This window comes from Pseudomonas sp. FG6 (assembly GCF_057809015.1).
In genome coordinates, this window is record NZ_JBMDJD010000017.1 from 1 (window position 1) to 57,671 (window position 57,671).

Annotated in this window: 47 protein-coding genes and 1 pseudogene (1 of these 48 running past the window's edge); 27 read left to right on the plus strand and 21 right to left on the minus strand. The window is 61.9% G+C overall.

Annotated elements, in window-relative coordinates; all coding sequences use genetic code 11:
• Nucleotides 1–31 precede the first annotated feature (31 nt).
• From ACODSJ_RS13100 to ACODSJ_RS13115, 4 genes are all read right to left on the minus strand, one after another.
• The gene (locus tag ACODSJ_RS13100; protein WP_489102127.1) at nt 32–1,864 is read right to left on the minus strand and encodes an ABC transporter ATP-binding protein; all 1,833 of its coding nucleotides are present in this window, start codon (nt 1,862–1,864) and stop codon (nt 32–34) included.
• 84 nt (nt 1,865–1,948) lie between these two features.
• Nucleotides 1,949–2,503: a peptidylprolyl isomerase gene (locus ACODSJ_RS13105; protein ID WP_489102128.1), complete on the minus strand. Its 555-nt coding sequence runs from the start codon at nt 2,501–2,503 to the stop codon at nt 1,949–1,951.
• Between the two features lie 4 nt (nt 2,504–2,507).
• Complete coding sequence (locus ACODSJ_RS13110) at nt 2,508–3,311, minus strand: alpha/beta fold hydrolase (RefSeq protein WP_489102129.1); 804 nt, start codon at nt 3,309–3,311, stop codon at nt 2,508–2,510.
• A 14-nt stretch (nt 3,312–3,325) separates the two neighbouring features.
• Nucleotides 3,326–4,249 carry a PA3225 family LysR-type transcriptional regulator gene (locus ACODSJ_RS13115; protein ID WP_489102130.1) on the minus strand — a complete coding sequence of 308 codons (924 nt, stop codon included), beginning with the start codon at nt 4,247–4,249 and terminating at the stop codon, nt 3,326–3,328.
• Nucleotides 4,250–4,299: 50 nt separating this feature from the next.
• Here ACODSJ_RS13115 and ACODSJ_RS13120 point away from each other — a divergent pair, with 50 nt between their 5' ends.
• Nucleotides 4,300–4,614: a 3-phosphoglycerate kinase gene (locus ACODSJ_RS13120; RefSeq protein ID WP_489102131.1), complete on the plus strand. Its 315-nt coding sequence runs from the start codon at nt 4,300–4,302 to the stop codon at nt 4,612–4,614.
• A 150-nt stretch (nt 4,615–4,764) separates the two neighbouring features.
• Nucleotides 4,765–5,364 (plus strand): FMN-dependent NADH-azoreductase, encoded by a 600-nt coding sequence (locus ACODSJ_RS13125; protein ID WP_489102132.1) that lies wholly within the window; start codon nt 4,765–4,767, stop codon nt 5,362–5,364.
• A gap of 218 nt (nt 5,365–5,582) precedes the next feature.
• Here the strand turns inward: ACODSJ_RS13125 and ACODSJ_RS13130 are convergent, their stop codons facing one another.
• Nucleotides 5,583–6,881, minus strand: a complete 1,299-nt coding sequence (locus tag ACODSJ_RS13130; RefSeq protein WP_489102133.1) for a mechanosensitive ion channel family protein — start codon at nt 6,879–6,881, stop codon at nt 5,583–5,585.
• A gap of 192 nt (nt 6,882–7,073) precedes the next feature.
• Between ACODSJ_RS13130 and ACODSJ_RS13135 the strand changes: the two genes are divergently transcribed.
• A complete protein-coding gene (locus ACODSJ_RS13135) occupies nt 7,074–8,420 on the plus strand; it encodes a DEAD/DEAH box helicase (RefSeq protein WP_489102134.1) in 1,347 nt (448 codons plus the stop codon).
• Nucleotides 8,421–8,676: 256 nt separating this feature from the next.
• On the opposite strand, the pseudogene ACODSJ_RS13140 reads toward ACODSJ_RS13135, so the two are convergent.
• Nucleotides 8,677–9,033 (minus strand): annotated as a pseudogene (locus ACODSJ_RS13140) (DUF899 family protein); the annotation flags it as partial.
• 145 nt (nt 9,034–9,178) lie between these two features.
• Between ACODSJ_RS13140 and ACODSJ_RS13145 the strand changes: the two are divergent.
• On the plus strand, nt 9,179–9,571 hold the full coding sequence (locus ACODSJ_RS13145; RefSeq protein ID WP_489102135.1) for a transcriptional regulator: 393 nt from the start codon (nt 9,179–9,181) through the stop codon (nt 9,569–9,571).
• A 35-nt stretch (nt 9,572–9,606) separates the two neighbouring features.
• Here the strand turns inward: ACODSJ_RS13145 and ACODSJ_RS13150 are convergent, their stop codons facing one another.
• Together ACODSJ_RS13150 and ACODSJ_RS13155 are read right to left on the minus strand one after the other, a co-directional pair.
• Complete coding sequence (locus tag ACODSJ_RS13150; protein WP_489102136.1) at nt 9,607–10,473, minus strand: DUF6279 family lipoprotein; 867 nt, start codon at nt 10,471–10,473, stop codon at nt 9,607–9,609.
• Nucleotides 10,474–10,693: 220 nt separating this feature from the next.
• Nucleotides 10,694–10,882: a hypothetical protein gene (locus ACODSJ_RS13155; protein WP_265066595.1), complete on the minus strand. Its 189-nt coding sequence runs from the start codon at nt 10,880–10,882 to the stop codon at nt 10,694–10,696.
• Between the two features lie 318 nt (nt 10,883–11,200).
• Here ACODSJ_RS13155 and ACODSJ_RS13160 point away from each other — a divergent pair, with 318 nt between their 5' ends.
• Both ACODSJ_RS13160 and ACODSJ_RS13165 read left to right on the plus strand, forming a co-directional pair.
• Nucleotides 11,201–12,037 carry a CvfB family protein gene (locus ACODSJ_RS13160; protein ID WP_489102137.1) on the plus strand — a complete coding sequence of 279 codons (837 nt, stop codon included), beginning with the start codon at nt 11,201–11,203 and terminating at the stop codon, nt 12,035–12,037.
• A gap of 360 nt (nt 12,038–12,397) precedes the next feature.
• Complete coding sequence (locus ACODSJ_RS13165) at nt 12,398–13,852, plus strand: NCS1 family nucleobase:cation symporter-1 (protein WP_489102138.1); 1,455 nt, start codon at nt 12,398–12,400, stop codon at nt 13,850–13,852.
• Here the strand turns inward: ACODSJ_RS13165 and ACODSJ_RS13170 are convergent, their stop codons facing one another.
• Complete coding sequence (locus tag ACODSJ_RS13170; RefSeq protein ID WP_489102139.1) at nt 13,853–15,040, minus strand: MFS transporter; 1,188 nt, start codon at nt 15,038–15,040, stop codon at nt 13,853–13,855.
• Nucleotides 15,041–15,142: 102 nt separating this feature from the next.
• Between ACODSJ_RS13170 and ptrR the strand changes: the two genes are divergently transcribed.
• The 3 genes from ptrR (at nt 15,143) to ACODSJ_RS13185 (ending at nt 17,143) form a co-directional block, all read left to right on the plus strand.
• A complete protein-coding gene (gene ptrR / locus ACODSJ_RS13175; RefSeq protein ID WP_489102140.1) occupies nt 15,143–16,036 on the plus strand; it encodes a putrescine utilization regulator PtrR in 894 nt (297 codons plus the stop codon).
• Nucleotides 16,037–16,189: 153 nt separating this feature from the next.
• The gene (locus ACODSJ_RS13180; protein ID WP_003198971.1) at nt 16,190–16,318 is read left to right on the plus strand and encodes a PA1414 family protein; all 129 of its coding nucleotides are present in this window, start codon (nt 16,190–16,192) and stop codon (nt 16,316–16,318) included.
• 162 nt (nt 16,319–16,480) lie between these two features.
• Complete coding sequence (locus ACODSJ_RS13185) at nt 16,481–17,143, plus strand: tRNA-uridine aminocarboxypropyltransferase (protein ID WP_489102141.1); 663 nt, start codon at nt 16,481–16,483, stop codon at nt 17,141–17,143.
• A gap of 108 nt (nt 17,144–17,251) precedes the next feature.
• Here the strand turns inward: ACODSJ_RS13185 and ACODSJ_RS13190 are convergent, their stop codons facing one another.
• From ACODSJ_RS13190 to ACODSJ_RS13200, 3 genes are all read right to left on the minus strand, one after another.
• Nucleotides 17,252–18,616 (minus strand): HlyD family type I secretion periplasmic adaptor subunit, encoded by a 1,365-nt coding sequence (locus ACODSJ_RS13190; protein WP_489102142.1) that lies wholly within the window; start codon nt 18,614–18,616, stop codon nt 17,252–17,254.
• Between the two features lie 174 nt (nt 18,617–18,790).
• Nucleotides 18,791–20,950 (minus strand): type I secretion system permease/ATPase, encoded by a 2,160-nt coding sequence (locus ACODSJ_RS13195; RefSeq protein WP_489102143.1) that lies wholly within the window; start codon nt 20,948–20,950, stop codon nt 18,791–18,793.
• 26 nt (nt 20,951–20,976) lie between these two features.
• Nucleotides 20,977–22,332, minus strand: coding sequence for a TolC family outer membrane protein (locus ACODSJ_RS13200; RefSeq protein ID WP_489102144.1), 1,356 nt, complete (start codon nt 22,330–22,332; stop codon nt 20,977–20,979).
• A gap of 453 nt (nt 22,333–22,785) precedes the next feature.
• On the opposite strand from ACODSJ_RS13200, the gene ACODSJ_RS13205 reads away from it, so the two are divergent.
• Nucleotides 22,786–28,440 (plus strand): retention module-containing protein, encoded by a 5,655-nt coding sequence (locus tag ACODSJ_RS13205; RefSeq protein WP_489102145.1) that lies wholly within the window; start codon nt 22,786–22,788, stop codon nt 28,438–28,440.
• A gap of 195 nt (nt 28,441–28,635) precedes the next feature.
• Here the strand turns inward: ACODSJ_RS13205 and ACODSJ_RS13210 are convergent, their stop codons facing one another.
• Together ACODSJ_RS13210 and ACODSJ_RS13215 are read right to left on the minus strand one after the other, a co-directional pair.
• Complete coding sequence (locus ACODSJ_RS13210) at nt 28,636–29,031, minus strand: YbaN family protein (protein WP_489102146.1); 396 nt, start codon at nt 29,029–29,031, stop codon at nt 28,636–28,638.
• Between the two features lie 8 nt (nt 29,032–29,039).
• The gene (locus ACODSJ_RS13215) at nt 29,040–29,627 is read right to left on the minus strand and encodes a YecA/YgfB family protein (RefSeq protein ID WP_489102147.1); all 588 of its coding nucleotides are present in this window, start codon (nt 29,625–29,627) and stop codon (nt 29,040–29,042) included.
• 415 nt (nt 29,628–30,042) lie between these two features.
• On the opposite strand from ACODSJ_RS13215, the gene recQ reads away from it, so the two are divergent.
• The 4 genes from recQ (at nt 30,043) to ACODSJ_RS13235 (ending at nt 35,354) form a co-directional block, all read left to right on the plus strand.
• The gene (recQ, locus tag ACODSJ_RS13220) at nt 30,043–32,169 is read left to right on the plus strand and encodes a DNA helicase RecQ (RefSeq protein WP_489102148.1); all 2,127 of its coding nucleotides are present in this window, start codon (nt 30,043–30,045) and stop codon (nt 32,167–32,169) included.
• Between the two features lie 118 nt (nt 32,170–32,287).
• Nucleotides 32,288–32,722, plus strand: a complete 435-nt coding sequence (locus tag ACODSJ_RS13225; protein WP_489102149.1) for a MarR family transcriptional regulator — start codon at nt 32,288–32,290, stop codon at nt 32,720–32,722.
• 110 nt (nt 32,723–32,832) lie between these two features.
• A complete protein-coding gene (locus tag ACODSJ_RS13230; RefSeq protein WP_489102150.1) occupies nt 32,833–34,869 on the plus strand; it encodes a FimV/HubP family polar landmark protein in 2,037 nt (678 codons plus the stop codon).
• Nucleotides 34,870–35,066: 197 nt separating this feature from the next.
• A complete protein-coding gene (locus ACODSJ_RS13235; protein ID WP_489102151.1) occupies nt 35,067–35,354 on the plus strand; it encodes an Rdx family protein in 288 nt (95 codons plus the stop codon).
• Here the strand turns inward: ACODSJ_RS13235 and ACODSJ_RS13240 are convergent.
• Both ACODSJ_RS13240 and ACODSJ_RS13245 read right to left on the minus strand, forming a co-directional pair.
• Nucleotides 35,348–36,238 (minus strand): DMT family transporter, encoded by an 891-nt coding sequence (locus tag ACODSJ_RS13240; RefSeq protein ID WP_489102152.1) that lies wholly within the window; start codon nt 36,236–36,238, stop codon nt 35,348–35,350. The two genes, ACODSJ_RS13235 and ACODSJ_RS13240, sit on opposite strands and share 7 nt — an antisense overlap.
• A 103-nt stretch (nt 36,239–36,341) precedes the next feature.
• Nucleotides 36,342–37,091, minus strand: a complete 750-nt coding sequence (locus tag ACODSJ_RS13245; protein ID WP_489102153.1) for a helix-turn-helix transcriptional regulator — start codon at nt 37,089–37,091, stop codon at nt 36,342–36,344.
• A 135-nt stretch (nt 37,092–37,226) separates the two neighbouring features.
• Between ACODSJ_RS13245 and ACODSJ_RS13250 the strand changes: the two genes are divergently transcribed.
• Entirely contained in the window at nt 37,227–38,042 is an 816-nt protein-coding gene (locus ACODSJ_RS13250; RefSeq protein WP_489102154.1) for a UDP-2,3-diacylglucosamine diphosphatase, read from the plus strand.
• Nucleotides 38,043–38,072: 30 nt separating this feature from the next.
• Here the strand turns inward: ACODSJ_RS13250 and ACODSJ_RS13255 are convergent, their stop codons facing one another.
• Nucleotides 38,073–38,384 carry an Mpo1-like protein gene (locus ACODSJ_RS13255; RefSeq protein ID WP_489102155.1) on the minus strand — a complete coding sequence of 104 codons (312 nt, stop codon included), beginning with the start codon at nt 38,382–38,384 and terminating at the stop codon, nt 38,073–38,075.
• 186 nt (nt 38,385–38,570) lie between these two features.
• Between ACODSJ_RS13255 and ACODSJ_RS13260 the strand changes: the two genes are divergently transcribed.
• Nucleotides 38,571–39,626 (plus strand): AraC family transcriptional regulator, encoded by a 1,056-nt coding sequence (locus ACODSJ_RS13260; protein ID WP_489102156.1) that lies wholly within the window; start codon nt 38,571–38,573, stop codon nt 39,624–39,626.
• Here ACODSJ_RS13260 and ACODSJ_RS13265 read toward each other — a convergent pair.
• Nucleotides 39,583–41,037 carry a TrkH family potassium uptake protein gene (locus ACODSJ_RS13265; protein ID WP_489102157.1) on the minus strand — a complete coding sequence of 485 codons (1,455 nt, stop codon included), beginning with the start codon at nt 41,035–41,037 and terminating at the stop codon, nt 39,583–39,585. The two genes, ACODSJ_RS13260 and ACODSJ_RS13265, sit on opposite strands and share 44 nt — an antisense overlap.
• 119 nt (nt 41,038–41,156) lie before the next feature.
• Here ACODSJ_RS13265 and ACODSJ_RS13270 point away from each other — a divergent pair, with 119 nt between their 5' ends.
• Nucleotides 41,157–41,726 (plus strand): NAD(P)H nitroreductase, encoded by a 570-nt coding sequence (locus tag ACODSJ_RS13270; protein WP_489102158.1) that lies wholly within the window; start codon nt 41,157–41,159, stop codon nt 41,724–41,726.
• A gap of 208 nt (nt 41,727–41,934) precedes the next feature.
• Here ACODSJ_RS13270 and ACODSJ_RS13275 read toward each other — a convergent pair whose 3' ends face one another.
• The 3 genes from ACODSJ_RS13275 to phhA all read right to left on the minus strand — a co-directional run bounded on the left by ACODSJ_RS13275 (nt 41,935) and on the right by phhA (nt 44,370).
• Nucleotides 41,935–43,128 (minus strand): amino acid aminotransferase, encoded by a 1,194-nt coding sequence (locus ACODSJ_RS13275; protein WP_489102159.1) that lies wholly within the window; start codon nt 43,126–43,128, stop codon nt 41,935–41,937.
• Complete coding sequence (locus tag ACODSJ_RS13280; protein WP_489102160.1) at nt 43,128–43,484, minus strand: 4a-hydroxytetrahydrobiopterin dehydratase; 357 nt, start codon at nt 43,482–43,484, stop codon at nt 43,128–43,130. The genes ACODSJ_RS13275 and ACODSJ_RS13280 overlap by 1 nt, the downstream gene beginning before the upstream one ends.
• Nucleotides 43,485–43,584: 100 nt before the next feature.
• Nucleotides 43,585–44,370, minus strand: a complete 786-nt coding sequence (phhA, locus tag ACODSJ_RS13285) for a phenylalanine 4-monooxygenase (RefSeq protein ID WP_489102161.1) — start codon at nt 44,368–44,370, stop codon at nt 43,585–43,587.
• Between the two features lie 332 nt (nt 44,371–44,702).
• Between phhA and ACODSJ_RS13290 the strand changes: the two genes are divergently transcribed.
• From ACODSJ_RS13290 to ACODSJ_RS13335, 10 genes are all read left to right on the plus strand, one after another.
• A complete protein-coding gene (locus ACODSJ_RS13290; protein WP_489102162.1) occupies nt 44,703–46,265 on the plus strand; it encodes a sigma-54-dependent transcriptional regulator in 1,563 nt (520 codons plus the stop codon).
• 318 nt (nt 46,266–46,583) lie between these two features.
• Complete coding sequence (locus ACODSJ_RS13295; protein WP_489102163.1) at nt 46,584–47,321, plus strand: flagellar basal body rod protein FlgF; 738 nt, start codon at nt 46,584–46,586, stop codon at nt 47,319–47,321.
• 49 nt (nt 47,322–47,370) lie between these two features.
• Nucleotides 47,371–48,156 (plus strand): flagellar basal-body rod protein FlgG, encoded by a 786-nt coding sequence (gene flgG / locus ACODSJ_RS13300; protein ID WP_489102164.1) that lies wholly within the window; start codon nt 47,371–47,373, stop codon nt 48,154–48,156.
• Between the two features lie 52 nt (nt 48,157–48,208).
• Complete coding sequence (gene flgH, locus ACODSJ_RS13305; protein ID WP_260955472.1) at nt 48,209–48,904, plus strand: flagellar basal body L-ring protein FlgH; 696 nt, start codon at nt 48,209–48,211, stop codon at nt 48,902–48,904.
• Between the two features lie 60 nt (nt 48,905–48,964).
• A complete protein-coding gene (locus ACODSJ_RS13310; protein ID WP_489102230.1) occupies nt 48,965–50,035 on the plus strand; it encodes a flagellar basal body P-ring protein FlgI in 1,071 nt (356 codons plus the stop codon).
• Nucleotides 50,036–50,045: 10 nt separating this feature from the next.
• Entirely contained in the window at nt 50,046–51,350 is a 1,305-nt protein-coding gene (flgJ, locus tag ACODSJ_RS13315; protein WP_489102165.1) for a flagellar assembly peptidoglycan hydrolase FlgJ, read from the plus strand.
• Between the two features lie 10 nt (nt 51,351–51,360).
• Nucleotides 51,361–53,376 carry a flagellar hook-associated protein FlgK gene (flgK, locus tag ACODSJ_RS13320; protein WP_489102166.1) on the plus strand — a complete coding sequence of 672 codons (2,016 nt, stop codon included), beginning with the start codon at nt 51,361–51,363 and terminating at the stop codon, nt 53,374–53,376.
• Nucleotides 53,377–53,389: 13 nt separating this feature from the next.
• Nucleotides 53,390–54,976 carry a flagellar hook-associated protein 3 gene (locus tag ACODSJ_RS13325; protein ID WP_489102167.1) on the plus strand — a complete coding sequence of 529 codons (1,587 nt, stop codon included), beginning with the start codon at nt 53,390–53,392 and terminating at the stop codon, nt 54,974–54,976.
• Nucleotides 54,977–55,298: 322 nt separating this feature from the next.
• Nucleotides 55,299–56,228, plus strand: a complete 930-nt coding sequence (locus ACODSJ_RS13330; protein ID WP_489102168.1) for a ketoacyl-ACP synthase III — start codon at nt 55,299–55,301, stop codon at nt 56,226–56,228.
• A gap of 253 nt (nt 56,229–56,481) precedes the next feature.
• Nucleotides 56,482–57,671 carry the 5' portion of a flagellin N-terminal helical domain-containing protein gene (locus ACODSJ_RS13335; protein ID WP_489102169.1) on the plus strand. It continues 256 nt past the right edge of the window, so the window shows 1,190 of its 1,446 coding nt (coding positions 1–1,190); it begins with the start codon at nt 56,482–56,484; the stop codon falls past the right edge of the window.

The window sequence follows — 57,671 nt, forward strand, 5'->3', positions numbered from 1 at the left end:
CTTGCTCCCTCGCCACAGAGGCCGCGGGGGATCAGTCGATCCCCACGAACCCACCGGTCTGATGCCGCCACAACCGTGCGTACAACCCACCCTGGGCCAGCAGTTCGGCATGGCTGCCGGTTTCGGCGATGCGGCCGTGTTCCAGCACCACCAGGCGGTCCATGCGGGCGATGGTGGAGAGGCGGTGAGCGATGGCGATTACGGTCTTGCCTTGCATCAGCGTCTCGAGGCTTTCCTGGATCGCCGCCTCGACTTCCGAGTCCAGGGCCGAGGTCGCTTCGTCCATGATCAGGATCGGCGCGTCCTTGAGCAGTACCCGTGCGATAGCGATGCGCTGGCGCTGGCCGCCGGACAACTTCACGCCGCGTTCGCCCACGTGGGCATCGAAGCCGGTGCGACCTTCGGCATCGGACAGCAGCGGGATGAATTCATCGGCGCGGGCCTTGCGCACGGCGTCCCAGAGTTGCGCATCGGTGGCGTCGGGCTTGCCGTACAGCAGGTTGTCGCGGATCGAACGGTGCAGCAGCGAGGTGTCCTGGGTGATCATGCCGATCTGTTCGCGCAGGCTTTGCTGGCTGACGTCGGCGATGTCCTGGTCGTCGATGAGAATGCGCCCGCCCTGTACGTCATAGAGACGCAACAGTAGGTTGACCAGAGTGGATTTACCGGCGCCGGACGGACCGATCAAGCCGATTTTTTCACCGGGCCTGATGTTCAGGTTGAGGTCGCCGATCACGCCGCTTTGCTTGCCGTAGTGAAAGTCCACGTGCTCGAAACGCACCTCGCCGCGAGCCACCGCCAAGGGTTTGGCCTGCTCGCGGTCGGTGACGCTGACGGGTTGGGCGATGGTCTGCAAACCGTCCTGGACCATGCCGATGTTTTCGAAGATGCCGTTGACCACCCACATGATCCAGCCGGACATGTTGACGATGCGGATCACCAGCCCGGTCGCCAGGGCAATGGCCCCGACGCTGATCAGCGACTGGCTCCACAACCACAGCGCCAGGCCGGTGGTGCTGACGATCAGCAAGCCGTTCAGGCTGGTGATGACCACGTCCATGCTGGTCACCACCCGACCGGCCAGCTGGGCTTTTTCGGTCTGCTCGGCGATGGCTTCGCGGGCGTACTGTTGTTCGAAGTGGGTGTGGGCGAACAGTTTCAGGGTGGTGATGTTGGTGTAGCCGTCGACGATTCGCCCCATCAGTTTGGAACGGGCATCGGACGACACCACCGAGCGTTCCTTGACCCGTGGCACGAAGTAATACAGTGCGCCGATGAAGGCGGCGATCCAGAGCAACAGCGGGATCATCAGGCGCCAGTCGGCTTCGGCGAACAGCACCAGGGAGCTGATGGCGTAGATCAGCACGTGCCACAGCGCGTCCACGGCCTGCACCGCAGAATCGCGCAAGGAGTTGCCGGTTTGCATGATGCGCTGGGCGATGCGCCCGGCGAAGTCGTTCTGGAAGAAATTCAGGCTCTGCTTGAGCACGTAGCTGTGGTTTTGCCAGCGGATCAGGCTGGTCATGCCGGGGCTCAGGGTCTGGTGCACCAGCAGGTCATGCAGGGCAACGAAGATGGGCCGCAGGATCAGCGTCACCACCGCCATCCACGCCAACTCCAGGCCGTGGACCTTGAAAAAGTCGGCATTGGGCGTGGCCTGGGCCAGGTCGATGATACGGCTCAGGTAGCTGAACAGCGCCACTTCGATCAGCGCGCCGATCAGGCCGACCACCAGCAGCACCGCGAAGCTGGGCCAGACTTGTTTCAAGTAGTAGGTGTAGAAGGGCAGGACGCGGTTCGGTGGGGCCGAGGTCGGAGCGTCGCGGAAGATGTCGATCAGTTTTTCGAAACGGCGATAAACCATCAGTCAATGCCCTGGCGGGGGCTCTCCTTTTGCTATGGGCGGCGCGGGACTGCCGTCGCCGCCCAGGCTTGCCGCGTGCCGTGATCAGTCGATGCGCTTGGCCGACTTGATGAGCACCGGGTCGACGGGCACGTTCTGCATGCCTTGTTTGGTGGTGGCAGGCGAGTTGACGATGATGTCCACCACGTCCATGCCCTTGACCACTTTGCCGAACACCGCGTAGCCGGCATCACGGCCCGGGTCGAGGAAGGCGTTGTCGGCGACGTTGATGAAGAACTGCGCGGTGGCCGAGTTCGGGTCGGAGGTGCGTGCCATCGCCAGGGTGCCACGCACGTTGTGCAGGCCGTTGCTGGCTTCGTTCTTGATCGGTGCCTTGGTGTCTTTCTGTTGCATGGCTTGAGTGAAGCCGCCGCCCTGGGCCATGAAGCCCGGGATCACACGGTGGAAAATCGTGTTGTTGTAGAAGCCGCTGTCCACGTACTCGAGGAAGTTCTTGGTACTGATGGGAGCCTTGACCGGGTCCAGTTCGATTTCGATCTGGCCGTTGCTGGTGTCCAGCAACACATGGGGTGCTGGCGCGGCCATCAGGTTGGCGGCGAACAATGCGGTACCGGCGGCGAGGGCGAGTTTTTTCAGCATAGGGTCAGTGGTCCTGAGTGGTGGAGTCGGTTACGGTCAAAAAATCGAGCAGCGTTTGGTTGAAGCGTTCGGATTGATCCAGCGGGGTAGCGTGCCGTGAATCGGCAATGACCACCAGCCGTGCATCCGGTAGCAGCTTTACATAGGCTTGTTTCACCGCCACCGGGCTGTAGTCGTGGTCGGCACAGATGACCAGCGTTGGACAGGTGATGTCGGACAGTCGTTCCTGAACGCCCCAGCCCACGACGGCATCGAAGCTGGCGAGATAAGCATGTTTATCGTTTTTTGCCCAGCGTCGGGACATTTCCAAGCGTAAATCGGTTTGCTCCGGCTTGGGGAACAACTTGGCGCCCAAGGCCTTGCCGATGGCCCCCAGGCTGAGGATGCGCATCAGGCTCCAGCGCTTGAACCATTGCCAGCCATCGTCGAGCGTGCGGATTTTGACTTCAGGCACGCTGTTGACGATGCACAGGCTCTTGACCAGAGGCGGGGCATCCAGCGCCAGTTGAAAAGCGATCATGCCGCCCATGGACCAGCCCACCAGGTGCACCGGTTCCAGCTCCAGATGCTCGATCAGGGCGATCAGGTCGGCGCTGAAACCTTCGATGCTGTAGGGCCCGCGTGGTTTGTCCGAGCGTCCATGCCCGCGCACGTCCACCGCGATCACGTGGTAGTGGTTGGAAAACACCGGGATCTGCTTTTCCCAGTCCCGGGTACTGGAACCCAGCCCGTGGACCAGCAGCAAGGGCGCGCCGTGACCATATTCTTCGTAGTGCAGATTGCAATCTTCATGTTCGAAATAGGCCATCGGCGAAGTCCTTGTCAGGCTTGTTCAGGGGCGGCGAACGGCGTGTCCAGTGGTGCGGTGTCGAAGGTGCGCAGCAGTTCGACGAGAATCTGCGAGGCCGGGCCCAGGGGTTTTTCCTTGTTCGAATACAAATAGAAACTGGGGTTGCGACTGCCACCCTGGTCCAAGGGTAGACGTTTGAGCGTGCCTTCCTTCAATTCCCGCTCGATCATGTGGCGAGGCAGCCAGGCAAAGCCCAGGCCGCTGCCGACAAAGGTCGCGGCGGTGGCGAGGCTGCCGACGGTCCAGCGCTGTTCGGCGCCAAGCCAGCCGACGTCACGGGGTTGCTGGCGGCCAGAGTCGCGGATGACCACTTGCAACTGGCTTTCCAGGTCCTGGAACGTCAGCTCGCGGTTGAGTCGATGCAAGGCGTGTTCGGGATGGGCGACGGCGACGAACTCCACGTCGGAGAGTTCCGCGCCCAGGTAACCGGGGATGCTAAGGCTGCTGATGGCCAGGTCGGCGACGCCTTGCAGCAGGACCTCTTCGACCCCCGACAGCACTTCCTCGCGCAGCCGCACCCGGCAGCCGCGGCTCTGCGGCATGAACGCCGTCAGGGCTCGCACCAGGCGCGCAGTGGGGTACGCCGCGTCGACCACCAAGCGCACCTCGGCTTCCCAGCCTTGCTCCATGTGATGGGCCAGGTCTTCCAATTGGCTGGCCTGTTTCACCAGTTGCCGTGAGCGGCGCAACAACACGCCACCGGCTTCGGTCAGCACGGCCTTGCGTCCGTCAATGCGCAGCAGCGGTACGCCCAGTTGATCCTGCATGCGGGCCACGGTGTAGCTCACCGACGATTGGGAGCGATGCAGCACTTCGGCGGCCTGGGCGAAACCGCCGTGGTCCACCACGGCTTGCAACGTTCGCCATTGATCAAGGGTCACGCGGGGCGCTTTCATATCCAGCTCCTCTTGTCCTAAGCTGGCGGTCCCTTGGTGGAGACTGCCGAATGAAAAAAATCTGTTGTGTGGTGCTGGCCTTGCTGCCACTGACTGCGTTTGCCTACCCGATCGATGTGGAAAAACACCTCAACGGCTTGAGCATTGACTACAACGCCTATGACACCGACGCCGACATCGGCTCCATCCAGGTCAACAACTACGGCAGCACCGATGCGGCCTGTACCGTGGTCTTCAACAACGGCCCCGAGGCGCCGCGCACCCGCAAGATCGAAGTCGCTGCCGGCAAGTTCAAGAACGCCACGGCCAAGTTCAACCGCAACATCATCAAGCTGCGCATCAAGCTGACCTGCCAGCCCAAATAACCGGAGCGGGGCAGGCGACGCAGCGCTTGCTCCGCATCTAAACGAAAATATCGATGCTTTGCAGCAATTATTTGCGCTTTTTCATCGATTGGCTAGCGCTTAACCTTCACTCCATCGACTGACAACATTCTCAGATGGAGCCTACAAGCCATGTCCCGCGTTCTGATCATCGAAAGCAGTGCCCGCCAGCAAGACTCGGTCTCCCGCCAACTGACCCAGACCTTCATCAGCCAATGGAAAGCAGCGCACCCGGCCGACGAAATCAGCGTTCGCGACCTGGCCATCAACCCGGTACCGCACCTGGATGCCCATTTGTTGGGTGGCTGGATGAAGCCTGCCGAGCAGCGCAACGACATCGAGAACGCCTCCCTGGAGCGCTCCAACCAACTGACCGATGAATTGCTGGCCGCTGATGTATTGGTGATGGCCGCGCCGATGTACAACTTCGCCATCCCCAGCACCTTGAAAGCCTGGCTGGACCACGTGCTGCGTGCCGGTGTGACCTTCAAATACACCCCCACCGGCCCCCAAGGCCTGCTGACCGGCAAACGCGCCTTCGTGCTGACCGCTCGCGGCGGCATCCACGCCGGTGGCAGCACCGACCACCAGGAACCCTACCTGCGCCAGGTCATGGGCTTTATCGGCATCCATGACGTGACCTTCATTCACGCCGAAGGCATGAACCTGGGTGGCGATTTCCAGGAAAAAGGCTTGAATCAGGCTAATGCCAGACTGTCCCAGGTGGCCTGAGTCTTAATCTTCGGGTAATCGCCAGGTGGTCTAGTGGCCTGGCAATTCCCTTCAGACGTTTCGCGCATCGAACCTCCCTTTGCACTTGTTGCTCCTGAGTGCATCAGCCCGATTGAACGCTTTAGCGAGATCGGGCTTTTTTTTGCCCGCGATTTAAAGACCACCGCATACCCCTCATGTGGGAGCGGGCTTGCTGTTCACTTAAGCGCTTTTGAGGGTCAGACCACCTGCTTCTGCGGCTCCGAAACAGTGCTCGCCCCCAGCACCGCCGGCAGCAGCCCTGAGCGTAGGTCCATGCCGCTCGGCTGCTGGTACAGGTTCAACCCGAACTCCGGCATCACCGCCAGCAGGTAATCGAAAATATCCCCCTGGATGCGCTCGTAATCGGTCCACGCCGTGGTGCGGGTGAAGCAGTAGATTTCCAGCGGGATGCCATGGGCGGTGGTCTGTAGCTGACGGACCATGCAGGTCATGTTCGGTTGGATCTCGGGGTGGCTTTTCAAATAGGCCAGGGCGTAGGCGCGGAAGGTGCCCAGGTTGGTCATCCGGCGGCGGTTGGCCGACATGGCCGCGACGTTGCCCTGGGCTTCGTTCCAGGCCTTGAGCTCGGCCTGTTTGCGGCCGATGTAGTCGGTCAGCAGGCGCACCTGGGTCAGGCGCTGTTCTTCCTCGTCATGCAAAAACCGCACGCCGCTGGCGTCGATGAACAGGCTGCGCTTGATCCGTCGACCGCCGGCTTGTTGCATGCCGCGCCAGTTCTTGAACGATTCGGACATCAGGCGCCAGGTGGGGATCGAGACGATGGTCTTGTCGAAGTTCTGCACCTTGACCGTGTGCAGCGTGATGTCCACCACGTCACCGTCGGCGCCGACCTGGGGCATCTCGATCCAGTCGCCGACCCGCAGCATGTCGTTGCTGGTCAACTGCACGCTGGCGACGAACGACAGCAAGGTGTCCTTGTAGACCAACAGGATCACCGCCGACATCGCACCCAGGCCCGACAGCAGCAACAGCGGCGAACGGTCGATCAGCGTGGCGACAATGATGATCGCGCCGAACACATACAGGACCATCTTCGTCAGTTGCACATAGCCTTTGATCGAACGGGTCCGGGCGTGCTCGGTGCGGGCATAGACATCCAGCAGGGCGCTGAGCAGGGCACTGAGGGCCAAGACCATGAACAGGACGGTGAAGGCCGTGGCGATGTTGCCGAGGAACACCAGGCTGGTCTTGCCGAGCCCAGGCACCAGGTGCAGGCCGAACTGGATCATCAGCGAGGGTGTCGTTTGCGCCAGGCGATGCAGGACCTTGTTCTGGCGCAAATCGTTGACCCAGTTCAAGGCGGGTTGGCGCCCGAGCAACTTGGCCGCATGCAAAATCAGGTAGCGCGCCACGCGTCCGAGCACCAGGGAAATGGCCAGCAGCACCACCAGGCCGAGGCCGGAATGCAGGAGCGGATGCTGGTCAAGGGCACCCCAGAGGTCTTGGAGGTCGAGCCAGAGCTGTTTGATGTCCATGGGGAAAGCGGTTCTTCTCTAAAGATGCGACGGACGATTAGAGCATTTAAGCCTGTCCAGGTGACCGTTGATGACGGCTGGCGGCCAAAAAAAGCCACTGATTGTCGCCGTTTGCATAAAGAAACTCGGCCTGCGCGTTCGAAACCGTTACCCTATGCAGCTGATTTTTTGCATTTCTTCGAGGTAGCACCCGTGTTTTCCGAATTCGCCCTGCACGAACGCCTGCTCAAAGCCGTGGCCGAGCTTAAATTTGTCGAGCCAACGCCGGTGCAGGCAGCGGCTATTCCGCTCGCGCTCCAGGGGCGTGACCTGCGGGTGACGGCGCAGACCGGCAGCGGCAAGACCGCCGCGTTCGTGCTGCCGATCCTCAACCGCCTGATCGGCCCGGCCAAGGTCCGCGTCAGCATCAAGACGCTGATCCTGCTGCCGACCCGTGAACTGGCCCAGCAGACCCTGAAGGAAGTGGAGCGTTTTTCGCAGTTCACCTTCATCAAGTCTGGCCTGATCACCGGTGGCGAAGACTTCAAGGTCCAGGCCGCCATGCTGCGCAAGGTGCCAGACATCCTGATCGGCACGCCGGGACGGATGATCGAGCAGCTGAACGCCGGCAACCTCGACCTCAAGGAAGTCGAAGTGCTGGTGCTGGACGAAGCCGACCGCATGCTGGACATGGGCTTTGCCGAAGACGTGCAACGCCTGGTGGACGAATGCGCCAACCGTCAGCAGACCATGCTGTTCTCCGCCACCACCGGTGGTTCGGGCCTGCGCGAAATGGTCGCCAAGGTGCTGGACAACCCGGAGCACCTGCAGCTCAACGCGGTCAGCCAACTGAACTCCACCACCCGCCAGCAGATCATCACCGCTGACCACAACCAGCACAAAGAGCAGATCGTGAACTGGTTGCTGGCCAACGAAACCTACGAAAAAGCCATCGTCTTCACCAACACCCGGGCCATGGCCGACCGCATCTACGGTCGCCTCGTTGCCCAGGAATACAAGGCGTTCGTGCTGCACGGCGAGAAAGACCAGAAGGACCGCAAGCTGGCCATCGACCGCCTCAAGCAGGGCGGGGTGAAAATCCTCGTCGCCACCGACGTCGCGGCTCGCGGCCTGGACGTGGAAGGCCTGGACCTGGTCATCAACTTCGACATGCCCCGCAGCGGCGACGAATACGTACACCGCATCGGCCGCACCGGTCGTGCGGGCAACGACGGCCTGGCGATCTCGCTGATCTGCCACGGCGACTGGAACCTGATGTCGAGCATCGAGCGCTACCTCAAGCAGAGCTTCGAGCGGCGCACCATCAAGGAAGTCAAAGGCACCTACGGCGGACCGAAAAAGGTCAAGGCCTCGGGCAAGGCCGTTGGCGTGAAGAAGAAAAAGGTCGACGCCAAGGGCGACAAGAAAAAAGCCGGCGCCAAGACCCCCACCAAGCGCAAGACCGCCAACCGCCCGAAAACCGACGCCCCGGCGCTGGTCAGCAAGGACGGCATGGCCCCGCTCAAGCGCCGCAAGCCGGCCGCGCCAGCGGCGGAGTAAGCCGACAGGAGTGCTTCATGAAAAAACCGGACCTGGGTCCGGTTTTTTTATGAACAACTGAATCTGACCTAAAACCCCGTGGCGAGGGAGCTTGCTCCCGCTGGGCTGCGCAGCAGCCCCAACAGGGTCACTTGTCTATCACCCTTGATGTTGACGCTCAGTCTTTGGGGCGCTTCGCACTGGAGCGCCAGCCTGGCCCAGCGGGAGCAAGCTCCCTCGCCACAGGTGGGGCGGTGCTCGACTGGGGTTTGGCGTATCAGCCATGGCAGCAGCTGTGGGGCTTGGTGTCTTCGTATTTGTCGTGGTGCCTTACCCAATCCATGATTTCGTCTTCGTTGCGGCCCTTGGGCGTGAGGTCGAGGTAGTTGTAGGTGCCGACCAGGAGGTCGAGGCCGCGGGCGTAGGTGGAGTAGGTGTGGAAGATGTCGCCGGCTTCGTTGCGGTAGAAGACGCTCAGGCCGGGGAGTTCGCCTTCGGCGCTGTCGGTTTTTTCGTAGTTGTAGGTGGCTTTGCCGGCGGCGGTGTCTTCGGCCTTGAAGCTGACGCCGAAGTCGACGTTGAAGTCGCAGCCGTTTGATGAGACCCAGTCGAAGGCCCAGCCCATGCGGCGCCTCAACAGTGGTCGTTTGGCCTTGAAGCATTTCGACAGGCCGTTGGTCGGCTGGTGAAACAACCCGCCGGTAAGCCTGGCTGAACGGCGGCGCAGCACCTCGGTCACAACTTGGGTAGGCATCTCACTCTTTGGAGGATGGACCAGGATGACGACTTATAACTGGGACTTGATCGAACGGTTGCTGCACGAAGTTCAGAACGGCGCCGGGCACAGCTTTGCTCCTCGGGCTTACGCTGAGGAGTACGCGGCGGCGAAAGCGGCTGAAGGCGAGACGATCGAGAACCTCGATCATCTGAAAGCGGTCGCCGGTGAGTACGAAAAGCTGTTGCTGGAGCGCGGCTATATCGAGCCTCGGCCAGAGGAGGAGGGCGGTAACGGCGAGAACTTCAGGCTGACGCCCCGTGGTTCGCGGTTGTTGAGCCTGATCGACAGCAGCATTCCGGGCAATGACCATCCGCGCCAGGTGTTGGATGAGCAGGAGGATGCGCTGGATGAGTTTACCTTTGATGATCTGGCTTCGAAGGCTCAGATTGCCTGACGGATATACGCCCCTCCCATTGGATTTCAGTGATTTCAGGAGCGCGCCGCTTTCAGGCATTTCAAATCACTGAAATCCTTCTTCACCCCATCGATTTTCTTCAGCAGCCGCTCACGCTGGGGCGCGGTGCTGTCGGCCATCAGGTCGATGAGCAGGCTGCGGGCCTGGGCTTCGGTGTTGTCGTAGGCTTCGCGGTAGGCGGGGGTCCATAGGCTTTCGCGGTTGACCAGCAACTGTTCGATGCGTTGGGGGAAATCGGGGCTGTGGCGCTGGGCCACGGCGGCGCTGAACTGGTTCTGCCAGTGGGCCCGGTTGGCGATCCATTGCTGGTTCTGGTCGCCCAGGGCGGTGGACCAGGCCACCACCCGTTGGCGCTGGGCCATGTTGAGTGGGCCGAGCCAGTCGTTGAGGCGTTTTTCCATGCGTTCGCCGCGTTCCTGGATCTGCTCCTGCAACGTCGGCTTGAGGTATTGCTGCTGGCGTTTGCGCTGGTCCTTGACGAAGGCGGCATCCATGTCATCGACCTGGTCATTGCTCAGGCCTTGCAGCAGCTCGATGGCCGAGGGGGTGATTCGCCTGGCGGTTTCGGCGATGGCGGCCTTGGCTTCCCGGGTGCGTTCTTGCAGGGCTTGGTCGGTCACCTGGTTGGTTTGCACCATGATTTTCAGGCGATCGAGCCAGTCCAGGTAGCCGGGCAATTGGGTGGTGCAATGCCAGCTCAGGTGTTCCTTGAGGCGTTCGTCGAACCAGTCCTTCTGCTCGCCGTTGATCTCCAGGTAGTCGTTGAGGGTCCAGGGAATGATCAGGTCGAGGTTGCGATAGGCCAGGCCGATGCGGCTACACGCGGTGAAGGTCAGCAGCAGGGCGAGGAGCAGGGCGGTGCGTGATAACCAGCGCGACATGAGCGAGTCCTTGCAAGTACCTGGGTGTCTTGTTTGAGCATGGCAGGCGCGCGGCAGTTCAGATGGCCAAATACGTAACGCTTAGTAAAAAGAGTCGGAGCAGGCTGTGCAGCTGCTGCCACTGAGGCCGTTCGTCGATTCAGGCGAAATGGGGCGGGGTAGGAAGAGGGGCAGTCCAAGCGCTTCGAAGCTCAAAGCGCTTTGGGACCGGTACCGCAGGTTACTTCTTGCCGAGGCTGATCTGCTTGGACGGGCCGAATGTCTGGCCGCTGACGCCTTTGGCAATTTGTTGGATTTCACCACCGGATTTGAGGAACGCAGCGATCTGGTCGTTGATCGACTCGCTGGTTTCAACGGCAGGGGCTGGCTTTGCTTTGCTGTGGGATGCTTTTACGCGCATGGCGGCCATTAACCTATGGATAATCAATCGGCCGGGCATCGTACAGTAAATACTTGACAAATGCTGGGCAAATATCCTTTTGAATCTTTGCCAATGGCTGGAATATTGAGTGCTTCAAACCTGTGTGGTGGCCCTAAACCACTGTTTTAAATAGCATCCCTGACCACCGCACAGTGCCTATGGCGAAGGGCGCTCGCCACAAGCTGCCTGACGAATGGCCAGCCTTGCGCTCAGAGGGGCGGGACAAATCAGGCGCGGCGCAACGTGGTGCCGAATCAGGGGACAAAACCGGGTAGAATGCCGCCCTCGCAATGAGGGTATTTGGAAATGGCTTTAATCGGGCGCTACAACAGTTTGCAAGTGGTCAAGCACACAGACTTCGGTTTATATCTGGATGGCGGTGCGGATGGCGAGATCTTGCTGCCCAATCGTTATATCCCCAAGGATATTCCCAGCGAAGATGAAGACTGGCTCAATGTTTTTATCTATCTGGACAGCGACGACAAACTGATCGCGACGACGGAAAAACCCAAGGTCCAGGTGGGTGAATTCGCCAGCCTGAAAGTGGTGGAGGTCAACAGCATCGGGGTTTTCCTGGACTGGGGCCTGCCCAAGGACCTGTTGCTGCCGTACTCCGAAGAGAAGCGCCAACTGAGCGCCGGCGAGTATTGTGTGGTGCATGTGTATCTCGACAAGCGTACCCGCCGCATCACCGCCACGGCGCGCCTGGATCGCTACCTGGACAAGACGCCAGCAAACTACGCGCCAGGGCAGGAAGTCGATCTGCTGGTCGCCGAAGCCACCGACATGGGATTCAAGGCGATCATCAATAACAAGCACTGGGGCCTGATCCACAAGAACGAAATCTTCAAGTTCATGCGCGCTGGCAAGCAGGAGAAGGGCTTCATCAAGGAAGTCCGTGCGGACGGCAAGATCAGCCTGAGCTTGCAGCCAGTGGGCCAGGAAGCCGCCGGCAGCCTGAACGCCAAGATCCTCGCCAAGTTGCGTGAGAGTAATGGCACGCTGGCGGTCAGCGACAAGAGCGACCCGGCCTTGATCAGCAGCCTGTTTGGCGTGAGCAAGGGCAACTTCAAGAAGGCCATTGGTGCGCTGTACAAGAATGGGCAGATTGTCATTCATGCGGATCGGATCGAATTGAGCTGACCTCAAGCGGGCCCCAGTAGATTTCATTTGCCCGCTGTGTGGGAGTAAAGCTTGCTCGCGAAGTAGGCACCTCGGTATTGAAGACCGCACCGCTTTCATCGCGGGCAAGCCTTGCTCCCACAGCTGACCGGCGCTGTATACAAAATATTGCACCTTTAGCATGCGTTCGCGCCCTGTTCGTGGGCGTATGCCTGTTCCTGCCCGGCTTCAATGCCCGCTGCACCCCCCGGTTTGTCTCACATTTCACCTCTATGGCACGCATTCTGCGTAACGGTTCGTATACAAACCATGCCGGCTCCCGTGCGCAGTATGGTGAGCAGGTTGACGCGGGGGCACGGCGGTACTCAAAGGAGCCCCGCAATGTCCGAGCAATTGCCCAACGGCTACAGCCCCCGCCTCTATAACGAGGACTTGGGTCCGCTGCCGCAGAAATGGAATTGGTACAACATCTTCGCGTTCTGGATGAGCGATGTGCACAGCGTGGGCGGCTACGTGTTTGCCGCCAGCCTGTTCGCGTTGGGCCTGGCGAGTTGGCAGGTGTTGATCGCGTTGTTGGGTGGGATCTGCATCGTGCAATTGATCGCTAACCTGGTCGCCAGGCCGAGCCAGCAAGCGGCGGTGCCGTATCCGGTGATCTGTCGGCTGGCGTTCGGGGTGTTCGGGGCGAATATTCCTGCGGTGATCCGCGGCCTGATCGCCGTGGCCTGGTACGGGATTCAGACGTACCTGGCGTCCAGTGCGCTGATCATCGTGGTGCTGCGGTTTTTTCCTTCAATGGACGTTTACGCAACGGCGCATTTTGCCGGTTTGTCCTACTTGGGCTGGTTCGGTTTCCTCAGCCTGTGGTTCGTCCAGGCGCTGGTGTTCTGGACGGGCATGGAGTCCATCCGCCGTTTCATCGATTGGGCCGGGCCGCTGGTGTATGCCGTGATGTTCCTGCTGGCCGGCTGGATCGTGTGGAAGGCCGGTTGGAGCAACATCAGCTTCACTCTGGCGGAAAAGTCCTTGTCCGGTTGGCAGGCGTTCGGCCAGGTGATCGTCGCGACGGCCCTGGTGGTGTCGTACTTTTCCGGCCCGACCCTGAACTTTGGTGATTTCAGCCGTTACTGCCGGAGCATGGCTGACGTGCGCCGGGGCAATTTCTGGGGGCTGCCGGTGAATTTCCTGGCGTTCTCGCTGGTCACCGTGGTGATTGTTTCCGGGACCTTGCCGGTGTTCGGCGAAATGCTCCATGACCCGATCGCCACTGTGGCGCGCATCGACAACGATATGGCGGTGCTGCTGGGGGCCTTTGCGTTCGTGACCGCCACCATCGGCATCAACATCGTCGCCAACTTCGTCTCCCCGGCTTTCGATTTTGCCAACGTGGCACCGAGCAAAATCAGTTGGCGCGCCGGTGGCATGATCGCGGCGGTGGCGTCGATTTTCATCACGCCCTGGAACCTGTTTAACAACCCTGAAGTGATTCACTACACCCTGGACGTTCTGGCGGCGTTCATCGGCCCGCTGTTCGGGATTTTGCTGGTGGATTACTACCTGATCAAAAAACAGCAGATCAATGTCGATGCGCTGTTCAATGACGGGCCGAGCGGGCGTTATTACTACAGTGGCGGTATCAACTGGACCGCGGTCAAGGCGCTGGTTCCGGCGACGCTGATGGGCGTGGCGATCACCTTCACGCCGTTGCTGCAACCGATGGCCAATTTCGCCTGGTTCACCGGTTGCTTCCTCGGCGGGGTGTTGTATTTCGCCTTGGCGCGACGCGAGCCCGCCGCGCAGTTGCACAAAGCGTTCAGCCCCGCCGGCCAGGCCTGATCAACGCAGGGCGGCCTGGGCACAGGGGTTTTGGCAGCGAGAGTTGGCCGCGCCTTGGCTGGCGGGGCGCAGCAACAGGCCGCCGGCCAGCAGCAGGCCGCTACCGGCGGCGATCAGCGCCGGTTGCAGGCCGCCGCTGAAATGACTGCTCAGCGCCGCCAGCAGCGGCCCACTGAGCTGGCCGACCGCGAAGCAGGCGGTCAGCAGACCGGCGTTGCGTTGGGTGGCGTGGGGTGCCAGTTCCCGGGAGCGCTGCATCACCAATTGCATGCAGGCCAGAAAAGGCGTGCCGCACAGGATGACCCCCAGCGCCAGCCCCGACCCACTGCCCAACAGGCAGGCGAACACCCCGGCCGCTTGCAGCCATAGTGTCGCGGTCAACCAACGACCGGTGGTGTGTGGATGCGCTCGGCGCAGGCTCACCAGCAGCACGCCGAGGGCGGCGGCGAGGCCGAAGCAGGGCCAGAACAGATCGGCCTGCCACTGCCCGTGAAACTGCGCCGCCGCCATTTGCGACAGGAACGTGGCCGGGATGATGTAGCCCACGCCATACAAGGCGTACACCACGCCGAGCCGGGCGATGCCGCGCGTCGGGGAGGGCGCGGTCGGCGCAGCGACGGCGGTGGTTGCGACGGGGGACGGGAGAATCGGCAGGATCACCAGCAACATCGCCAGCGCCACGCTGGCATACGCCAGCCATAGGGTGGCGGACGCCTGGCCTAGCAGATTCGAACCCAGGGCCAGCACACCCGTCAGGAAAATCCCCAACCCTGGCCCGGCGAATACCAGCGCGCCCAGCCGAGGCCGTCCGGCCTGCGCGGCCAGGGGTTGGCTCAGGGCGGTGATCATCACCAGCACCCAGGCGCTCGCCACACCGGTGCCGAAACGCAGCGCCAGATGCGGCCAGAAACCCCAGGCCCAGAACGACGCGAGGGTCAGCAATACGCACAGCCACAGGCCGCCGAGCAAACGCCGGCGCACCTGTTGCGGGCGGCGTGCAAACATGGCGTCCACCGCGCCGAGGAAGTAACCCAGGTAGTTGGCGGCGGCGACCAGACCGGCGGCAGTCAAGTCCAACTGACCTTCGCCGATCAAATGAGGTAACTGGGGCGTGAGGGAAAAGCGGCCGATGCCCATGGCCATCATCAGGGCGATGAAACTGGCGAGCAGGCGGATCAGGGGCGACATGGTCGTTCTCCAGCGTTGAGGCGATGACCGTCAGGCTAGAATCGATTGACTTTCATTAAAATTGAATAATAGTGAGTAACTTGTTCTTTTTTGGAGAATGTCGTGGAGTTCAGCCAGTTACGGATTTTCAAGGCGGTGGCCGAGGAAGGCTCCATCACCCGGGCTGCCGAGCGTTTGCATCGGGTGCCGTCGAATTTATCGACCCGCCTCAAGCAGCTCGAGGAGCAGTTGGGCGTGGACCTTTTCCTGCGTGAGCGTCAGCGCTTGCAGTTGTCGCCAGCGGGAAAAGTCCTGTTGGACTATGCGAGCAAGTTGTTTGCCCTGCACGATCAGGCCTATGCCGCCGTGCAGGGCGGCCAGCCAGCCGGGGAGTTCGTGCTGGGGACGATGTACAGCACGGCGGCCATTCACTTGCCGGACCTGCTGTCGGCGTATCACCAGGCTTACCCGGCGGTGAGTTTGCAGGTGCAATCCGGGCCCAGCGGCGAATTGCTGGAAGGCTTGCTCACCGGGCGTCTGGACGCTGCGTTGGTGGACGGACCGCTGGAACTGTCGGGGCTGGACGGTGTGCCCTTGTGTGACGAGCGGCTGGTGCTGATTGCCGAGGCCGGTCACCCGCCGGTGCGCAGCGCGCTGGATGTGCAGGGCCGCTCGGTGTTCACGTTTCGCCGCGGTTGTTCGTACCGCATGCGCCTGGAGGCGTGGTTTTCCCATGATCACGCGACCATGGGCCGGGTCATGGAGATCGAGTCGTACCAAGGGATGCTGGCGTGTGTGATCGCCGGCTCCGGGGTGGCGTTGATGTCGGAGTCGATGCTCGCCAGCCTGCCGGGCCGGGAGCGGGTGACCGCCCATCCGCTGGCCGAGCCGTTTGCCAGCGCGACCACCTGGCTGATGTGGCGCAAAGGCATGGTCGGGGCGAACTTGAACGCCTGGATCGAGTTGCAGCAGCAGGCGTGGCCGCGAGCCCCCGGGCTGACGGCGCAATCGGCTTGAGCGATCGAGTGGAACGGCGGGTTTTGGATTTGGATCAATTCAGTAACAGATCATTGCAAACTGGGACGAGCATTGCGCAAGACATCGGACTATTATCACAGCGAAGGGGCCAGAGCACTCTGCCGCTCGCATCACCCTTGAGGGGGCACCACGATGAAAGAGAAAATCCAGAACTGGCTTCATGACCTGGGTGTCGCGCTAGGCTTGATCGAGCCGCCGATGCAACCGGTCCCGATCCGCACCGATGACGAGCAACGTCGCCGTCAACCGCGCCGCCGGTAAACACCACAGGATATTGGAGAGATCGCAGTCTTCGACCGTTTCAAACGAGACGGCCGAAGACTGCGATCTTTTTTATGGGCGCAAGAACCTGTATCCCTCGCCACAAAAGCGCTGTCGATCCTTCCATGATTTGCTCAAAGCTCAACTGAATCAGGCCTGACCATGTCTAGAACCCAATGCCCGCGTTGTCTCAGGCCGCAAAGCCATTGCCTCTGCCAGCTGATCCCCAACCTCGACAGCCGCACACGGGTCTTGCTGCTGCAGCACCCCAGCGAAGTGAACCATGCTTTGAACACGGCCCGGCTGGCGGCGCTGGGGCTGGAAAATGCCGAGCTGATCGTGGGTGAGGTGTTCGAGGATCTGCCCCGGTTGCTCCAGCAGCCGGGCTATCAGGCGCGACTGTTGTTTCCCGCCGATGATGCGCAGCCGCTGCACGCCTATGGGCCCAGCGACGAACCGCTGCTGTTGGTCGTGCCTGACGGCACCTGGCGCAAGGCGCGCAAGTTGTTGCACCTCAATCCGCTGCTGGCGGCGCTGCCGCGGGTGACGCTGGCCGAAGGTGGCGTGTCGCGCTATCGCTTGCGCAAGGCGCCGGGGCCGGGGGCGTTGTCGACGGTGGAGGCGATTGTCCAGGCGCTGCAAACCCTGGAGACACCGACCAGCTTCGAGCCGTTGCTGCGGCCGTTCGAGGCGTTGATCGAGGGACAGATTGCGGCGATGGGGGAGGAGACTTATCAGAAGAATCATGGAGGGTCTAGCAGTACCTGTGGCGAGGGAGCTTGCTCCCGCTCGGCCGGTCCGACGCCTCGGGCGAAGCCGTCGTAAAACCTGTCCACGCGATCTACCCTGATGTACCGAGGTGAATGGTTTTGGGGCTGCTGCGCGGCCCAGCGGGAGCAAGCTCCCTCGCCACAGGGTTAACGTGAGTCCGGATCAACGCTCACGCATCGCCTCGGTCCGCGCTTTCAACACCGGCTTGAGCAAGTAATCCAGGACACTTTTCTCCCCGGTGATGATATCCACCGTGGCCACCATCCCCGGGATGATCAGCAAGGGTTTCACATCCCCGCCCAGGTGGTTTTTGTCGGTGCGCACCTGGATCAGGTAGAAGCTGTTGCCCTTGTCGTCGGTGATGGTGTCGGCGCCGATCAGTTCGAGTTTGGCGCTCAGCCCACCGTAGATCGTGTAGTCATAGGCGCTGAACTTGACCATGGCCTTCTGGCCCGGGTGCAGGAAAGCGACGTCCTGGGGGCGGACCTTGGCTTCGATCAGCAGGTTGTCTTCCAGGGGCACGATTTCCACCATGTCGCTGCCAGGCTGCACCACGCCGCCGATGGTGTTGACCTTCAATTGCTTGATCACCCCGTGCACCGGCGAGACCACGGTGGTGCGGGACACGCGGTCGTCGATGGCGATGCTTGAAGCGGTGATCTTCGACAGCTCCGTGCGTTTCTCGTTGAGGTCCTTGGCCGCGTCGGAGCGGAAGGTCTGTTCCGATTCGTCGATCTTGCTCTTGATCTCGTTGATCGCCGACTCGGCCCGTGGGATCGCCAGGGTGGTGGCATTGAGCGAGCCGCGGATCTCCACCGCGCTACGCTTGAGCCGCAGGATCTCCACCGGGGACACCGCACCGGTGCTGACCAATGGGGCAGACATGTTCATTTCTTCCTGCAACAGGGCCAGGCTGGAACTGAACTGGCCTTGTTTGGAGCGAAACTCCGCCAGCTCCTGGGTTTTCTGCCGCAGTTGCTCGGTCAGGGTCCGTTGCTCGCTTGCCAGGCGCCGTTGCCGCTGTTCATACAGCGAGCGCTCGCCCTCGGCCACTTGCGGGGCCTTGCTGGTGATTTCGGCGGAGATCTGGAGCGGCCGGCCTTCTGCTTCTGCCGACAGGCGCTCGACCTGCGCCATCAAGGCGTACCGATCGGCCTCGCTCTCGCCCTTGTTCGACAGAAACCGCGTGTCATCCAGGCGCAGCAGGGTGTCGCCCTTGTTCACCATCTGGCCTTCGCGCACGAAGATTTCGGTGACGATGCCGCCCTCCAGGTTCTGGATAACCTGGACCTTGCTGGATGGAATTGCCTTGCCTTCGCCGGTGGTGACTTCCTGCAAGACCGCCAGTCTGGCCCAGACCAACCCGCTGACGATCAATCCGGCGGCCAGCCAGACGGTGATGCGTGAACGGCGGGGCGAGTCTTGCAACGTGGCCCCGGCTGTTTCCGGCATGAACTCGCTCTCGGCGCTTTTGCTGAAGCTGCCGAAGTAGCTGCGGGTGACTGGGTCGGGTGTTTGAGCGGACATGGGGCGGTACCCGTTGGTTAGAAAAAATAAAGCCCAACACATTCCTGTGGCTCGGGAGGATTACCTGTGGGAGCAAGGCTTGCCCGCGATAAAGCTGATGCGGTCTTACTGGAACCGAGGTGCCTGCATCGCGGGCAAGCCTTGCTCCCACAGATGTGCTGAAGTTGGAGCGGGTTATACCGCCGCAGACCCCACCCGCCCTTTGCGCAACGCCTCGATCACCGCTTCCTTCGGCCCGTCCGCGACGATCCGGCCGTTGTCCAGCACCAGCAGCCGGTCCACCAGGCTCAGCATCGAGGTGCGGTGGGTGACCAGCAGTACGGTCTTGCCTTGGACGCGGGCGTGGAGTTTTTGCCGCAGGACGTCTTCGCTGCTGTTGTCCATGGCGCTGGTGGGCTCGTCGAGCAGCAGGATCGGCGGGTCGAGCAGCAACGCCCGGGCCAGCAGCACGGCCTGGCGCTGGCCGCCGGACAGCAGTTGCCCGCGCTCGCCCACCGGACGGTCGAAACCTTGGGGGTGTTGGCGCGCCAGTTCGGTGACACCGGTCAGTTCCGCCACTTCCAGCATGCGCGCGTCGCTGATGTAGCGTGCCCCCAGCGTCAGGTTGTCTCGCAGGCTGCCAGCCAGCAGTGGCAGGTCGTGGGCGACGTAGCCGATCTGTTGGCGCAGGTCGGCGACGTCCAGTTGCCGCAAGTCCAGGCCGTCCAGCAGCAATTGGCCTTCCTGCGGTTCATGGAAACCCATCACCAGGCGCGCCAGGGTGCTTTTGCCCGAACCGCTGCGACCGATGATGCCGACCCGTTCGCCGGGCTTGAGGCTGAAGCTGATATTGGCCAGTGCCGCGGCGTTCTGGCCGTTGTAGTGAAAGGTCATGCTGCTGACGTCCAGAGCGCCTTGCAGCTGGGTGTGATCCAGCGGCCTATGACTGGCATCGCGCTCCTGGGGCAAGGCCATCAGGGCGTCGGTGCTGCGCATGGTGAGTTGGGCCTGCTGGTAGCGGGTGATCAGCCCGGCGATCTGGCCCAGCGGTGCGAGCACCCGGCTGCCGAGCATGTAGCTGGCCACCAGCGCCCCGACGCTCAGGTTGCCGGCGATGATGCTGTAGACCCCGGCGACGATGGTGGCCATGCCCGCCAGTTGTTGCAGGAACAGCGTGCCGTTGGTCGCCAGCGCCGAGAGATTGCGCGCGTGGCTGTCCAGGCGGGTGAGGGCGCCGTGGGTGCTTTCCCATTGATGCTGGCGTTCGCTCTCGGCGCTGCACGCCTTGAGGGTTTCCAGGCCACTGAGGGTTTCGATCAGCAAGGCTTGGCGCTGGGCGCCCAGGGCCAGGCTTTTTTGTACGGTGTCGCGCAGGTGCACCTGGATGATCATCGCCAAGGCAATGGTGATGGGGAAGGTCACCACGGGAATCACCACCAGCCAGCCCCCGAGCAGGCCGATCACCACCAGCATCAGCAGGGCGAAAGGCAGGTCGATCAGGCTGGTGAGGGTCACGGCGGTGAGAAACTCGCGCAGGCCCTGGAAGTCATGGATGCTCTGGGCGAAGCCGCCGATGGTCGCCGGCTTGGCCTTCATCGCCATGCCGGTGATGCGCTCGAACAGGGTGGCGGAGAGAATCACGTCGGTTTTCTTGCCGGCGGTGTCCAGCAAATGGGCGCGCACCACCCGCAGGACCAATTCGAAACCGGTGCCGATCAGCAGCCCCACGACCAGTACCCACAAGGTGGACGTGGCCTGGTTCGGCACCACGCGGTCGTAGGTTTGCATGACGAACAGCGGCACCATCAGGCCTAGCACGTTGATCAGCAAACTCGCCAGGATGGCGTCACTGTACAGCCAGCGCGACAGCTTCAAGGTGTCGCGAAACCACGCCTCGACCCGCGGCACCAGCGGCGCGCGCAGATCTTCCAGCTCATGACGCGGCCGGGCGAACAGGGCCTGGCCGCTGTAGTCGGCGGCCAGTTCATCGCGGCTGACCCATTGCTCGCCGCCATCGGCCTCGCTGGGCAAGATCAGCGCCTGGCCGTCCTCGCCCCAGCGCCGCAACACCGCACAACGGCCCCCGGCCAGGATCAGCATGACCGGTAGGTTGAGCGATGAGATGGCCGCCAGTTCGCGACGCAACACCCGTGCCTGCAAGCTGGCCCGGGCCGCTGCGCGAGGCAGCAGGTCCAGGCTCAAGCGTTGGTGCGCCATAGGGAGCCCGGCGCTCAGGCTGGCGCGGCTGGCCGTCGCGCCATGGAGTTTGCAGAGGATCAGCAGGCCGTCCAGCAAAGGGTCATCGAAATTCAGCCGCGGGTCGGCGCCAGGGCTTGCGGTTTCCATGCTGGTCACAATGGCTCACTCCCATTTTTGGGGGGCTACTTCAGTTCGGGCAGCCGTGCCTGGTTCTTGACCTCGGTCTGGGCAATCGTTTCGGCCGGCAGGACGATCCGCTGCTTGCTCAACAACTGCCCCATGTTCGCCAGCAGCCGATACATCGAGAACTCCTCGGTGTAGCGCACTTCGGTGTAGCGACGGTTGGCGTTGTACAGCTCGTTCTCGCTGTCGAGCAGGTCGAGCAGGGTGCGCTGGCCGAGGCCGAACTGGTCCTGGTAGGCGGCGCGTACCCGGGCGGTGGTGTCGGCGTATTCGCGGGCGGTGGGGGTCTGCTTGCGGGCGTTGAGCATCGCGTTCCAGGCCAGGCGCGTGTCTTCGTTGAGCTGGCGCAGGGCGTTGTTGCGAATGTCCATGGCCTGGTTGATCTGGTGGGAATTGGAGGCCAGGCGCGCCTTGTCGCTGCCGCCGCGGAACAGGTTGTAGTTCATCACGATGCCCACGCGCCAGGTGTTGTCATGACCTTCTTCACCGCCGATGTTGTCGTTGGCACCCACCGCCGCCTCGGCATCGAAACGCGGGTAGAACGGTGACTTCGCCACTTCGTACTGGCTCTCGGCGGACTGGATGTCAGCCTGGGCCGATTTCAGGTACGGGTTGTTATCCACCATGCTTTGCTGGGCTTCGCGCAGGTCGGCGGGGATTTCCCCTTTGGTCGAGGGCGGCGCTTCCAGCTCATCGGGCATGCGCCCGACCACGCTATAGAAGTTGGCCTCGGCGTCGGCCAGGTCCACCTCGGCGGTGTCGTAGTTGTTTTCCGCCAGGGCCCGACGGGCGTTGGACTGGTCGGCGTCGGCGGTGCTGCCCACGCCCCGCTGGGTGCGCAGGCCGATCTGGTCGTTGACCCGCAGGTGCGCTTGCAGGTTGTTCTTGGCCAGGGTCACTAACTCGCGCCGCTTGAGCACTTCCAGGTAGACCTCGATGGTGCGCAGTGCCAGGTCCTGGGCGGTGCCTTGCGCGTAATAAGCGCGAGAGTTGACCACGCCTTTGGTGCGCTCCACTTCATTGGCGGTGTTGAACCCGTCGAAGATCATCTGCCGCAGGCGCAGCTCCGACTGGGTGTACGTCAGGACATTGGTGTGGTGATTACCCGATGAGCGGGTAGTGGGGCTGTCGGTATAGCCGCGCCCGTAGCCGGCGTTCAAATCCACCGATGGGAAAAAGCCCCCCCTGGCCACCTTGACGTCCTCATTGGCCGACAGGCGACTGTCCACCCGTTGCGCCAGCTCCGGGTGGGTGGCGATGGTGCTCTGGATCGCTTCGGTCAAGGACATGGCCTGCGCGCAAGAGCAGGCCGTGGCCAGTAGAACCGCGCTGCAGAGGGGGTGTAGAACGCGCATGGGGTGCATCTCCTTAGGTGTGTATTGCAGGCTTGTCGTCAAAATATTGGCGAAGTTAAGATCAAAACCGTTTCAACCTTGTAACAACACAGCTAAGAACATCCTGCGGGAAACCTAAGAAGAATTTTTCATAACACCTATGTCGAAAAAAACTTATGTGCTCGGAAAAAAGCGGCACATTGTTCAGAGCGAAAGCCTTTGAATCTGCGGGTTCTGACGGCTTTTAGGCGTCAATAAAAGTTCCTTTGAAATTTACGAGTGACGTGAAGAAGTGCCGAAAGGGCAACATGGGAACGGGGTTTTGGTGACGGTTTTTTGTCACTGTGGCGAATGGCTAGTGCATTCCAACCCCGCGAAAACTGGCAGATTTTCCAGCTTTCCTGGCGCCATCCTGAGCACGGTTTTCTTCACCCAGACAGGCGCCGACTGCGGTTGGCAGCGGAGGAAATGCACATGGCAGCGCTCATCGGTACCGTCAGCAAAGTGGTGGGGCAGGTTTTCGCAGAGGCGGCAGGCGGTCTGCGGCGGCCTCTGGTCGAAGGTGATCGACTGTACGCTGGCGAACACCTGATCACCGGTGCCGAAGGGGCCGTGGCCGTGCATCTGAACAACGGCCATGAATTGACGCTGGGGCGTGAAAGCGATTTGACGCTGACCCCACAGTTGCTCGCCAACCAGGCACCTCATGCCGACACGCCCGACGCGGCGACTCCCAGTGATGCCCAACTGACCGATGTGCAGAAACTGCAACAAGCCATCGCCGCCGGTGCCGACCCGACTCAGGCCGGCGAAGCCACGGCTGCAGGCCCCGGGGCGGGAAATACTCCCGGTGGCCTGGGCGGTGGTCACAGTTTTGTATTGCTGGAGGAGGTAGGAGGCCGGGTCGAACCGCAGATCGGTTTCCCCACCGCCGGGTTCAATGGGGTACCTGAGTTCCCCGAGTTGCGCCCGGCGGTTGCACCGGACAACAACGGCAACGACGGTACCGTGCCGCCGGTGACGCCTCCCGACAACCCCGTGACCCTCGGCGGAGTCGACGTGGAAGGCGGAGAACTGACCACCCATGAAGCCAACCTGCCTGATGGTTCGGCCAGTAATCCAGGCGCGCTCGTGCAAAGTGGTACCTTCACGGTGTCCGCTCCTGACGGGCTGAGCAGCCTGAGCATCGGCGGCGTCAGCGTGATTGCGGGCGGCGTACCCACAGGCTTTGCGCAAACCATCACCTCGGCGCTGGGCAACACGCTGACCATTACCGGTTACGACCCGGCCACCGGGGTGGTGAGCTACAGCTACACCCTGACGGGTGCCGAGACCCACCCCACCGGTGGCGGTGCCAACAACATCACCGAACAGTTCCCGATCGTGGCGGTCGACAGCGACGGTGACAGCGCCACCGGAACCCTGGACGTCAACATCACCGACGATGTGCCTCAGGCGATCGACGACAGCCACCCCAGCACCGCTTCGGAAGCCCTGGTCACCCTCACCGGCAATGTATTGCTCAACGACCACCAGGGCGCCGACCGTATCCCCACCGGCCCCGACAGCGGGCCGATCATCGGCGGTACGTTCACGGGCACCTACGGCACCTTGGTGCTCAATCCCAATGGCACGTACACCTACACGCTCGACACCAGCGATCCGCAATTCGTTGCGCTGCATGGCGGAGGCAGCGGCACCGAGACGTTCACCTACACTCTGACCGACGCCGACGGCGACACCAGCACTGCGAACCTGGTGCTGCAGGTGCATAACAATGACGATCCGGTGGTGTTGGTGGGGCTTGATGCGGAAGGCGGTGAACTGACCATCCAAGAGAAAAACCTCAGCGACGGCAGCAGCCCGAACGCCTCGGCGCTGACCCAGAGCGGCACCTTCACCGTCACCGCATTGGACGGCGTACAGACCCTGAGCGTGGGTGGCATCAACGTGGTCACGGGCGGCGTGGCCGCTGGCTTCCCGCAATCTATCACCACGGCGTTGGGCAACACCCTGACCATCACCGGTTACAACGCCAGCACTGGCGTGGTCAGCTACAGCTACACCTTGCTGGACAACGAAGCCCATCCCAATGGCAACGGCGCCAACAGCCTCAGTGAGCACTTCACGGTGGTCGCCACCGACGACAACGGCACCATCGCCACTGGCAATCTCGATGTGAACGTCGTCGATGATTTGCCGAAAGCCGTGGACGACAGCAACGCCAGCAGCGCGTCGGAAACCCACCTGACCCTGACCGGCAATGTCCTGAGCAACGACACCCAAGGGGCGGACCAGGTTGTTTCCGGTCCCGTCACGCCGGGCACCTTCACCGGCACCTACGGCACCCTGGTGCTGAACGCCGACGGTTCCTACACCTACACCCTCAACAGCGCCGACGCCGATTTCAAAGGTTTGCACGGCGGCGGCAACGGCAGCGAAACCTTTGCCTACACCCTGACCGATGCCGACGGCGACAGCAGCACCGCGAACCTGGTGCTGCAAGTCCACAACAACGACGATCCAGTGACGATCACCGGCCTCGACACCGAAGGCGGTGAACTGACCGTCCAAGAGAAAAACCTCAGCGACGGCAGCAGCCCGAACGCCTCGGCGCTGACCCAGAGCGGCACCTTCACCGTCACCGCGCTGGACGGTGTGCAGACCCTGAGTGTCGGTGGCATCAACGTGGTCACGGGCGGCGTGGCCGCTGGCTTCCCGCAATCTATCACCACGGCGTTGGGCAACACCCTGACCATCACCGGTTACAACGCCAGCACTGGCGTGGTCAGCTACAGCTACACCTTGCTGGACAACGAAGCCCATCCCAATGGCAACGGCGCCAACAGCCTCAGTGAGCACTTCACGGTGGTCGCCACCGACGACAACGGCACCATCGCCACTGGCAATCTCGATGTGAACATCGTCGATGACCTGCCCACAGCCCATGCCGATTACGCCTCGGTGAACGAAGGTGAAATGGTTAGCGGCAACGTGCTGGATAACGATGTGGGCGGCGCCGATGGACCGGCCGTGACGGGGGCGGTCATTGGTGTGCGTGCGGGCAGCGATACGTCAACCTCGGCGATTGGTGGCCTCGACAGCCAGATCAACGGTACTTATGGCTACCTGACCCTGGACGCCAATGGCAACGCGGTCTATCACAGCAATCCGAACAGTGTCAGCGCTGCGGATGCCACCGACGTGTTCACCTACACCGTGCGCGATGCCGATGGCGACGAAAGCACCACCACACTCACCATTGATGTCCATCAGAACTGCCTCGTCGCCGCGTCCGACCAGGAAATCAGCGTTTATGAAAAAGCCCTCGACCTTCACCAGGATGGCCAGGACCTGGCCCCCGGCACCGTCGCCGGCAGCGACCCGAGCGATAGCGGCGAAACGGCCAGCGGCAGCCTTGTCGGCTCGGTGAGCAATGCCGTCGGCGCCGTGACCTTTACCTTGGTGGGCAGTGCCACGGGAGCCTACGGCCAGTTGTTGCTCCACCCCGATGGCAGCTACACCTACACCCTGACCTCGCCAGCCACGACAACACCCAGCGCCAACGACGGTCCGAACGTGCTGAGTGAAAGCTTCACCTACAAGGCCACGGATTCGCTGGGCAACACCGCCACCAACACCATCGTCATCAACATTGTCGACGACATGCCCAGCGCCGTTGCGTCCGAGCGTTCGGTGACGGCGGTGGAGGTCGATTCGAACCTGCTGATCGTGCTCGACGTGTCCGGCAGCATGGCCGACCCTTCCGGCGTGGCGGGGCTGTCGCGGCTGGACCTGGCGAAACAGGCCATCAGTGCCTTGCTCGACAAATACGATGACTTGGGCGAGGTGAAAGTCCAGCTCGTGACGTTCAGCAGCAGCGCCACCGACCAGACCTCGGTGTGGGTGGATGTGGCGACCGCCAAGACACTCCTCACCAGCCTGTCGGCGGGTGGCGGCACCAACTACGATGCGGCGGTAGCGGCGGCCAAGACCGCGTTCGTCACCTCCGGGCAACTGACCGGGGCGCAGAACGTCGGTTACTTCTTCTCCGACGGCAAGCCGACGTCGGGCCAGGAAACCGGCGCAGCGGATGAAGCGGCCTGGAAAGCCTTCCTCGACGCCAACGGCATCAAGAACTACGCCATCGGCCTGGGCAGCGGCGTCAGCAATGCCAACCTCGACCCGTTGGCCTACGACGGCAGCACCCACACCGACACCAATGCCGTGGTGGTCACCGACTTGAATCAGCTCAACTCGGTGCTCTCCGGCACTGTGCAAGGGGTTCCTGTCACTGGCAGCCTATTGGGCGAGGGCGGCTCGTTCGGCGCCGACGGTGGATTCGTCAAGAGCCTGGTGGTCGATGGCACCACGTACAGCTACAACCCTGCAGCCAATGGCGGGCAGGGCGCGCTGACGGTCAGCGGAGGGGCCGACCATGGCAGCTTCAACACCGCCGACAACACCCTGAGCATCGCCACCGCGCATAACGGTACCCTGGTGGTGAATCTCGACACGGGCGAGTACAGCTACACCTCCCAGACCACCACCAGCACGCTGATCACCGAAAGCATCGGCTACACCGTCAGCGACAATGACGGCGACCTGGCCAATTCCAACCTGGTCATCAAGGTCGTGCCCAACAGCCCGCCTGTGGCCGTGGACGACAACGTCATCACCAACGTGCTGTCGGGCAATATCGTGGTGCCGGGGGAGCTGCTGCTGGGCAACGACAGCGACGCCAACGGCGATCCGCTCACTGCCACGCCAACCAGCTTCAACATCGGTTGGACGGCCAAGGGGGGCGACTTCACCGGCAGCACCGGCACGGTCAGCTTCACCGGCAACAATGTGCAGTCGATCAACCTCGACCGCAGCACCTTCGTCGCCAACGCCGTGAGCATGACGGCGGTGTTGGTGGTCAGTGGAGCGCTGGGGGCGGTGTCCAACAACAATGCCAACGATGAAGACCGGCTCAATATCAGCCTCAAGCAGGGCGAAACCCTGACCCTGGACCACAATCTGGCGGCCGGGCATATCACCCTGGAATACTCACTCAACGGCGGGCCTTTCATCGCGATTGCCGACGGCGCCTCGTTCACTGCGGCGGCCGATGGCGATTACCAGATCCACGTCACCAACATCCCCAACCCGGGCAATGGCAACGTCAATGGCGCGGAAAATTACCAACTGACCCTGACCGTCAACTACGCGGGCGCCCAGGACAGCACGCCGGACTATCACGGCACCTACACCGCCAGCGACAACCACGGCGGCAGCGACAGTGCGGCAGTGGGTATCACCTACCAGGCCGGCCATACCCTGACGGGCACCAGCGGGGACGATGTGCTGTTGGCCGGCAGCGGTGACAACACCCTCAATGCGGGCGACGGCAACGACATCCTCAGCGCGGGTTCAGGCAACAACACCTTGCACGGTGGGGCAGGCAATGACTTGCTCTACAGCGGCACGGGCAACGACCTGCTCGACGGCGGCACTGGCAACGACACGGCCAGCTATGTCCACGCGACGGCCGGCGTTACCGTCAACCTGGGGCTGTTGGCCGCGCAAAATACCTTGGGAGCGGGCACCGATACCCTGACCGGCATCGAAAACCTCGTCGGCTCGAACTTCAACGACACCCTCACCGGTGACGGCGCCAACAACCGTATCGACGGTGGCCTGGGTCATGACGTACTCAACGGGGGTGGCGGCGACGACCTGCTGATCGGCGGCCTGGGCAATAACACCCTCACCGGCGGCAGTGGCGCCGATACCTTTCAATGGCACGCCGGCAACAGTGGTCACGATGTGATCAGCGACTTCACCCCAGGCGTGGACAAGCTCGACCTGTCCCAATTGCTGCTCGGGGAAAACGGCAGCACGGCGTCGCTGGACGATTATCTGCACTTCACCGTTACCGGCAGCGGTGCATCGGTCGTGACCAGCATCGACGTCAGCGCTACCGCCGGTGCTACGCCGAGCCAGACCATCGACCTGGCCGGCGTCAACCTCGCCAGCCATTACGGCGTCACCCCCGGGGCCGGCGGTCTGGTCGCCGGGGCGGATACGGCGACGATCATCAACGGGATGCTGAACGATCACTCGTTGAAGGTGGACACGGTGTGAGCTGAACTGAAACGACAAAACCCGCCATTCCCAGGTTGGAAATGGCGGGTTTTTGTGACGAGGGAGGCTATTCCTCGGGTTGTGGGAGCAAAGCTTGCTCGCGATGGCGATACTCGAGATCGCTATCGCGGGCAAGCCTTGCTCCCACAGATCTTGCCAACAGGTGCAGCGCTGTCGCCGGCAAGGTCTGTGTTCTCAGGATTTGCGCAGTGTCTTTTGCCGGAGGATATAAACCGTCACCAACACCGCACTGGTCAGCATGAACCCCCGCGCCCACGGTAGGGGTACCAGGTAGCAGGAGAGGAGGATGCTCGCCCACATCAGGCCGATGGCGTAGACCTTGCCCTTGAGCGGGATGCCGTTGCCGTTGAGGTAGTCGCGGATCCACGGGCCGAGGCGGGGGTGCCCGACCAGCCATTGATAGAAACGCGGCGAGCTGCGGGCGAAGCAGCCTGCGGCCAGCAGCAGGAACGGCGTGGTGGGCAGAACGGGGAGAAAGATGCCGATGACCCCCAGCACCACGCTCAGCCAGCCGATGGCCAGCAGAGCGTAACGCAGGATCAGCGGGCGATTGCCAATGGGCGTCGACACCCGGGCACTCAGTGGTGACGAGGCTTGAGGATCGCCGGTTTCTCGTCCGGGGCGTTGCACAGCAAGTACAGGGCCGTGAGGGCTTCGGGGATCTGGACGATCATGTCGTCCATCAGGTTCGCGTCCGCGGCGATGTCGGAAAACTCCGGTTGCTCGTCGAACAGGCCGGAACCGACCATGATCGGCAGCAGCATTTCGCTGACTTCCTCTTCGGCGGTCTCGAACCAGGCGGCTTCGCGCAGGAATACCCCTTCCATGAAGCCGATGCACCAGCCGCGCAGTTCCGAATCGTCCGGTTCGTCACCCAGGTCCAGTTCGCACGGCAGCTCGAACTCCTCGTCGGAGGCCAGTTGACGGGCGATGTGGGCCTTGAGGCCGACCAGCGTGGCTTCGATCTCGGTGCGTTGGGCTTCGTCGGTGTAATGCGGCTCTTCGGCGAACAGCGCGTCGATCCATTCACGATCGGGCACCTGCTCGGAGCAGATCGACAGGGCGGTCAGATAGCCATGAGCGGCCACGTAATCCAGCGCCTCTTCGTGCAGCTCATCGGCGTCGAGGAAGACTTGCAGGCGGGTCAGTTGCTCAGCGAAGGACATTACGGGCTACCTTGGGGGAATAAACAATGCAGGAATTCTAGGCCTTCTTGAGCGCCCAGGCCAGCCGCGTGGAGTATTTGCCTGCTGCATAGGTGCCGGGGCCGGACACATCTCACCTGTGGCGAGGGAGCTTGCTCCCGCTGGGCCGCGCAGCGGCCCTGTCTTTTGGGGTCGCTTCGCCCGAAGCGTCGGACCGTCCCAGCGGGAGCAAGCTCCCTCGCCACAGGACCCTTGCTCAAATCGGCACCTCTGGTCAGCAACCCCCTTCGCAACGAAGCCCTCGGGTATACTGCCGCGTTTTGTGATGCCCTGCGGCGTCCCGGCGGTTCGAAATGCGCACTTACGATTTGCCGGCACAGCGTTTGTGATTCTGAGCCAGCCTTGCAGGGATGTTTCGGTGATTTTTGGAGTTTCTATGCTCGAACAGGCTCAACGCGTCCTCAAGGACATCTTCGGCTACGACAGTTTCCGTGGCCGTCAGGGTGCCATTATTGAGCGCGTGGCCAGCGGTGGCGATGCCCTGGTGCTCATGCCCACCGGCGGCGGCAAGTCCTTGTGCTACCAAGTGCCGGCGTTGTTGCGCAATGGCCTGGCAGTGGTGGTTTCGCCGCTGATCGCCTTGATGGACGACCAGGTCGCGACGCTGGAGGAACTGGGCGTGGCCGCGGCTTCGCTGAACTCCACCCTGAGCGCCGAGCAGCAGCGCGACCTGGCAGCACGGATCAAGCGGGGCGAAGTGAAGATGTTGTACCTGGCGCCCGAACGCCTGGTGCAGCCGCGCATGCTGGCGTTTCTGCAAAGCCTGGAAGTGGCCCTGTTCGCCATCGACGAGGCCCATTGCGTGTCCCAATGGGGCCATGATTTCCGCCGCGAATACCTGCAACTGGGGCAACTGGCCGAACTGTTCCCCGACGTGCCGCGCATCGCCCTGACCGCCACCGCCGACAAGCGTACCCGTGAGGAAATCGTCGAGCGCCTGCATTTGCAGGAAGCCGAGCGGTTCCTGTCCAGCTTCGACCGGCCCAATATCTTCTATCGCATCGTGCCCAAGGAGCAGCCGCGCAAGCAGTTGCTGGCGTTCCTCGGCGAGCGGCGCAGCGATGCCGGCATCGTCTATTGCCTGTCGCGTAAAAAGGTCGATGAGGTCTCGGCGTTCCTCTGTGAACAGGGGTTCCCGGCGCTGCCCTATCATGCCGGCTTGCCCAACGACCTGCGGGCCTACCACCAGAAGCGTTTCCTCAACGAGGAAGGCCTGATCATGGTGGCCACCGTGGCGTTCGGCATGGGCATCGACAAGCCCAACGTGCGCTTCGTCGCGCACCTGGACCTGCCCAAGTCCCTCGAGGCGTATTACCAGGAGACCGGACGTGCCGGCCGTGATGGCTTGCCGGCCGATGCCTGGATGGCCTACGGCCTGCAAGACGTGGTGATGCTCAAGCAGATGCTGCAGAACTCCGAAGGCGATGAGCGCCACAAGCGCCTGGAGCAGCACAAGCTCGACGCCATGCTCTCGCTGTGCGAAGAGACCCGCTGCCGCCGCCAGACCCTGCTGGCCTATTTTGACGAAGATATGCCCCAACCGTGCGGGCATTGCGACAACTGCGTCGACGGCGTCGAAACCTGGGACGCCACCGAGCCGGCCCGCCAGGCATTGTCGGCGATTTTCCGCACCGGCCAGCGTTATGGCGTCGGGCACCTGGTGGACGTGTTGCTGGGCAAGGACAACGAGAAGGTCCGCAACTTTGGCCATCAGCACCTTTCGGTATTCGGTGTGGGCAAGGCCCGCAGCGAGGGTGAATGGCGCTCATTGTTCCGCCAACTCGTGGCGCGCGGCCTGGCCGATATCGACCTGGAAGGTTACGGCGGCCTGCGCCTGAGCGAGCATTGCCGGCCCTTGCTCAAGGGCGAGGTCACCCTTGAGCTGCGGCGTGATCTCAAGCCCGCGACGGCGGTCAAGAGCAGCAAGAGCCAGGCCAGCCAACTGGTGCGTGGCGAGGAGCGCGATCAGTGGGAGGCCCTGCGTGCCCTGCGGCGCAAACTGGCCGAGGAGCACGGCGTGCCGCCCTACGTCATCTTCCCCGACTCCACCTTGCTCGAAATGCTCCGTAGCCAACCCACTTCCCTGGCACAGATGGCCCGGGTCAGCGGCGTGGGCGCACGCAAGCTGGAGCGTTACGGCGAGGCTTTCCTCCAGGTGCTGGGGGGCGAGGGCGAGGCGCCGAAAGCGGTGGCCGATGTCCGCCACGAATTGATCACCCTGGCCCGGGCCGGCATGACGCCGGTGCAAATCGCCGGGCAATTGCAATGCTCGGAAAAAAACGTCTACACAATGCTGGCCGACGCTATCGGCCAGCAGCAATTGTCGCTGGAGCAGGCGCTGGACTTGCCTGAAGACTTGTTGGGCGAGGTGCAGGATGCCTTTCTGGATGGCGAGGGCGAATTGCCCTCGGTATCGGAAATCGCCGAGCTGTTTGCCGGTCGGGTACCGGAAGGGGTCCTGTATTGCGTCAGGGCTGCGTTGCAATCGGAATTTGAAGTCTGATCAGTCAGTTACCTTCCTTTAACGATTCAGTGCGGAACGAGCCTTGCTTGAATCCAAAGCTCATGCTTAGCTGACTAATAATTAGTTTTTCTCTATTTCAGATCTGATGAGTTTTTTTATGCCGTTAACCGATCAACACCGCTTTGGCATGCAACTGGCGCAAATGTCTCGTGGCTGGCGTGCCGAGTTGGATCGTCGCCTGGCCGGGATGGGCCTGTCCCAGGCGCGATGGCTGGTGCTGTTGCACCTGGCCCGCTTCGAACAGGCGCCGACCCAGCGCGAATTGGCCCAGAGTGTCGGCGTCGAAGGGCCGACCCTGGCTCGATTGCTCGACAGCCTGGAAACCCAGGGGCTGGTGCAGCGCCAGGCGGTGGCGGAAGATCGTCGGGCCAAGAAAATCGTATTGTGCGCCCCGGCCCGACCGCTGATCGAACAGATCGAGACCATCGCCACGCAATTGCGTCGAGAGTTGTTCGAGGGTATCGACGAGGCGGATATGCGCGTTTGCATGCGGGTCCACGGCATCGTCCTGGCCAATCTGGAAAAATCCTGAGGCATATCCGTGGCATCAGACTTTTGTGATTCGGCGCGTAGCGAACTATAACCAGTAACAAGCCTCGTATTGGAAGCGTTTCGCTCAGTCCGTAATCGAAAGGGATGCCCATGTTTGGAAGTTTGCAGTCCACGTTGCGCCGTTGGGCCAGCGTGTCGGTTGTCGTGGGGGCCTTGGGGTATACGGCTTTGGCCTCGGCGCTGGGGTTGGGGGAGATCACTCTTCATTCTGCGCTGAACCAGCCGTTGCGCGCCGATATTGCTCTGGTCGATGTGGCCGGGCTTGGCGAGGGCGAGCTGTCGGCCAGCCTGGCGAGCCCGGACGATTTCAATCGAGCCGGTGTGGAACGGGCGTTCTTTCTCAACAGCCTGCGCTTTACCCCGGTGCTGCGCGATGGGCGCAGCTTCATTCGGGTGACCTCCAGCAAACCGGTGGAGGAACCGTTCCTCAACTTCCTGGTGCAGGTCAATCAGCCCAGCGGACGCGTATTGCGCGAATACACCGTGCTCATCGATCCACCGGGCACGCCGGGTGTCGTGCCGGTCGCCGACGAGCCTTCCGCAGCGTCCCAGTCGTCGATACCGCTCCAGCCTGCGTCTGCCATCAAGCCGCCTCCGGCTGCACAGGGCAAGCGTTACACCGTGGTGCAGGGGGACAACCCCTGGATCATCGCCAAGCGCCTGCATGACGCCGGCAGCAACGCCTCGGTCAATGAGCTGATGCAAGGGATAAAAGCCTTGAACCCTGGCAGCGATCGACTCGCCATTGGCCAGCGTCTGTTGTTGCCCGATTCTGCCGTGTTGCCGGTTTCTGCCGCACCGGCGCCAGGGCCTGCTGCCGTTGCGTCCGATGAGCAATTGGCCGCCAGCGTCATACAGAACCAGCAGCAACAGAAAACCATCGACGAACTGCAAGCCCGGCTCCAGGCACAGGACGAAGAAATCGCCGCGCAGCGCAAACAGATCAGCGAGTTGCAAGCGCGGTTGGCCGAGACCGCACCGCCCCCCGTTGCGGCGGCGCAACCGCAGGCCGAAGCGGCTGGCGCCGTGCCCGCCCCGAGCGAGCCACCCGTCGAGGCGCCGGCTGAGCAGGCCGAGGAGATCGACTGGCTGTGGATAGCTGGACTGGCGGGCCTGCTGGCGCTGGTCGCGCTGCTGCTGTTGATTCGTCGTCGACAGCAACAGCAGGCCGACGCGCAGCCGATCGCCGAGCAGTCCGAACCCATGCTGGAAGATGACGCCGAGGACTATGCCTCGACCAGCGACACCGAGCGCCCCGAGATCGCCTCATCGTTCAACAACGGGGACGCGCCCTCGGGCGATGTGCTGGAGGGCGTCGGGATTTACCTGACCTATGGTCGTTTTACCGAAGCGGCTGGGTTGTTGCGTGCCGCCTTGCTGGCCGAGCCGGAGCGTACCGACCTGGGCCTGAAGTTGTTGGAAGTGCTGGGCAAGCAGGGTGATGTCATCGGTTTCCAGGCCCAGGAACAGCATTTGTCGGCCCAGGGCGTCGCCGCCTCGACACTGGAGGAGGTGCGCGCACGCTACCCCAGGATCAATATTATCGCTGCTCCCGGCGTGGCCACCGCGCTACCTCTGGCGGCGGTTCCAGCGCTTGCACCGGAACCCGAACTTCAGCCTGAGCCTGTCCTTCAGCCTGAGCCTGAGCCTGAGCCTGAGCCTGACCTTCAACCTGAACCGGAAGCCCGGTTGTCTCACGACGAGTTCGAGCTAGACCTGGACGCACTGTCCCTGGAAACCAGCTGGGACCTGGCAGGCCCCCCGGACACCCCGGTGGAAAAAAGCGCCCGCAAGCCTGCCCCCGATGCGGGCGAGGAACTGTCCCTCTCGGGCCCTGACGAATCGGAACTGCAATGGGGCGCACCGCTGGAAACCGAGTCGCTGGACGACGCTTTCCTCGATGGCTTCGCCGATGAAGAGCAGTCGCTGGAGCTCGAGGCGTTGCCATTTGAGCCCATCTCCCTCGAACCTCAGGCGCCAGAGCCGTCGATCAAGCTGGAGCAGGCACAGAACTGCATCGATGACGGGGACCTGAAAACCGCCGTCGCGTTGCTTGAAGAACTGCTCCAGGAAGCGGATGACCCTCTCAAGGAGACCGCCCGGGTACTGTTGGCTGGGATTCGCTGAAAACGGCTCAAAGCACGCTGCCCGCTGTGGGAGCAAAGTTTGCTCGCGATGATAAGGGCGGCCCATTCAACATCGATGCAAGCTGACCCATCGCTATTGCGAGCAAGCTTTGCTCCCGGTTTGTGCTGTTCACTCGGGAGTGTTCGGACAAAGGCCGGTATCATGGCGGTGCCTTCGAACCCGGGAGTTCATCTGCAATGAGCGAACACAAGCCGCAAGTCGTCATCACCTACTGCACACAATGCCAATGGTTGCTGCGTGCCGCCTGGCTCGCCCAGGAGTTGCTCAGCACCTTTGGTGACGATCTGGCCGCGGTTTCGCTGGTGCCGGGTACAGGCGGGGTGTTCCATATCAGTTGCGATGGTGCGCAGATCTGGGAGCGCAAGGCCGATGGTGGTTTTCCCGAGGCCAAGGTGCTCAAGCAGCGGGTTCGCGACCAGATCGATCCGGAGCGGGACTTGGGTCACAACGACCGGGTTCAGTGAGACGGCGCTTCGGCGCCCACCCCGGTTTTCCTCGACCCGGCCAGTTGGCTTGAGACCACAATGGCGACGATGATCAGCACGCCGCCCAGCAACATGCGCAGTGTCGGTTCTTCACCGAACAGCAGCCAGGCCATGGTGATACCGTAGATCGGCTCCATGGTGAAGACCACCGCCGCGGTCCGGGCCTTGATCACCGCCAGGCTGGCGACGAACAGGCTGTGGGCCAGGCCCGTGCAGAACACGCCGAGTAACCCGATCCACAGCCAGTCGAGCGGGCGCACGTCACCCAGTTGAGGCGCAGCCATGGGCAACAGGCATGCCGCCACCACGACGTTCTGGCACAGCGCTGCCTGCACCGGCGGCACGTGTTCGGCGCTGGCGCGGTTGGTCAGCGACAGCAAGGCGAACAATAGCCCCGAGGCCACGCTCCACAAGAGCCCGGTGGTGGCGCCGCTGGCCAGGTCGAAGGCCGGGGTGACCAACACCAGGCCGATGCTCACCAACACCACCAGGAGGACTTCGTTGGCGCGAATGCGCTCGCGAAAGATCAGCCCCTCGAGCAGCACGGTAAAAGCCGGGAAACTGGCGAAGCCGAGTGTGGCGATCGCCACCCCGGCGATTTTGACCGACAGAAAGAAGCTCACCCAGTGTCCAGTCAACAGCAACCCGCCCAGCAGCAGGCGCTTGAGATCCTGTGTCCGCAATGTGCGCCAGCGGGCACGGCTGGCGAACTGGGCGAACACGGCCAGGGCGAGCACGGCGAAGACGGCGCGACCGAAGACGATGACCGTCGGCGAGGCGGCGGCGAGTTTGCCGAATACACCGGTCAGGCCAAACATGAGTGCGCCGATGTGCAGGGCGCCGAGGGCGGTACGGGGCGTCATTGCGATCCTTGTGAAACGGTTGAACGTCGAGGTATTGAACCCGTTGCCCGCCGTTTTTGTCTGTCGCGATCCTAGCGATTTTTAGCGCGGATCTAGCGGGGACCTAGCGCGAGCGTCGCAACTTGCCCGGCGAGGTGCCAAACTCACGCAGCACGGCGGCGGCGAAGGCGCTCTGGGAGTTGTAGCCGACCCGGTGGGCGATTTCGCCGATGGGCAGGTCCGAATCGCGCAGCAGCGTCACGGCCTTGTGCAAGCGGCGGCTGCGGATGTAGTCCATCGGGGTTTGCCCGCACTCAGCGATGAACCGGGCGTGCAGCCGGGCACTGGAGAGGCCGGCGACCCGCGCCAGGTCCGCCACTTGCAGGGGATAGGCGGCGTTCTGGTCGATGTGGGCGTTGAGCGCGGCGTAGGGCAGGCGCCGGCCACCGTTTGTTTCCTGGCGAGCGCCATTGAGACTCGCCAGAAGCAGTACAGCGCCTTGCTGGGCGATCAGCGGATCGTCCATCGGGCTGCCCGCCAGCCAACTGACCAACTGGCTTTGCCCCGCATCCAGGGGCAGGCGCGCGGTGCCGTCAAGCAAGCGGCGGCTGGCGTCGGCGTGATCGCCCAGGCATTGTCCGACCCAATCGTCACTGGGCACGTCCAGCACCAGGCAACGGCTGCCGTGGGGGCTGCCGCAAGCGTGATGCGCACCGGCGGGAATCACCACGAAGCTCTGCTGGACCACTTGGCTGCCGCACCCCTCGACCTCGAAATCCAGCGCGCCGGACAGCCCGAACACCAGCTGGGCATGCTCATGGCTGTGGACGATCAGGTCGTGGCTGTAGTGGCGCAGTGTGAGGATCGGTCTCATCGCGGTCTCCCGTGTCAGGCCGCCAGCATACACCGAGGGCACGACGCCCCGCGCTGTCATGTAATGGACTTGTGTTTGTCATGGGCCATTAACCGCTGCGGTGCACAGTGGCAAAAACGATCAGAGGGTTGCCCAATGACCAGTGCCGAGCTCGCCAGGCCCAGCCGTAAACAGCGTGTTCGCACCCTGTGGATTTCCGATGTACACCTGGGTGCCCGGGATTGTCAGGCCGAACACTTGTCGCAGTTTCTCAAGGGCTACCAGGCTGACCGGATCTACCTGGTAGGCGACATCATCGATGGCTGGAAGCTGCGCGGCGGCATGTATTGGCCGCAAGCCCACACCAACGTCATCCGGCGCCTGCTGACCATGAGCAAGCGCGGCACCGAGGTGATCTACGTCACCGGCAATCATGACGAATTCCTGCGCCGCTACTCGAAACTGATCCTGGGCAATATCCAGTTGGTAGACGAAGCGGTGCACGTGACTGCCGACGGTCGGCACCTGCTGGTGATCCACGGTGATCAGTTCGATGTCATCACCCGCTATCACCGCTGGCTGGCATTCCTCGGCGACTCGGCCTACGAGTTCACCCTCACGCTCAATCGCTGGCTCAACCATTGGCGGGCGCGCTATGGCTATGGCTACTGGTCGTTGTCGGCGTACCTCAAGCACAAGGTCAAGACCGCCGTCAGTTTCATCAGCGATTTCGAAGAGGCCATCGCCCACGAATGCGTGAAGCGTGAGCTGGATGGCGTGGTCTGCGGGCACATTCACCATGCCGAAATCCGCCAGGTGGGCGAGGTGGAGTACCTCAATTGCGGCGACTGGGTCGAATCGTGCACGGCGTTGATCGAGCATTGGGACGGCTCGATCGAACTCTACCGGCTGGCGGACGCCCAGGCGCGAGAGGCGCAGCTCAAGGCAGTGAAAATCGCCGAGCCGGCATGATCGTCACGCAGGCACTTTTTCCTACAAACCCTAGAACGCCACCTTGCCTGCCAACATGTCGCGATACATGACGAAATCACCGAGCAGGCTGTAGAACGGATGCTGGAAGGTGGCCGGGCGGTTCTTTTCGAAAAAGAAATGTCCGACCCAGGCGAAACCGTAGCCGGCCACAGGCACGGTGAGCAGCCACCAGCCGCTGCCGACCGTGAGCGCCACGGCGAAAATCAGAATCACCAGGGAAGTGCCCACGAAGTGCAATCGTCGGCAGGTGCTGTTGCTGTGCTCGCTCAGGTAATAGGGATAGAACTCGGCGAACGTATTGAATGTTCGGGTGTTTTCCACGACTGCAGGCTCTGTGGTGGTTGTTCGGGTGAGTTTTTGCATTTCAACGGCTTGATTGAAGTCTAGAAGGATCATTCACAACGGCCAGTGACAATGGGCGCCAGTCTAGTGTCCTGTCTTACGGTTGACGCTGTATCCTTCGCAAATCCAGCCGTACCCTGCGGCTCGTCATGCAAGTAAAACGTCATGGGCGAACGAACGACTTCTTCAAGCTGGGCGATGGGGATTGTCAAGGCGTTGGAAATGGACAGCCTGGATTGTCGTGCGCTGTTCAAACAGTTGGGGCTGGATTTCGACGCGTTGGAGGACCCGGACGCGCGGTTCCCCCAGGATTCGATGACGCGGCTCTGGCAACTGGCGGAGACCCTGTCGGGCAACCCGGCCATCGGCTTGAACATGGGCAAGGTGGTGCGCCCGGCGTCGTTCCATGTGGTGGGCTACGCCTTGATGTCCAGTCGCACGTTGATCGAAGGTTTCCAGCGGCTGGTGCGTTACCAGCGGATCATCGCCGAAAGTGCCGACTTGAGTATTCGCCAGATGGAAGAGGGCTACGGACTGATCCTCACCGTGCATGGCGACCATCTCCCGCCGACCCGGCAAAGTGCCGAAGCGTCCCTGGCCTGCGCGCTGGCCATGTGCAACTGGCTGACCGGACGCGCCCTGCACCCGGTCAAGGTGCTGTTCCAGGGTGCCGAACCCAATGATATGGAGCCTTATCGACAAGCCTTTCCCGCACCGCTGGTGTTTGGTGCTTCCTACGACGCACTGATTTTCCAGCGGGGTGACATGGAGGCGCCGCTGCCCACGGCCAACGAGGCCATGGCCGAGCTCCATGACCGTTTTGCCGGTGAGTACCTGGCGCGCTTTTCAGAAAGTCGTGTCACCCACAAGGTGCGGCAGGTGTTGTGCCGGCTGCTGCCCCAGGGCGAGCCCAAGCGCGAGGTGGTGGCCCAGAAGCTGCTTTTGTCCCAGCGCACCTTGCAGCGACGCCTTGAGGAAGAAGGCACCAGTTTCCAGAAGCTGCTGGACGACACCCGCCGCGAACTGGCCGAGCAGTATTTGGCGCGACCGACCATGACGCTGCTGGAAATCGCCTATCTGCTGGGGTTCGCCGACCCGAGCAATTTCTTCCGGGCCTTTCGTCGCTGGTTCGATACCACGCCCGGCGAGTACCGGGCGCGATGGCTGAACCAAGCCGTCAGTGACGCCAGAACGCCGGAATACACAACACGAACACCGTGATGATTTCCAGCCGTCCCAGCAGCATGCCGGCGGACAGGATCCACTTGGCAGCGTCCGGCAGCGGTGAAAAGTTGCCGGCCGGGCCAATGGTCTCTCCCAGGCCCGGGCCGACGCCGGAAACGGTACTGGCGGCACCGGTCAACGCCGTCATCCATTCCACGCCCAGCAGCGACAACAGCAGGGCGATCACGCAGATGGTGATGGCGAAGAAGAAGGAGAAGGTGAGGATCGAACGGACGATTTCCTCATCGAGACGGTGACCGTTGTATTTCTGCTTGATCACCGCACGGGGGTGAATCAGCTGATTGAGGTTGGCCCGAAGCAGGATGTAGGCGACCTGGAAACGGAAGATCTTGATGCCACCCGCCGTCGAGCCGGAGCAGCCGCCGACGAACCCCAGGTAGAAGAACAGCATCAGCGAGAAATTGCCCCACAGGCTGTAGTCCCCCAGGGCGAAGCCGGTGGTGGTGACGATCGAGGTGACGTTCAGCGCCACGTGGCGCAGGGCATCGAGCCAATGCAGGTCGGTGGTGGCCCAATACCAGGTGCCGAGCACCAGCCAGGTCACCAGCAGCACCGCGAGCAGCCCCTGTACCTGCTGGTCCTTGATCAGCGCCCGGCGATTGCCCCGCAGCATCGAGACGTACAAGGCGAACGGCAGGCTGCCCAGGATCATGATGACGATAGCGACCCAGTGCACCGCCGGCTCGGTCCATTTGGCCAAGGACAGGTCCGAGGTGGAGAAGCCTCCAGTGGAAATGGCCGACATCGAATGGTTGATGGCATCGAACAGGCTCATCCCGGCCCACCACAGCGCCAGGGTGCCGAGGATGGTGATGCCCACGTAGGAGGCGACGATCAAGCGCGCCACCATGTGGGAGCGGGGCATGACCTTCTCTGAACGGTCCGAGGATTCGGTCTGGAACAACCGCATGCCACCAATGCGCAGCAATGGCAGGATCGCCACCGCCATGCCGATGAAGCCGATACCGCCGAGCCAGTGCAGCAGCGAGCGCCACATCAGGATGCCCGGGGACATGCTGTCCAGGCCGCTCAGGACCGTGGCACCGGTGGCCGTGATCCCCGACATGCTTTCGAAAAACGAGTCGGTGTAGCTGATTTTCTGGGTCAGCAGGAAGGGCAGCGCGGCAAAGATACAGACCACCAGCCAACTGCTGACGGTCAGCAGGTACATGTCGCGCGGGCGCAGGTGGATGTGCTCCGGGCGCCCGGGCAGGACCAGGGCCAGGCCGGCGACGAAAGTGATCATGCTCGACCAGAGGAACGACGGCAGGTCCCGGGTGCGTTCGAAGATCAGCAGCGTGGCCATGGGCACGACCATGAAGATCGCCAGGGTGATCAGGAATATGCCGATGATGAAACCGATGATCCGCAGGGTCGGCAACGCCATGAAGTCCGCTCAGGCTGAAAGGGAAGGGCGCCATTCTACCCACGGTATGCCGCATGTAAACCGGCACCCGGCGCCGCTTGCGTCTAGAATAGCCGGACATTTTTTTCAGGAGGTGGCCGATGCAGGCTCTCGACGCTTTGCTCAACCGTGTTTCCATCCCGCGCCTGGTGGACCCGGCGCCGACGCCCGAACAACGCGAGGTCATGTTCGCCGCGGCGATGCGGGCCCCGGATCATGGTCAGTTGCGACCATGGCGTTTCCTGACGGTGGAAGGGCAAGCGCGGTATCGCCTGGGTGAACTGTTGGCCGAAGCGGCGCGCTTCAATGATCCGCTGGTGCCCGAAGCGGTTGTGGAAAAGGCCCTCAACGGGCCGTTGCGTGCACCATTGGTCGTGGTGGTAATCGCCCGCTTGCAGGACCATTTCAAGATCCCGAAATCCGAGCAATTGTTGGCGGCCGGCTGCGCCGCCCACGGCATCTTGCTGGCGGCTTATGCCCAGGGCGTGGGCGGTGTATGGCGCACCGGTGAGCTGGCGTACTCGCCTCATGTGGCCGAGGGGCTGGGCCTGGCCGATGGCGAGGAAGTGATCGGTTTCCTTTACCTGGGCACTCCGCAGAAGGAGGCGCGCATTGCGGCGAAGGTGGAGACGGCTGAGTTTGTCAGCGAGTGGACAGGGCTGGACGCATAACGTTTGACGTTGCTGCTGTGGTAAAGGGTTTATCTGTAATGAAGTTTATTTGTGGCGAGGGGATTTATCCCCGCTGGGCTGCAAAGCAGCCCTAAATACCGACACCTCGGTCTACTAGACGGATTGAGTTGATTGTCTTGGGGCTGCTTCGCAGCCCAGCGGGGATAAATCCCCTCGCCACAGGTTTATGTGTTTAGACAGGCGGCAATTACCTGCAAGCGTCCGCAATAGCCTCGGCCAGCAAGCCCAGGCGCGTGGCGTCGATGCCGGCCACGTTGGCCCGGCCGGTGCCGACCATGTACACACTGTGGCGCTCGCGCAGGTGCTTGACCTGTCTTGGCGTCAGGCCGGTGTAGGAAAACATCCCGCGTTGCACGCCGATATGGGCGAAACGCTCGCGCAGACCGTGGGGTTCGAGCGCTTCCAGCAAGCCATTGCGTAACAGGGCAATGCGCAGGCGCATGGCCTGGACTTCGTCGGCCCACAGGCTCTTGAGTTGTGCGTCCCCCAGGATCGTCGCCACCACTGCCGCGCCATGGTCCGGCGGCGTCGACCACAGGTTGCGGGCGATGTTGGCCAATTGGCTGCGGATATCCACGAGTTTTTCCGCATCCCCCGCACACACGATCAGCGCGCCGGTACGGTCGCGGTACAGCCCGAAGTTCTTCGAACAGGAACTGGTGACCAGCACTTCAGGCAGCGCCTGGGCAAACAGCCGGACCGCCCATGCATCCTGCTCCAACCCATCGCCGAAGCCCTGGTAGGCAAAGTCGATCAGCGGCAGCAGGTCGCGGCTACGAACCACGTCCAGGACCTGGTGCCATTGCTCATGGGACAAGTCGAAGCCGGTGGGGTTGTGGCAACAGGCGTGGAGCAATACCACGTCACCATTGGGCACTTGGGCCAGGGTGGCCAGCATCGCCTCGAAATCCAGGCGGTTATCGGCGCCCACGTAAGGGTAATGACTGACCTTGACCCCGGCGGCCGCGAAGATGGTTTCGTGGATCGGCCAGGTCGGGTTGCTCAACCAGACGCCGCGGCCCGGTAGGCACTGGGCGATGAAATCGGCGCTCAGGCGCAGGGCCCCGGTGCCGCCTGGGGTCTGGGTGGCGCCGGCGCGTTTTTCCTTGATCAGCGGCGAATCGGCACCCAGCACCAGTTCATTGATCAACAGGCCGAACACGGCGTCGCCATGGCCGCCAATGTAGGTTTTGGTGGCTTGGCCATCGACCAGTCGCTGCTCGGCCAGTTTCACCGACGCCAGAATGGGCGTCAGGCCCAGGGCGTCCTTGTAGACGCCCACGCCCAGGTCGAACTTGTTCGGATTGCTGTCCGCTCCATAGGCCTCCATCAGGCCGAGGATCGGGTCGCCGGGCACCCGGCCAATGGCGTCGAAATGCATTACTTGCGGCCCTCGGCGGTCTTGGCCACTTCATCGGTGCGGGCGGCCATGATGAAGTCGTTGCGGTGCAGGCCTTTGATGGAGTGGCTCCACCAGGTCACGGTGACCTTGCCCCATTCGGTGAGCAGGCCAGGATGGTGGCCTTCGGCCTCGGAGATCTCGCCGACGGCATTGGTGAACGCCAGGGCGTGCTTGAAGTTCTTGAACAGGAATACCTTTTCCAGCTGCATCACGCTGTCGCGCACTTCGATGTTCCAGTCCGGGATCTGCTTGATCAGGATCGGCAGTTCTTCGTCGCTGACTTGCGGGGCGTCGGCGCGGCAGGCTTCGCAATGGGCTTGGTTCAGAGTGTTCATGGTGTGTTTCCTGGATCGAATATTTGAAAAGCGTCGATGCACCCACGCTAAAGCAAAGCCGCGTTGTGCAACAGACTCAATTGGGATCAAAAGTCGCGGGTCACGCGGCCTTGGGTGGAAATTTCGGGGCGTGCAAGCCCAGTTCGCGACCACGCTTGACCATGCCCATGATGTCTTCGTGGGCCAGGTCAAACAGGCGCTTGAGCTCTGGCAGCACGAAATACAAGGGCTGCAGGATGTCGATGCGGTACGGCGTGCGCATGGCTTCCAGCGGGTCGAACGCCTGGTGCTCCGGCTCATTGGACAAGCAGTACACGGCTTCCTTGGGCGAGGACAGGATGCCGCCGCCATAGATGCGCCGGCCTTGCGGCGTTTCCACCAGGCCGAACTCGATGGTCATCCAATACAGGCGCGCCAGGTAGACGCGTTCTTCCTTGGAGGCTTGTAGGCCGAGTTTGCCGTAGGTGTGGGTGAATTCCGCGAACCAGGGGTTGGTCAGCAGCGGGCAGTGGCCGAAGATCTCGTGGAAAATGTCCGGCTCTTGCAGGTAATCCAGTTCTTCGCGGGTACGAATAAAGGTCGCCACCGGAAACCGCTTGCTGGCGAGCAATTCGAAGAACGTCTGGAAGGGGATCAGCGCCGGCACCCGGGCGACTTGCCACCCCGTGGTTTCGCCCAGCACTTGGTTGATTTCGCTCAGTTGCGGGATGCGGTCGTGGGGCAGGCCCAACTTGTCGATGCCGTCCAGGTATTCCTGGCACGCACGGCCTTCGATGACTTTCAGTTGGCGGGTGATCAGCGTATTCCACACTGCATGTTCTTCGGCGGTGTAGTGGATAAAACCTTGCGCATCGGGCTCTCGGGCCACGTACTGCGTCTGCTTCATGCTGCTCTCCTGCTGATTTCCCTCAAGGGGAAGACTGTTTGTTGTTATGTCCAGCGATGTATTAGAGATAGCGCGAAGCGGGGCCTTGTGCAGCGGGCCGGGCCGGGCGGAAAGGTGTGAAAGGGCGCTAGTTCGTAAGGTTTTCGTTACGATTGGTCTGGCGCTGCGCCGCTATCGGGATTTTCAGGTGGGAATCGGCCTGCAACTGTCACATAATCTTGACGGTTATTTGCGCAACGGGTCAGAAACCTGTGGCGAGGGAGCTTGCTCCCGCTGGGCTGCGAAGCAGCCCCTACTCTCATTGCTTGCACACATCTACATCGAGCCCTTTCATGCGCATCAAAGTCCATTGCCAGAACCGCATCGGCATCCTGCGGGACATCCTCAACCTGCTGGTGGAGTACGGCATCAACGTCGCCCGGGGTGAGGTGGGCGGCGAACATGGCAACGCGATCTACTTGCACTGCCCGAACCTGATCAACATCCAGTTCCAGGCGCTGCGTCCGAAATTCGAAGGAATCGCCGGTGTCTTTGGCGTCAAGCGCGTAGGACTGATGCCCAGCGAGCGTCGGCACATGGAACTCAACGCCTTGTTGGGCGCCTTGGAGTTTCCGGTGCTGTCCATCGACATGGGCGGCTCCATCGTCGCGGCCAACCGGGCGGCGGCGCAGCTGCTCGGCGTGCGGGTGGACGAGGTGCCAGGGATCCCGTTGTCCCGTTACGCCGAGGACTTTGACCTGCCGGAACTGGTGCGCGCCAACCAGTCGCGCATCAACGGGCTGCGGGTCAAGGTCAAGGGCGATGTGTTCCTCGCCGACATCGCCCCGCTGCAATCGGAGCACGACGACAGCGAAGCGATGGCCGGTGCGGTGTTGACGCTGCACCGGGCCGACCGGGTGGGCGAGCGCATCTACAACGTGCGCAAGCAGGAGTTGCGCGGCTTCGACAGTATTTTCCAGAGTTCGAAGGTCATGGCGGCAGTGGTCCGCGAGGCCCGGCGCATGGCGCCGCTGGATGCGCCGCTATTGATAGAAGGCGAAACGGGAACCGGCAAGGAGCTGCTGGCCCGCGCCTGTCACCTGGCGAGCCCGCGGGGCCAGTCGCCGTTGATGGCGCTCAACTGTGCCGGGCTGCCGGAGTCCATGGCCGAGACAGAATTGTTCGGCTATGGCCCCGGCGCTTTCGAAGGGGCCCGGGCCGAAGGCAAGCTGGGGCTGCTGGAGCTCACCGCAGGCGGGACGCTGTTTCTCGATGGGGTAGGGGAAATGAGCCCGCGCCTGCAAGTGAAACTGCTGCGCTTTTTGCAGGACGGCTGCTTCCGCCGGGTCGGCAGCGACGAAGAGGTCTACCTCGACGTGCGGGTGATCTGCGCGACCCAGGTGGACCTGTCCGAACTCTGCGCCCGAGGCGAATTCCGTCAGGATTTGTACCACCGCTTGAACGTTCTCTCCCTGCACATCCCGCCGCTGCGCGAATGCCTGGATGGCCTGATGCCGCTGGTGGAGCATTTTCTCGACCAGGCCAGTCGGCAAATCGGCTGTCCATTGCCCAAGCTGGTGCCGGCGGCCATGGATCGCCTCAAGCACTACCATTGGCCGGGCAATGTCCGACAGTTGGAAAACGTGCTGTTCCAGGCCGTTTCCCTGTGCGATGGCGGGACGGTAAAGGTCGAACACATCCGTTTGCCGGACTATGGCGTGCGCCAACCCCTTGGCGACTTTTCCCTGGACGGCGGCCTGGACGAGATCGTCGGACGCTTCGAGAAGGCGGTGCTGGAGCGGCTGTATTCCGAACACCCCAGCAGCCGACAACTGGGCAAGCGGCTGGGGGTGTCCCATACGACCATTGCCAATAAGCTGCGTGAGTATGAGGTGGGCAAGGAAGCCGGTGCGTGAATATAGGCATTTTCGTGGCGAGGGAGCTTGCTCCCGCTGGGCTGCGTAGCGGCCCTACACTTTTTGGCGATTGCTGCGCAATCGAGCGGGAGCAAGCTCCCTCGCCACAGGTATTCGCCTTTAAACCAAGTGTTGCCGTGAAGCGGCATCACACCGCCGGTTTTTCGACTTCGATACATTTCCCCCATTCCCTCTCGAACCCTTCAACCCCTTTGTTTACCGGGGTCTGATGCGCCAGAAAAAAGTTGGTCTGCAAATTGCTTATGGCTGTGCGACACAGCAGTGGGCGGCAAACGTCCGGCATGCAGAGGAACGACAGTGGACAAGTACCTTTATGTGGCAATGACCGGCGCCAGCCAGAACGCACTGGCGCAGCGGGCCCATGCCAACAACCTGGCGAACATCTCCACCAATGGTTTTCAAAAAGACCTGGAGCAGGCGCGCTCGATGCCGGTGTTCGGCGACAGCTTTCCGGCGCGGGCGTTTGCCATGTCCGAACGGCCTGCCACCGACTTCACCCCGGGTGCGCTGGTGGAAACCGGTCGTGACCTCGATGTGGCGGTCAGTGGGCCAGGCTGGATGGCGGTGCAGAATCCCGACGGCGGTGAAAGCTACGTGCGCACCGGCAGCCTCAACGTCGATGCGCTGGGCGTGCTGCGTGCCGGCAACGGCATGCCGGTGATGGGCAACGGTGGTCCGATCGCCGTGCCGCCGGAGCAGAAAATCGAAGTGGGCGAGGACGGCACCATTAGCATCCGCGCCATGGGCGAAGGCCCGCGGGTGATGGCGGAAGTGGACCGTATCAAGCTGGTCAACCCCGACCTCAAGAACATGAACAAAGGCCTGGACGGCTCGATCCGTACCAAGGATGGCCAGCCAGCACCCGCCGACGCCAGCGTGCGCCTGGTGTCGGGGTTCCAGGAAGCGAGCAACGTCAATGCCGTGGACGAGATGACTTCGGTGCTGGCCCTGGCCAAGCAATTCGAGCTTCACGTCAAGATGATGAACACCGCCAAAGAAGGCGACGAGGCCATGGCTCGGGTCTTGCAGATCTAACCATTAATTAAAGCGTCGCGCCGAAAAACAGGCGTACGAGGAGAATCGAATGCTTCCGGCTCTATGGGTTGCCAAAACAGGTCTGTCCGCCCAGGACACCAACCTGACCACCATTTCCAACAACCTGGCGAACGTCTCGACCACGGGTTTCAAACGTGATCGCGCCGAATTCCAGGACCTGCTGTACCAGATCAAGCGCCAGCCAGGTGCCCAGTCGACCCAGGACAGCGAATTGCCGTCGGGTCTGCAAGTGGGTACCGGTGTGCGCATTGTCGGCACCCAGAAGAACTTCACTGCCGGTAGCCTGCAAACCACCGAGCAGCCACTGGACTTGGCCGTCGACGGCCGCGGTTTCTTCCAGATCCTGCAGCCGGACGGCACCACGGCCTACACCCGTGACGGTACCTTCCATCTCGACTCCAATGGTCAGATCGTCAACGCCAGCGGTTTCTCCCTGGAGCCGGCCATCGTCATCCCGAACGATGCCCAGACCTTCACGGTCGGCCGCGATGGCACGGTGTCCGTCACCCTGCCGGGCAACCCGGCTTCCCAGGTGATCGGCAACCTGCAGACCGCCGACTTCATCAACCCTGCCGGCCTGCAAGCGGTGGGTAACAACCTGTTCCTGGAAACCGCTGCCAGCGGTGCGCCGCAAGTCGGCACCCCGGGCCTGAACGGTTTCGGCACCACCCTGCAGAACACCCTGGAAACGTCCAACGTGAGCACCGTGGAGGAGATGGTCAACATGATCACCACCCAGCGCGCCTACGAGATGAACTCCAAGGTGATCTCCACCGCCGACCAGATGCTCTCGTTCGTTACGCAGAATCTGTAATTACATCTATATGAGGCGGCCCTGGTCGCCTGCGACACCAAGAGGTAGGGTCATGAATCGCTTCGTATCTGTACTGGCACTGAGTGGAATCACCGCGCTCGCCGGCTGCGTCGGGCCAACGCCAAGGCCCAATGACCCGTACTACGCTCCGGTGTTGCCGCGCACGCCGTTGCCGGCCGCCGCCAACAATGGCGCAATCTACCAGGCCGGTTTCGAGCAGAACCTGTACACGGACCGCAAGGCCTTCCGGGTCGGTGACATCATCACCATCACCCTGAACGAGCGGACCCAGGCCAGCAAGGACGCCAATGCGCAGATCGACAAGACCAGCAAGACCAGCGTTGGCCTGACGTCGTTGTTCGGCTCGAGCCTGACCACCAACAACCCGATCGGCAGCAATGACCTGAGCCTCAACGCCGGCTATGGCTCCGACCGTGCTACCAAGGGCGACAGCAAGTCCGGCCAGAGCAACAGCTTGACCGGTTCGATTACCGTGACCGTCGCCGACGTGCTGCCCAACGGCATCATCGCCGTGCGCGGCGAGAAGTGGCTGACCCTCAACACCGGTGACGAGCTGGTGCGCATCGCCGGCATGGTTCGTGCCGACGACATTGCCACCGACAACACGGTGCCGTCGACTCGTGTGGCCGATGCGCGCATCACCTACTCCGGTACCGGGGCCTTTGCCGACGCGAGTCAGCCGGGCTGGTTCGACCGTTTCTTCCTCAGCCCGAAGTTCCCTTTCTAGGTGGCCCAGTTGAATCTCAAGCGGTTGACTCTTAAACAGCTGTTGGTCGGCGCGTTGGTGATGGCGGCAGCTTTCAGCGCTCAAGCCGAGCGCCTGAAGGACATCGCCAGCATCTCCGGCGTGCGTTCCAACCAACTGATCGGCTACGGCCTGGTCGTGGGCCTGAACGGCACCGGTGACCAGACCACCCAGACGCCATTCACTTTGCAGACCTTCAACAACATGTTGTCGCAGTTCGGCATCAAGGTGCCGGCCGGTTCCGGCAACGTGCAGTTGAAGAACGTCGCGGCAGTGTCGATCAGTGCCGATCTGCCGGCGTTCGCCAAACCTGGCCAGCAAGTGGATGTCACCGTTTCGTCCATCGGTAACTCCAAGAGCCTGCGTGGCGGCACCTTGTTGCTGACGCCCCTCAAGGGTATCGATGGCAACGTCTACGCCATTGCCCAGGGCAACCTGGTGGTGGGCGGTTTCGATGCTTCGGGTGCAGACGGTTCGAAAATCACCGTCAACGTTCCGTCAGCCGGTCGTATCCCGGGTGGTGCCTCGGTGGAACGTTCGGTGCCGAGTGGGTTCAACCAGGGCAACAGCCTGACGCTGAACCTCAACCGTTCCGACTTCACCACTGCCAAGCGTATCGTCGACAAGATCAACGACATGCTCGGCCCTGGCGTGGCCCAGGCCATCGACGGCGGCTCGATTCGCGTCACCGCGCCGCTGGATCCGAGTCAGCGGGTCGACTATCTGTCGATCCTGGAAAACCTCGAAGTCGATCCGGGCCAGGCGGTGGCGAAAGTCATCATCAACTCGCGCACCGGCACCATCGTGATCGGCCAGAACGTCAAGGTTTCGCCGGCCGCCGTGACCCACGGCAGCCTGACAGTGACCATCACCGAAGACCCGATCGTCAGCCAGCCTGGGCCGTTGTCCAACGGCCAGACTGCCGTGGTACCGCGTTCGCGGGTCAGTGCCGAACAGGAAGCCAAGCCAATGTTCAAGTTCGGCCCGGGCACTACCCTGGATGAAATTGTCCGGGCGGTGAACCAGGTCGGCGCGGCGCCGGGCGACTTGATGGCGATTCTCGAAGCCCTTAAGCAGGCCGGCGCGTTGCAAGCCGATCTGATCGTGATCTGAGGGGCTGGCCATGGATATGCGCAAGGGCGCTTTGGTCAGCGGCGATTCGGGTTCCTACTCGGACCTGAACCGTCTGAACCAGCTCAAGGTTGGCGACAAGAACAGCGACGGCAACCTGCGTAAAGTGGCGCAGGAATTCGAGTCGCTGTTCCTCGGCGAAATGCTCAAGTCCATGCGCTCGGCCACCGAGGCCCTGGGCAAGGACAACCCCATGAACACGCCCGAGGCCAAGCAGTACCAGGAAATGTACGACCAGCAGTTGGCCGTTTCCATGTCCCGCGAGGGCGGTGGTATCGGCCTGGCTGATGTGCTGCTGCGCCAGATGTCCAAGAACAAACCCCTGGCGCCCGGTGAGGCCGCCAAGTTGTCGGCGGCCAAGCAGCAGGAGGCGCTCGACAAGGCGGCCAATGCCGCGGTCCCTACACCGGTGGCGGCTGGCACGCTGCCCACCCATGGTCCGTTGTCGCGCGTTAGTGGCGAGCGTCCGCTGTGGGCTTCGCGCGCCGTGAATGCGCCGCAAGGGGCCGAAGGTATCCACCGTAACGACAGGGAACTGCTCAACCAGCGTCGCCTGGCCCTGCCGCCGAAACTGGCCGATCGCCTGCTCGCCGGGTTGGTGCCTTCGGCGTCGACCAACAGTGATGCATCGGCGCAGAACCTGCTGCCGGACCGTGCCGTCAACGCGTCCACGCCTGCCTCCGGTGCGCTGGGCAACGGCGACTGGCTGGCCGCGCTCAAGGCGTCCGAGTCGAAAGGGGATGTGCAGGTGTATGGTCGTGCCGTGGCCCAGCCGCCACTGGCGCCGGCCCGCAAGGTCTTCCGCGATGCCGACGAATTCGTCAACGCCATGCTGCCGATGGCCAAGGAAGCCGCCGACCGCATCGGCGTCGACCCACGTTACCTGGTGGCCCAGGCCGCCCTGGAAACCGGTTGGGGCAAGTCGGTCATGCGCCAGCCCGATGGCAGCAGCAGCCACAACCTGTTCGGCATCAAGGCCAGCCAGAACTGGAAAGGCGATTCGGCGCGGGCGATCACCAGCGAATTCCGCAACGGCCAGATGGTCAAGGAGACGGCCGAGTTCCGTTCCTACGCATCGTATCGCGACAGCTTCCATGATCTGGTCAATCTGCTGCAAAGCAACAGTCGCTATCAAGATGTTCTGAAGTCGGCCGATAACCCGGAACAGTTTGTACGCGAGCTGCAGAAGGCCGGTTACGCCACCGACCCGCACTACGCCAGCAAGATTTCGCATATAGCCCGGCAGATGACGAGTTCCCAGAACTACGCCGCTGCAGGCGCCACCACGACTTTATAAGGTCTGAACCATGAGTTTGCTCAATATCGGGATGTCGGGTCTGTCTGCGAGTCACTCCTCGTTGCTGACCACCGGTAACAACATTGCCAACGTCGATACCGTCGGTTATTCGCGTCAGCAGACCGTGCAGACCACCAAGGCGTCCAATCAGTACGGCAACGTGTTCATTGGCACCGGTACAACCCTGGCCGATGTACGCCGCGTCTACAGCACCTATCTTGACGCGCAACTGAGGACCTCCACGTCGCTGGACAATGACGCGCAGATTTACCTGGGGCAGGCCTCGCAGGTCGACAAGCTGTTGTCCGACAGCGGTACTGGCATTACCAAGACGCTGCAGTCCTTTTTTTCGTCCTTGCAGACATTGGCCGGCAACTCCAACGACACTGCTGCACGGCAGGCCTTGTTGACCGGTGCCCAAGGGGTCAGCAGTCGTTTCAATGCCATCTCCCAGCAACTGACGCAGCAAGGTTCGTACATCAACGACCAGCTGGGTTCGATGGCCGAGCAGGTCAACAAGTTGGCCTCGACCGTTGCCGCCTACAACCAGAAGATCAGCGAGGCAACGGGTTCTGGCGCAGGGGGCATGCCCAACGATCTGCTGGACCAGCGCAACGAAGCTGTTCGCCAGATTTCGGCGCTGGTGGGCACGCAGGTCACCGAAACCGACGGCAGGATGGACATTTACCTGGGCAGCGGCCAACCGCTGGTCATCGGCAACACGTCCAATACGTTGCAGATGGCGACTGACAAGAATGATCCCACCCGTTCCGCACTGATCATGGTGCGCGGCAGTTCGACGATCGATGTCACCAGCGTGACGAGTGGTGGTCAGATCGGTGGCCTGTTGCGCTACCGTAGCGAAGTGCTGACGCCAGCGGTCAATAGCCTGGGGCGTATCGCCATGGTAGTGAGTGACCAGGTCAACCGGCAGTTGGGCCAGGGTCTGGACCAGAACGGCAATTTTGGCGCGAATTTGTTCAATGACATCAACAGTGCGACTGCCATCAGCCAGCGCAGCATTGCCAACGGCAACAACAACCCTGCCTCCGGCAACCTGAACGTCACCATCAACGACACCAGCAAGCTGGCGGCGAGCGATTATCAGGTGACCTTCTCCAGTGCCACCGGCTACAGCGTGCTGCGTTTGTCAGATAACACCAGCATGGGCAGTTTCACCTTGGGCGCGGCTCCGACGCCAGTCATCGACGGTTTCAGCCTGAGCCTCAATGCAGGCCCGGTGAATGCCGGCGATACCTTCAAGATCACACCGACCCGCAGTTCTGCCGCCGACATGACTACCGTCATGACCGACGCCAAGACTCTGGCCACCGCCGCTCCGCTGACATCCACCAAGGCCTCGGGCAATGACGGCACCGGTACGGTCGGTCAGCCGACCCTGAGCACCGTTCTGGATATCTACGATCCGGTCCAGCGCCTGGAAGTGCAGACGGCCGTCAAGAATTCGATGCCGGTCCGCCTGCTCATGACCAGCGCCACCGCCTACGAGGCGTTCGATGCCAAGGGCAACAGCATCGGTACCGGCAGCATCGTGCCTGGCCAGAGCAACGACCTGAGCATTTCGGTGCCTTATATCGATGGCGGCGGTCTTCCCAAGACGTTCAGCGTGGCGATGACCCTCGGCGGTACCCCGGCTGCAGATGATGGTTTCAATATTTCCCTGACGCCGGCCAGCAGCACCGACAACCGCAATGCCCAGGCATTGCTCGGCCTGCAGACCAAGGCCACGGTCGGCGCCAACGCCACGAGCCCGGGCGTGAGTTTTTCCGATGCCTATGGTGGGCTGGTTTCTTCGGTGGGTGCCCAGGCCAAGCAAGGTCAGTTGGATGCCACCGCCACCGGCACCATCCTGACCCAGGCGCGGGGCGCCCGTGACTCGCTGTCGGGAGTCGATCTCGACGAAGAGACTGGCAACCTGGTCAAGTACCAACAGTACTACTCGGCCTCTTCGCAGATCATCAAGGCTGCGCAGGAAACGTTCAACACTCTGATCAACGCCCTTTAAGGAGCCGTAGAACATGCGTATTTCTACTGCACAGTACTATGCGGCGACGGCTGCCAACTACCAGCGTAACTTCAATAACGTGGTCAAGACGGCAGAGCAGGCCAGCAGCGGCGTGAAGCTCGAAACGGCAGCGGATGATCCGGTTGGTGCAGCTCGCCTGCTGCAGCTGGACCAGCAGAAGGCGTTGTTGGGTCAGTACACCACCAACATCAGCACGCTGAATACCGCCCAGGCCCAGGAAGAAGCGGTGCTGGACAGCATCAACAACGTGCTGCAGAAAGTCAGCGAACTGGCCGTACGTGCCGGTGGCGGTTCGTTGAACGATGACGACCGTAAATCCATTGCTGCCGAGCTGGGCGCATCCGAAGATCAATTGCTGAGCCTGATGAACAGCAAGGATGCCAACGGCAAGTACATTTTTTCCGGTGCCAGTAACAACACGGCACCGTTCGTGCGCAATAGTGATGGCACCTACAGCTACCAGGGTGACCAGACCCAGCTGCAACTGAAAATCGGCGACTCCATGTCACTGGGGCTCAACGATACCGGTTGGGATGTGTTCCAGCAGGCCGTCAACGCCAGTCGCAGTGCGACCACGATGACCGCACCGGCCGTCGATGATGGGCGCGTGGCCTTGTCGGCGGGGTTGGTGAATTCAGGTCCGGCGTTCGATGCAGGTTTTCGCAGTGGCCAGCCCTACGCCTTGTCCTTCACCAGCAGCACCCAGTTCGTAATCACCGACGCCTTGGGCAATGACGTGACCGCCGAGGCGACCCAGGGCGGGGTATTCGACCCGAAGAAAGCAGGCGGCTCGGACATCAATTTCCGCGGCGTGACCTTCAAGTTGGATATCACCTTCCAAGCCGGCGACAACCCGACTGACGCCGCCAGCGCTGACGCGGTGATTGCAGGCCACAGCTTCCAGTTGGCGGTCAAGCCAGACAGCTTCGTCACCAATAGGGCCCCCAATAACGGGTCGACGGCTGTAATCAGCCAGACCGCGGTAACCAACGCGACGGATTACAAGAGTTTCTTCCCTGAAGGCGGGGCTGTTCTCAAGTTCACCAGTCCAACTACGTTCGACCTGTACGCTCGTCCATTGACCAGTGGCAGCACGCCAGTGAGTTCCGGAACCGTGGCCGCTGGCGTGGCGACAGCGGCGGGCGTCAGTTTTACGCTGGGAAGCGGTGCACCTGCTACCGGGGATCAATTTGACATCGCGGTCAATACCCACCAGACCCAGAACGTGCTCGATACCATCAGCCAGTTGCGCCAGTCGCTTGAGACACCGGTCCAAGGCAACCCGGTCGCGCAACGTTCGCTGGAAGATACGCTGGCGTCGTCCATCGCCAACCTGAGCAACGCCAAGAACCAGGTCGACCTGGCGCGTGGTGCCATTGGTGCCCGGGGCAACGTGATGGACCTGCAGAGTGACCAGAACCAGAGCAGCAGCCTGATTAACGATTCGACCCAGAACGGCATCAAGAACACCGATCCGGCGGAAGTGCTGACCCGCCTGACGTTGCAGCAGACCATGCTGCAAGCGGCGCAACTGGCGTTCTCGAAGATTTCCCAGTTGGGGTTGTTCAACAAGCTTTGAGTCGGTCTTGACCGCTCGTGGCCAGTCCCGTCAAAGGGGCTGGCTTTTTTTTTGCTTTTTTTACCTTGCCTGGGGAATGACGAGACGGGGCGCAAGCCGCCTGCGGGCTACAAAATTCAAATAAAGCGATGATCGCCGAGTGACCTGTCGGTCAAAACGCGCATCTTCACTGTATCCTGTCTGCGGGCGGTGAAGGCGGTAGGGCCGTTCAAGGCAGGTCCTTGTATCCCGACATTGCCTCCTCTGGGGGCCAATCCCTGACTGTAGACGCCCTCGATTCAGCGAGCGGCGGTGTTCAGCTGTTTATTATTGGGAAGCCATGATGATTGGCATAAAAAATATAGCGAGTTACGTGCCGGCGGCCGGGGTTGACAACTACGCCCAAGGTGCAAAGTTCGACAAGGACGAAACCTTCATCCTTGGCAAGATCGGCTCGGCGTTTTTGCCGCGCAAGGGGGCCGAGCAGGAGACGTCCGACCTGTGCGTTGAAGCAGTCAATGCACTGTTTGCCGCCAGTCCCGAGCTCAAGCGTGAATCCATCGATTGCCTGATCGTCGTCACCCAGAACGGTGACGAAGAAGGCTTGCCGCACACCGCGGCAATCGTTCAGTCCAAGCTGGATTTGCCGACTCACGTCGCCGCTTTTGATATCTCCCTGGGCTGCTCCGGTTACGTGTATGGCCTCTATGCCATCAAGGGGTTCATGGAGGCGACAGGGCTGAAAAATGGCCTGCTGGTCACCGCCGACCCGTACTCCAAGATCGTCGATCCGGAAGACCGCAACACCACCATGCTGTTCGGTGATGCCGCCACAGCGACCTGGATGGGTGAAAACGCTGCGTGGCAGTTGGGCAAGTCGAAGTTCGGTACCGACGGTTCCGGCGCGCCGCACCTCAAGGTCAGCGATGGCGTGTTCTTCATGAACGGTCGTCAGGTTTTCAACTTCGCCTTGCTCAAAGTCCCGGCGCATTTGAATGAACTGTTGGAGGACTCCAATCTGCAGGCCAGTGATATCGACGCTTTCTGCATTCACCAGGGCAGCGCCGCCATCGTCGATGCCGTGGCGCGCCGCTTTGACGAAACGGGTTCGGCACAGTTCGTCAAGGACATGCTCGAGACCGGTAACACGGTGTCGTCGAGTATCCCCTTGCTGCTGCAGAACCATATGTTCGATTCCAAATGGACCCGCGTGGCCATCAGCGGTTTCGGCGTGGGCCTGTCGTGGGGCTCGGCGATTCTCTATCGCGGTTGACCCTTCGCTGCCGTCGTTGGCTTGCAAGAACGCCCGGAAACGAAAGTTTTCGGGCGTTTTGCGTTTTTCTGGCGCCAGAAAATAGCGCTAAAGCCTTGAAAATAAAGGGCTGGCAAGCTGCCACTAAAAATATCCAAAAAACCCCTCAAGCAAAGCACCTTCACGACGATAACTAGTATGTAGGTTCTCTGGGCCACACCCGACGGATGTCAGGGCCGGAAGCCGCAGTACCCATCCAACGAGGATTTTCGTCATGGCTTTAACAGTAAACACCAACATTGCGTCGCTGACCGTTCAGAACAACCTGAACAAGGCTTCCTCCGCCCAGCAAACTTCGATGCAGCGTCTGTCTTCCGGTCTGCGTATCAACAGCGCTAAAGACGATGCCGCCGGCCTGCAAATCTCCAACCGTCTGACCAGCCAGATCAACGGCCTGGGCACTGCCATCAAGAACGCCGGCGACGGTATCTCGATCGCACAAACTGCTGAAGGTGCGATGCAAGAATCCACCAACATTCTGCAGAAAATGCGTACCCTGGCCCTGGCTTCCGCCAACGGCTCGCCAAGCGCCGATGACCGTAAGTCGAACAACTCCGAATACTCCGCTCTGACCGCTGAGCTGAGCCGTATCGCTACCACCACCACCTTCGGTGGTCGCAAGATCCTCGACGGTTCGTTCGGTACCACCGCTTTCCAAGTCGGTGCCAACGCCAACGAAACCATCAACATGAGCCTGGGCGACGTGTCGGCCAACAACATTGGCTCCCAGCAGCTGAAAAGCGTGGCCATCGCGCCAAGCGCTGCCGGTGTTGCCGGCGGTGCAATCGCCATCACCGGCGGTGGCCAGACCGCTAACATCGTTGTTGCTGCCGGCCAATCCGCCAAGGCTACCGCTGCTCAGCTGAACGGCGCTATCGGCGGCCTGTCGGCTACCGCCAGCACCGAAGTCAAGTTCGGTGTGAACACTGCTGCCATCACCGGTGCTGCTCCAGGCACTGCAAACTTCAGCATCCAGGTAGGTTCGGGCGCTGCTGTCAACATGGTCGGCGTAACCGACACTGCTGGCCTGGCTGACCAACTGAAGTCCAACGCCGCCAAACTGGGCATCAGCGTTAACTTCAACGCCACCACCAACAACCTGGAAATCAAGTCCGACACCGGTGAGAACATCACCCTGAACTCGGGTGACGCCAGCGCCATCGCCGGTATCACTGTTGCTGCCAAAGATGGTGCGGGTAACTACGGTGCTGCCGTTGCCGCTGGTGCAGCTGCAATCCAGGTGACCGGTGCTGTTTCCCTGAACTCCACCAACAGCTACTCGATGAACGGTGCTGGTGCAACCGGTCTGTTCGTGGCCGCCGGTACTACCGTCAGCTCGACCAAAACCGTCGTCAGCAACACTGACGTGACCACTGCTACCAACGCGCAAAACGCCGTTGACGT

What these genes read in the sequence shown, in the direction of transcription:
- ACODSJ_RS13290 (WP_489102162.1), top strand. Translation starts at nt 44,703, where the DNA reads ATGCGCATCAAAGTCCATTGCCAGAACCGCATCGGCATCCTGCGGGAC.
- ACODSJ_RS13275 (WP_489102159.1), bottom strand. Translation starts at nt 43,128, where the DNA reads ATGCATTTCGACGCCATTGGCCGGGTGCCCGGCGACCCGATCCTCGGC.
- ACODSJ_RS13235 (WP_489102151.1), top strand. Translation starts at nt 35,067, where the DNA reads ATGAGCGAACACAAGCCGCAAGTCGTCATCACCTACTGCACACAATGC.
- ACODSJ_RS13130 (WP_489102133.1), bottom strand. Translation starts at nt 6,881, where the DNA reads ATGGACATCAAACAGCTCTGGCTCGACCTCCAAGACCTCTGGGGTGCC.
- ACODSJ_RS13205 (WP_489102145.1), top strand. Translation starts at nt 22,786, where the DNA reads ATGGCAGCGCTCATCGGTACCGTCAGCAAAGTGGTGGGGCAGGTTTTC.
- ACODSJ_RS13200 (WP_489102144.1), bottom strand. Translation starts at nt 22,332, where the DNA reads ATGCGCGTTCTACACCCCCTCTGCAGCGCGGTTCTACTGGCCACGGCC.
- ACODSJ_RS13250 (WP_489102154.1), top strand. Translation starts at nt 37,227, where the DNA reads ATGACCAGTGCCGAGCTCGCCAGGCCCAGCCGTAAACAGCGTGTTCGC.
- flgG (WP_489102164.1), top strand. Translation starts at nt 47,371, where the DNA reads ATGCTTCCGGCTCTATGGGTTGCCAAAACAGGTCTGTCCGCCCAGGAC.
- ACODSJ_RS13120 (WP_489102131.1), top strand. Translation starts at nt 4,300, where the DNA reads ATGAAAAAAATCTGTTGTGTGGTGCTGGCCTTGCTGCCACTGACTGCG.
- ACODSJ_RS13325 (WP_489102167.1), top strand. Translation starts at nt 53,390, where the DNA reads ATGCGTATTTCTACTGCACAGTACTATGCGGCGACGGCTGCCAACTAC.
- ACODSJ_RS13115 (WP_489102130.1), bottom strand. Translation starts at nt 4,249, where the DNA reads ATGAAAGCGCCCCGCGTGACCCTTGATCAATGGCGAACGTTGCAAGCC.
- ACODSJ_RS13185 (WP_489102141.1), top strand. Translation starts at nt 16,481, where the DNA reads ATGTCTAGAACCCAATGCCCGCGTTGTCTCAGGCCGCAAAGCCATTGC.
- ACODSJ_RS13240 (WP_489102152.1), bottom strand. Translation starts at nt 36,238, where the DNA reads ATGACGCCCCGTACCGCCCTCGGCGCCCTGCACATCGGCGCACTCATG.
- ACODSJ_RS13310 (WP_489102230.1), top strand. Translation starts at nt 48,965, where the DNA reads ATGGCGGCAGCTTTCAGCGCTCAAGCCGAGCGCCTGAAGGACATCGCC.
- ACODSJ_RS13270 (WP_489102158.1), top strand. Translation starts at nt 41,157, where the DNA reads ATGCAGGCTCTCGACGCTTTGCTCAACCGTGTTTCCATCCCGCGCCTG.
- ACODSJ_RS13160 (WP_489102137.1), top strand. Translation starts at nt 11,201, where the DNA reads ATGGCTTTAATCGGGCGCTACAACAGTTTGCAAGTGGTCAAGCACACA.
- ACODSJ_RS13230 (WP_489102150.1), top strand. Translation starts at nt 32,833, where the DNA reads ATGTTTGGAAGTTTGCAGTCCACGTTGCGCCGTTGGGCCAGCGTGTCG.
- ACODSJ_RS13110 (WP_489102129.1), bottom strand. Translation starts at nt 3,311, where the DNA reads ATGGCCTATTTCGAACATGAAGATTGCAATCTGCACTACGAAGAATAT.
- ACODSJ_RS13260 (WP_489102156.1), top strand. Translation starts at nt 38,571, where the DNA reads ATGGGCGAACGAACGACTTCTTCAAGCTGGGCGATGGGGATTGTCAAG.
- ACODSJ_RS13150 (WP_489102136.1), bottom strand. Translation starts at nt 10,473, where the DNA reads ATGTCGCGCTGGTTATCACGCACCGCCCTGCTCCTCGCCCTGCTGCTG.
- ACODSJ_RS13225 (WP_489102149.1), top strand. Translation starts at nt 32,288, where the DNA reads ATGCCGTTAACCGATCAACACCGCTTTGGCATGCAACTGGCGCAAATG.
- ACODSJ_RS13330 (WP_489102168.1), top strand. Translation starts at nt 55,299, where the DNA reads ATGATTGGCATAAAAAATATAGCGAGTTACGTGCCGGCGGCCGGGGTT.
- ACODSJ_RS13145 (WP_489102135.1), top strand. Translation starts at nt 9,179, where the DNA reads ATGACGACTTATAACTGGGACTTGATCGAACGGTTGCTGCACGAAGTT.
- ACODSJ_RS13155 (WP_265066595.1), bottom strand. Translation starts at nt 10,882, where the DNA reads ATGGCCGCCATGCGCGTAAAAGCATCCCACAGCAAAGCAAAGCCAGCC.
- ACODSJ_RS13105 (WP_489102128.1), bottom strand. Translation starts at nt 2,503, where the DNA reads ATGCTGAAAAAACTCGCCCTCGCCGCCGGTACCGCATTGTTCGCCGCC.
- flgK (WP_489102166.1), top strand. Translation starts at nt 51,361, where the DNA reads ATGAGTTTGCTCAATATCGGGATGTCGGGTCTGTCTGCGAGTCACTCC.
- ACODSJ_RS13125 (WP_489102132.1), top strand. Translation starts at nt 4,765, where the DNA reads ATGTCCCGCGTTCTGATCATCGAAAGCAGTGCCCGCCAGCAAGACTCG.
- ACODSJ_RS13190 (WP_489102142.1), bottom strand. Translation starts at nt 18,616, where the DNA reads ATGTCCGCTCAAACACCCGACCCAGTCACCCGCAGCTACTTCGGCAGC.
- ACODSJ_RS13165 (WP_489102138.1), top strand. Translation starts at nt 12,398, where the DNA reads ATGTCCGAGCAATTGCCCAACGGCTACAGCCCCCGCCTCTATAACGAG.
- ACODSJ_RS13280 (WP_489102160.1), bottom strand. Translation starts at nt 43,484, where the DNA reads ATGAACACTCTGAACCAAGCCCATTGCGAAGCCTGCCGCGCCGACGCC.
- flgH (WP_260955472.1), top strand. Translation starts at nt 48,209, where the DNA reads ATGAATCGCTTCGTATCTGTACTGGCACTGAGTGGAATCACCGCGCTC.
- ACODSJ_RS13215 (WP_489102147.1), bottom strand. Translation starts at nt 29,627, where the DNA reads ATGTCCTTCGCTGAGCAACTGACCCGCCTGCAAGTCTTCCTCGACGCC.
- recQ (WP_489102148.1), top strand. Translation starts at nt 30,043, where the DNA reads ATGCTCGAACAGGCTCAACGCGTCCTCAAGGACATCTTCGGCTACGAC.
- ACODSJ_RS13180 (WP_003198971.1), top strand. Translation starts at nt 16,190, where the DNA reads ATGAAAGAGAAAATCCAGAACTGGCTTCATGACCTGGGTGTCGCGCTA.
- ACODSJ_RS13100 (WP_489102127.1), bottom strand. Translation starts at nt 1,864, where the DNA reads ATGGTTTATCGCCGTTTCGAAAAACTGATCGACATCTTCCGCGACGCT.
- ACODSJ_RS13265 (WP_489102157.1), bottom strand. Translation starts at nt 41,037, where the DNA reads ATGGCGTTGCCGACCCTGCGGATCATCGGTTTCATCATCGGCATATTC.
- ACODSJ_RS13245 (WP_489102153.1), bottom strand. Translation starts at nt 37,091, where the DNA reads ATGAGACCGATCCTCACACTGCGCCACTACAGCCACGACCTGATCGTC.
- ACODSJ_RS13170 (WP_489102139.1), bottom strand. Translation starts at nt 15,040, where the DNA reads ATGTCGCCCCTGATCCGCCTGCTCGCCAGTTTCATCGCCCTGATGATG.
- phhA (WP_489102161.1), bottom strand. Translation starts at nt 44,370, where the DNA reads ATGAAGCAGACGCAGTACGTGGCCCGAGAGCCCGATGCGCAAGGTTTT.
- flgJ (WP_489102165.1), top strand. Translation starts at nt 50,046, where the DNA reads ATGGATATGCGCAAGGGCGCTTTGGTCAGCGGCGATTCGGGTTCCTAC.